The sequence below is a fragment of the Flavobacterium sp. MK4S-17 genome (assembly GCF_009848495.1).
GTDB lineage: Bacteria > Bacteroidota > Bacteroidia > Flavobacteriales > Flavobacteriaceae > Flavobacterium.
This window is the reverse complement of record NZ_WWEP01000003.1, coordinates 1-57,671: the sequence shown is the minus strand read 5'-3', so window position 1 is coordinate 57,671 and position 57,671 is coordinate 1. Positions and strand designations below refer to the sequence as shown.

General features: G+C 37.8%; 60 protein-coding genes (1 of these 60 running past the window's edge). 41 read left to right on the top strand and 19 right to left on the bottom strand.

The genetic code is table 11. The features are described from left to right. From GSF09_RS01970 to GSF09_RS01870, 21 genes are all read left to right on the top strand, one after another. Positions 1-519 carry the 3' portion of a hypothetical protein gene (locus tag GSF09_RS01970; protein ID WP_159799253.1) on the top strand. 21 nt of this gene lie to the left of the window's left edge, so the window shows 519 of its 540 coding nt (coding positions 22-540); its start codon lies beyond the left edge, outside the window; the stop codon is at positions 517-519. 27 nt (positions 520-546) lie between these two features. Next, positions 547-996 (top strand): hypothetical protein, encoded by a 450-nt coding sequence (locus tag GSF09_RS01965; protein ID WP_159799252.1) that lies wholly within the window; start codon positions 547-549, stop codon positions 994-996. Then, positions 989-1,444 (top strand): hypothetical protein, encoded by a 456-nt coding sequence (locus GSF09_RS01960; RefSeq protein WP_159799251.1) that lies wholly within the window; start codon positions 989-991, stop codon positions 1,442-1,444. Before GSF09_RS01965 ends, GSF09_RS01960 begins: the two co-directional genes overlap by 8 nt. Beyond that, complete coding sequence (locus tag GSF09_RS01955; protein ID WP_159799250.1) at positions 1,441-2,586, top strand: hypothetical protein; 1,146 nt, start codon at positions 1,441-1,443, stop codon at positions 2,584-2,586. The genes GSF09_RS01960 and GSF09_RS01955 overlap by 4 nt, the downstream gene beginning before the upstream one ends. A 22-nt stretch (positions 2,587-2,608) precedes the next feature. Next, positions 2,609-4,786, top strand: coding sequence for a hypothetical protein (locus GSF09_RS01950; protein ID WP_159799249.1), 2,178 nt, complete (start codon positions 2,609-2,611; stop codon positions 4,784-4,786). Then, positions 4,783-5,079, top strand: coding sequence for a hypothetical protein (locus GSF09_RS01945; RefSeq protein ID WP_159799248.1), 297 nt, complete (start codon positions 4,783-4,785; stop codon positions 5,077-5,079). The genes GSF09_RS01950 and GSF09_RS01945 overlap by 4 nt, the downstream gene beginning before the upstream one ends. Continuing rightward, a complete protein-coding gene (locus GSF09_RS01940) occupies positions 5,079-7,772 on the top strand; it encodes a hypothetical protein (RefSeq protein WP_159799247.1) in 2,694 nt (897 codons plus the stop codon). Before GSF09_RS01945 ends, GSF09_RS01940 begins: the two co-directional genes overlap by 1 nt. A gap of 9 nt (positions 7,773-7,781) precedes the next feature. Continuing rightward, on the top strand, positions 7,782-8,036 hold the full coding sequence (locus tag GSF09_RS01935; protein ID WP_159799246.1) for a hypothetical protein: 255 nt from the start codon (positions 7,782-7,784) through the stop codon (positions 8,034-8,036). Further along, the gene (locus GSF09_RS01930; RefSeq protein ID WP_159799245.1) at positions 8,036-8,281 is read left to right on the top strand and encodes a hypothetical protein; all 246 of its coding nucleotides are present in this window, start codon (positions 8,036-8,038) and stop codon (positions 8,279-8,281) included. The genes GSF09_RS01935 and GSF09_RS01930 overlap by 1 nt, the downstream gene beginning before the upstream one ends. 163 nt (positions 8,282-8,444) lie before the next feature. Further along, a complete protein-coding gene (locus GSF09_RS01925; protein WP_159799244.1) occupies positions 8,445-9,470 on the top strand; it encodes an ATP-dependent Clp protease proteolytic subunit in 1,026 nt (341 codons plus the stop codon). Further along, positions 9,471-10,529, top strand: coding sequence for a hypothetical protein (locus GSF09_RS01920; protein WP_159799243.1), 1,059 nt, complete (start codon positions 9,471-9,473; stop codon positions 10,527-10,529). It abuts the gene before it with no gap. Positions 10,530-10,572: 43 nt separating this feature from the next. Beyond that, on the top strand, positions 10,573-11,172 hold the full coding sequence (locus tag GSF09_RS01915; RefSeq protein WP_159799242.1) for a hypothetical protein: 600 nt from the start codon (positions 10,573-10,575) through the stop codon (positions 11,170-11,172). Between the two features lie 3 nt (positions 11,173-11,175). Beyond that, the gene (locus GSF09_RS01910) at positions 11,176-11,628 is read left to right on the top strand and encodes a hypothetical protein (protein ID WP_159799241.1); all 453 of its coding nucleotides are present in this window, start codon (positions 11,176-11,178) and stop codon (positions 11,626-11,628) included. After that, positions 11,625-12,776 (top strand): hypothetical protein, encoded by a 1,152-nt coding sequence (locus tag GSF09_RS01905; protein ID WP_159799240.1) that lies wholly within the window; start codon positions 11,625-11,627, stop codon positions 12,774-12,776. Before GSF09_RS01910 ends, GSF09_RS01905 begins: the two co-directional genes overlap by 4 nt. A 55-nt stretch (positions 12,777-12,831) precedes the next feature. Then, on the top strand, positions 12,832-13,248 hold the full coding sequence (locus GSF09_RS01900) for a hypothetical protein (RefSeq protein WP_159799239.1): 417 nt from the start codon (positions 12,832-12,834) through the stop codon (positions 13,246-13,248). Positions 13,249-13,250: 2 nt separating this feature from the next. Beyond that, the gene (locus GSF09_RS01895; RefSeq protein ID WP_159799238.1) at positions 13,251-14,342 is read left to right on the top strand and encodes a hypothetical protein; all 1,092 of its coding nucleotides are present in this window, start codon (positions 13,251-13,253) and stop codon (positions 14,340-14,342) included. Between the two features lie 3 nt (positions 14,343-14,345). Further along, positions 14,346-15,977 (top strand): hypothetical protein, encoded by a 1,632-nt coding sequence (locus GSF09_RS01890; RefSeq protein ID WP_159799237.1) that lies wholly within the window; start codon positions 14,346-14,348, stop codon positions 15,975-15,977. Further along, positions 15,956-16,159 (top strand): hypothetical protein, encoded by a 204-nt coding sequence (locus GSF09_RS01885; protein ID WP_159799236.1) that lies wholly within the window; start codon positions 15,956-15,958, stop codon positions 16,157-16,159. The genes GSF09_RS01890 and GSF09_RS01885 overlap by 22 nt, the downstream gene beginning before the upstream one ends. Next, positions 16,156-16,584, top strand: a complete 429-nt coding sequence (locus GSF09_RS01880) for a phage holin family protein (RefSeq protein WP_159799235.1) — start codon at positions 16,156-16,158, stop codon at positions 16,582-16,584. Before GSF09_RS01885 ends, GSF09_RS01880 begins: the two co-directional genes overlap by 4 nt. 6 nt (positions 16,585-16,590) lie before the next feature. Further along, positions 16,591-17,058, top strand: a complete 468-nt coding sequence (locus GSF09_RS01875) for a CHAP domain-containing protein (protein ID WP_159799234.1) — start codon at positions 16,591-16,593, stop codon at positions 17,056-17,058. After that, positions 17,055-17,690 (top strand): DUF6549 family protein, encoded by a 636-nt coding sequence (locus tag GSF09_RS01870; RefSeq protein WP_159799233.1) that lies wholly within the window; start codon positions 17,055-17,057, stop codon positions 17,688-17,690. Before GSF09_RS01875 ends, GSF09_RS01870 begins: the two co-directional genes overlap by 4 nt. On the opposite strand, the gene recO is transcribed toward GSF09_RS01870, so the two are convergent. From recO to GSF09_RS01850, 4 genes are all read right to left on the bottom strand, one after another. Then, the gene (gene recO / locus GSF09_RS01865) at positions 17,687-18,400 is read right to left on the bottom strand and encodes a DNA repair protein RecO (protein ID WP_159799232.1); all 714 of its coding nucleotides are present in this window, start codon (positions 18,398-18,400) and stop codon (positions 17,687-17,689) included. The two genes, GSF09_RS01870 and recO, sit on opposite strands and share 4 nt — an antisense overlap. 7 nt (positions 18,401-18,407) lie before the next feature. Further along, positions 18,408-20,687, bottom strand: coding sequence for a two-component regulator propeller domain-containing protein (locus GSF09_RS01860; protein ID WP_159799231.1), 2,280 nt, complete (start codon positions 20,685-20,687; stop codon positions 18,408-18,410). Between the two features lie 125 nt (positions 20,688-20,812). Continuing rightward, positions 20,813-22,156, bottom strand: coding sequence for an NADP-specific glutamate dehydrogenase (gene gdhA, locus GSF09_RS01855; RefSeq protein WP_159799230.1), 1,344 nt, complete (start codon positions 22,154-22,156; stop codon positions 20,813-20,815). A 103-nt stretch (positions 22,157-22,259) separates the two neighbouring features. After that, positions 22,260-23,423 (bottom strand): cystathionine gamma-synthase, encoded by a 1,164-nt coding sequence (locus GSF09_RS01850; protein ID WP_305038400.1) that lies wholly within the window; start codon positions 23,421-23,423, stop codon positions 22,260-22,262. A gap of 84 nt (positions 23,424-23,507) precedes the next feature. On the opposite strand from GSF09_RS01850, the gene GSF09_RS01845 reads away from it, so the two are divergent. Beyond that, positions 23,508-24,287, top strand: coding sequence for a DUF3298 and DUF4163 domain-containing protein (locus GSF09_RS01845; protein ID WP_159799228.1), 780 nt, complete (start codon positions 23,508-23,510; stop codon positions 24,285-24,287). A gap of 1 nt (position 24,288) precedes the next feature. Here GSF09_RS01845 and GSF09_RS01840 read toward each other — a convergent pair whose 3' ends face one another. Continuing rightward, the gene (locus GSF09_RS01840; protein WP_159799227.1) at positions 24,289-24,819 is read right to left on the bottom strand and encodes a CvpA family protein; all 531 of its coding nucleotides are present in this window, start codon (positions 24,817-24,819) and stop codon (positions 24,289-24,291) included. 96 nt (positions 24,820-24,915) lie between these two features. Between GSF09_RS01840 and GSF09_RS01835 the strand changes: the two genes are divergently transcribed. Continuing rightward, positions 24,916-25,272, top strand: coding sequence for a hypothetical protein (locus tag GSF09_RS01835; protein ID WP_159799226.1), 357 nt, complete (start codon positions 24,916-24,918; stop codon positions 25,270-25,272). Between the two features lie 94 nt (positions 25,273-25,366). After that, positions 25,367-26,386 carry a phenylalanine--tRNA ligase subunit alpha gene (pheS, locus tag GSF09_RS01830; RefSeq protein ID WP_159799225.1) on the top strand — a complete coding sequence of 340 codons (1,020 nt, stop codon included), beginning with the start codon at positions 25,367-25,369 and terminating at the stop codon, positions 26,384-26,386. A 63-nt stretch (positions 26,387-26,449) separates the two neighbouring features. On the opposite strand, the gene GSF09_RS01825 is transcribed toward pheS, so the two are convergent. Further along, positions 26,450-26,917 carry a copper resistance protein NlpE gene (locus GSF09_RS01825; protein WP_159799224.1) on the bottom strand — a complete coding sequence of 156 codons (468 nt, stop codon included), beginning with the start codon at positions 26,915-26,917 and terminating at the stop codon, positions 26,450-26,452. 56 nt (positions 26,918-26,973) lie between these two features. Here GSF09_RS01825 and GSF09_RS01820 point away from each other — a divergent pair, with 56 nt between their 5' ends. Beyond that, complete coding sequence (locus GSF09_RS01820; protein WP_159799223.1) at positions 26,974-27,381, top strand: hypothetical protein; 408 nt, start codon at positions 26,974-26,976, stop codon at positions 27,379-27,381. Between the two features lie 6 nt (positions 27,382-27,387). Here the strand turns inward: GSF09_RS01820 and GSF09_RS01815 are convergent, their stop codons facing one another. Next, positions 27,388-27,843 carry a DinB family protein gene (locus GSF09_RS01815; RefSeq protein ID WP_159799222.1) on the bottom strand — a complete coding sequence of 152 codons (456 nt, stop codon included), beginning with the start codon at positions 27,841-27,843 and terminating at the stop codon, positions 27,388-27,390. Between the two features lie 78 nt (positions 27,844-27,921). On the opposite strand from GSF09_RS01815, the gene GSF09_RS01810 reads away from it, so the two are divergent. The 6 genes from GSF09_RS01810 (at position 27,922) to GSF09_RS01785 (ending at position 32,672) form a co-directional block, all read left to right on the top strand. Next, on the top strand, positions 27,922-28,272 hold the full coding sequence (locus tag GSF09_RS01810; RefSeq protein ID WP_159799221.1) for an arsenate reductase family protein: 351 nt from the start codon (positions 27,922-27,924) through the stop codon (positions 28,270-28,272). A 67-nt stretch (positions 28,273-28,339) separates the two neighbouring features. Further along, positions 28,340-29,197, top strand: a complete 858-nt coding sequence (locus GSF09_RS01805) for a YicC/YloC family endoribonuclease (protein WP_159799220.1) — start codon at positions 28,340-28,342, stop codon at positions 29,195-29,197. Between the two features lie 36 nt (positions 29,198-29,233). Beyond that, a complete protein-coding gene (gene gmk / locus GSF09_RS01800) occupies positions 29,234-29,806 on the top strand; it encodes a guanylate kinase (RefSeq protein WP_159799219.1) in 573 nt (190 codons plus the stop codon). Between the two features lie 8 nt (positions 29,807-29,814). Then, positions 29,815-30,396 (top strand): nicotinate (nicotinamide) nucleotide adenylyltransferase, encoded by a 582-nt coding sequence (gene nadD, locus GSF09_RS01795; RefSeq protein WP_159799218.1) that lies wholly within the window; start codon positions 29,815-29,817, stop codon positions 30,394-30,396. Positions 30,397-30,671: 275 nt separating this feature from the next. Continuing rightward, on the top strand, positions 30,672-31,667 hold the full coding sequence (locus GSF09_RS01790) for an NAD(P)H-dependent glycerol-3-phosphate dehydrogenase (protein ID WP_159799217.1): 996 nt from the start codon (positions 30,672-30,674) through the stop codon (positions 31,665-31,667). Positions 31,668-31,676: 9 nt separating this feature from the next. Further along, the gene (locus GSF09_RS01785) at positions 31,677-32,672 is read left to right on the top strand and encodes a TerC/Alx family metal homeostasis membrane protein (protein ID WP_159799216.1); all 996 of its coding nucleotides are present in this window, start codon (positions 31,677-31,679) and stop codon (positions 32,670-32,672) included. Between the two features lie 3 nt (positions 32,673-32,675). On the opposite strand, the gene GSF09_RS01780 is transcribed toward GSF09_RS01785, so the two are convergent. The 8 genes from GSF09_RS01780 to GSF09_RS01745 all read right to left on the bottom strand — a co-directional run bounded on the left by GSF09_RS01780 (position 32,676) and on the right by GSF09_RS01745 (position 41,712). Next, positions 32,676-33,422 carry a tetratricopeptide repeat protein gene (locus tag GSF09_RS01780; RefSeq protein WP_159799215.1) on the bottom strand — a complete coding sequence of 249 codons (747 nt, stop codon included), beginning with the start codon at positions 33,420-33,422 and terminating at the stop codon, positions 32,676-32,678. 15 nt (positions 33,423-33,437) lie between these two features. Continuing rightward, entirely contained in the window at positions 33,438-35,201 is a 1,764-nt protein-coding gene (locus GSF09_RS01775; protein WP_159799214.1) for a BatD family protein, read from the bottom strand. Positions 35,202-35,250: 49 nt separating this feature from the next. Next, a complete protein-coding gene (locus GSF09_RS01770) occupies positions 35,251-36,060 on the bottom strand; it encodes a tetratricopeptide repeat protein (RefSeq protein WP_159799213.1) in 810 nt (269 codons plus the stop codon). After that, positions 36,061-37,095 carry a VWA domain-containing protein gene (locus tag GSF09_RS01765; RefSeq protein WP_159799212.1) on the bottom strand — a complete coding sequence of 345 codons (1,035 nt, stop codon included), beginning with the start codon at positions 37,093-37,095 and terminating at the stop codon, positions 36,061-36,063. It abuts the gene before it with no gap. Between the two features lie 2 nt (positions 37,096-37,097). Then, entirely contained in the window at positions 37,098-38,102 is a 1,005-nt protein-coding gene (locus GSF09_RS01760) for a VWA domain-containing protein (protein ID WP_159799211.1), read from the bottom strand. Continuing rightward, on the bottom strand, positions 38,102-39,739 hold the full coding sequence (locus GSF09_RS01755; protein WP_159799210.1) for a BatD family protein: 1,638 nt from the start codon (positions 39,737-39,739) through the stop codon (positions 38,102-38,104). The genes GSF09_RS01760 and GSF09_RS01755 overlap by 1 nt, the downstream gene beginning before the upstream one ends. Positions 39,740-39,761: 22 nt before the next feature. Then, complete coding sequence (locus GSF09_RS01750) at positions 39,762-40,625, bottom strand: DUF58 domain-containing protein (RefSeq protein ID WP_159799209.1); 864 nt, start codon at positions 40,623-40,625, stop codon at positions 39,762-39,764. A gap of 82 nt (positions 40,626-40,707) precedes the next feature. Further along, positions 40,708-41,712 (bottom strand): MoxR family ATPase, encoded by a 1,005-nt coding sequence (locus GSF09_RS01745; RefSeq protein WP_159799208.1) that lies wholly within the window; start codon positions 41,710-41,712, stop codon positions 40,708-40,710. A gap of 231 nt (positions 41,713-41,943) precedes the next feature. Between GSF09_RS01745 and GSF09_RS01740 the strand changes: the two genes are divergently transcribed. The 5 genes from GSF09_RS01740 to GSF09_RS01720 all read left to right on the top strand — a co-directional run bounded on the left by GSF09_RS01740 (position 41,944) and on the right by GSF09_RS01720 (position 46,162). Further along, the gene (locus GSF09_RS01740) at positions 41,944-42,813 is read left to right on the top strand and encodes an aldo/keto reductase family oxidoreductase (protein WP_159799207.1); all 870 of its coding nucleotides are present in this window, start codon (positions 41,944-41,946) and stop codon (positions 42,811-42,813) included. 33 nt (positions 42,814-42,846) lie between these two features. Further along, the gene (locus GSF09_RS01735) at positions 42,847-43,602 is read left to right on the top strand and encodes an SDR family NAD(P)-dependent oxidoreductase (protein WP_201309316.1); all 756 of its coding nucleotides are present in this window, start codon (positions 42,847-42,849) and stop codon (positions 43,600-43,602) included. Between the two features lie 97 nt (positions 43,603-43,699). Beyond that, positions 43,700-44,848, top strand: a complete 1,149-nt coding sequence (locus GSF09_RS01730) for an ATP-binding protein (protein ID WP_159799205.1) — start codon at positions 43,700-43,702, stop codon at positions 44,846-44,848. 32 nt (positions 44,849-44,880) lie between these two features. Next, positions 44,881-45,609, top strand: a complete 729-nt coding sequence (locus GSF09_RS01725; protein ID WP_159799204.1) for a metallophosphoesterase family protein — start codon at positions 44,881-44,883, stop codon at positions 45,607-45,609. A 28-nt stretch (positions 45,610-45,637) separates the two neighbouring features. Continuing rightward, positions 45,638-46,162 carry a DUF3575 domain-containing protein gene (locus GSF09_RS01720; protein WP_159799203.1) on the top strand — a complete coding sequence of 175 codons (525 nt, stop codon included), beginning with the start codon at positions 45,638-45,640 and terminating at the stop codon, positions 46,160-46,162. Between the two features lie 87 nt (positions 46,163-46,249). Here the strand turns inward: GSF09_RS01720 and GSF09_RS01715 are convergent, their stop codons facing one another. Next, complete coding sequence (locus tag GSF09_RS01715; RefSeq protein ID WP_159799202.1) at positions 46,250-46,612, bottom strand: carboxypeptidase-like regulatory domain-containing protein; 363 nt, start codon at positions 46,610-46,612, stop codon at positions 46,250-46,252. 147 nt (positions 46,613-46,759) lie between these two features. Here GSF09_RS01715 and egtB point away from each other — a divergent pair, with 147 nt between their 5' ends. Continuing rightward, positions 46,760-47,908 (top strand): ergothioneine biosynthesis protein EgtB, encoded by a 1,149-nt coding sequence (gene egtB / locus GSF09_RS01710; protein WP_159799201.1) that lies wholly within the window; start codon positions 46,760-46,762, stop codon positions 47,906-47,908. A 4-nt stretch (positions 47,909-47,912) separates the two neighbouring features. Then, positions 47,913-48,869: an L-histidine N(alpha)-methyltransferase gene (locus GSF09_RS01705; RefSeq protein WP_159799200.1), complete on the top strand. Its 957-nt coding sequence runs from the start codon at positions 47,913-47,915 to the stop codon at positions 48,867-48,869. Positions 48,870-48,935: 66 nt separating this feature from the next. Here GSF09_RS01705 and GSF09_RS01700 read toward each other — a convergent pair whose 3' ends face one another. From GSF09_RS01700 to GSF09_RS01690, 3 genes are all read right to left on the bottom strand, one after another. Next, positions 48,936-50,483, bottom strand: a complete 1,548-nt coding sequence (locus GSF09_RS01700; protein WP_159799199.1) for an aldehyde dehydrogenase family protein — start codon at positions 50,481-50,483, stop codon at positions 48,936-48,938. Between the two features lie 109 nt (positions 50,484-50,592). Beyond that, positions 50,593-51,135, bottom strand: a complete 543-nt coding sequence (locus GSF09_RS01695) for a 3-hydroxyanthranilate 3,4-dioxygenase (RefSeq protein ID WP_159799198.1) — start codon at positions 51,133-51,135, stop codon at positions 50,593-50,595. 81 nt (positions 51,136-51,216) lie between these two features. Then, positions 51,217-52,326, bottom strand: coding sequence for an endonuclease/exonuclease/phosphatase family protein (locus GSF09_RS01690; protein ID WP_159799197.1), 1,110 nt, complete (start codon positions 52,324-52,326; stop codon positions 51,217-51,219). Positions 52,327-52,465: 139 nt separating this feature from the next. On the opposite strand from GSF09_RS01690, the gene GSF09_RS01685 reads away from it, so the two are divergent. The 3 genes from GSF09_RS01685 to GSF09_RS01675 all read left to right on the top strand — a co-directional run bounded on the left by GSF09_RS01685 (position 52,466) and on the right by GSF09_RS01675 (position 57,538). After that, on the top strand, positions 52,466-55,282 hold the full coding sequence (locus GSF09_RS01685; protein ID WP_159799196.1) for a carboxypeptidase-like regulatory domain-containing protein: 2,817 nt from the start codon (positions 52,466-52,468) through the stop codon (positions 55,280-55,282). 19 nt (positions 55,283-55,301) lie between these two features. After that, entirely contained in the window at positions 55,302-56,756 is a 1,455-nt protein-coding gene (locus tag GSF09_RS01680) for a DUF5689 domain-containing protein (RefSeq protein WP_159799195.1), read from the top strand. A gap of 377 nt (positions 56,757-57,133) precedes the next feature. Beyond that, on the top strand, positions 57,134-57,538 hold the full coding sequence (locus GSF09_RS01675) for a hypothetical protein (protein WP_159799194.1): 405 nt from the start codon (positions 57,134-57,136) through the stop codon (positions 57,536-57,538). Positions 57,539-57,671 lie beyond the last annotated feature (133 nt).

Sequence of the window (57,671 nt, the reverse complement as noted above, 5' to 3'; positions counted from 1 at the left end):
CAATATACAAGGCTGGAAAATCCACTCATGTATGACGCTGTACTGGAACACCTTAATCCAAAGAACAGCTTTAGCGGCAAACAAATGAATATAAATGTAATGCCTTATGCCAATGTTAAATACTGTATAAGGCTGCTGCCTAAAATTACAGGTTGGGAAGGGATAGCAGAGCTTTTTATTATTTGTTATGATATTCCCGAAGCTGCGTTTTGGAAAGCACGTGTTAAGGAATACTTTGCCGCAAGGAAGTTTATTTTAAATGAGTTTGAACGCATACTTAAAACGGAAGCCAAAGTATTTAGTGCCACCGGGACAGATGAACATTTATGGAAAATGGCCGGTGCCGATAAACTTAAGCCTTATGGCGATACACTACCGCTATTACAATTGGCAAAGCTTACAGGCCAGTATCCGTTTGATTTGGGCAGAAAACCCTACGGTGAAATATTCAGCTTGCTAGCGCAGCTAAAAGCACAAAACGATGTTGAAATGGAGTATCAAAAGCTCCATAAGAAATAGCATCAAGATATTTGCTTAGGAATCATTATGAGAGATATTGTAAGAATACTGGAAGACCTGGCAGCACAAAAGCAGTTGGAGTACCATTATGGTAAAAAAGCAGCACTTAACCTGTTAGATGGTTCTGCCGAAGAAAACAAGGTGTACCTGCTTCATGAATATACCAACCGCAAAAGCGAGTATAACAATAGCGGCACAAAAATAACAGCTGTAAATTATGAAGGTAAATTTTTTTTGGTAAAGCATAGTGATTTTGACCAGCACTATTTTAAAGAAGCAGGAACTGAAGAAACCTCAAAGTATACCACAAACATTGAACCCCTGCTCATTACTTTTAATGAGTTAGGCAACAGCCTGGCATGCTTGGGGATTACCATTAACGAATGGAATAATATAGATGTAACCGACGCGCTTGATGCCAATATGGACGGTTTACTGTGTTCTTATAAAGTTAATATACCTGTATGCCATGGTTGAGAGTATCAAAAGTATTTTAACAGTTGAATTTGAAAATTTAAAACAGGAACTCATTGCAAAATATAATGAGGCAGCAAACCCCTCAGACTGGCCGCAAACTGTTGAAGCATCTGTATCAGGCACTAAAGCGCAACTTACGGCCGCTAATTATATATACGGCCGTGAACCCGGAAAGCAGCCCCCCTCTGCCGCAATAGAAGAATGGGTTTTAAACAAGGGTATTGCAGCCCAGGCTGCCAAAAAAATAAGCATTGGCAGCCTTGCTTACCTTATTGCAAGAAAAATAGGAATGGAGGGCTGGAAGCCCAAAGATAATAGCGGCGAAAGCATTATTACAGCAGTTATAACGCCTGAAAGGCTCCAGCTAATAGCCGACAGGGCCGGAGACGAAGTACTTTTTAATATTTCTTTTGAAATAATTGACTATTTAAAAAAGATTGCAGCATGATAACATTTACCAGGCCTTTAGATACCGGCAAACTCAGGATGGCTTATAATAATGATGTGGCAGAGTTTTACAGCACATCGGAAAACACACCGGCATATTGCGATGTTTCATTTCAGGGGCAGGAATTTTCCCTGCGCCTTTACCCTGCTCCAACCGGAAAATTTTTTATAAACTTTAAAGATTATGTTTCAGCCTGTATAAATACCCGGAACTTTGAAGATGTTTTGCATACCAACCTGCAAACACCCCATCCGCAAAGTTTTATATATGATGCTACACCAGGTACATTGCTTATTACTGATGTAGGTTTTAAAATATGGTTTTCGGAAACCGAATATGAAGAGCAAAGCTTTACCATGAAATGGCTGGCAGGTGCCGAACAGCTTGCTGATTATAATTACTTCGCTGTTAATGGAACCTACCTGCTTACACCATTTGAAAAGTATACTGCCAATCATTATTATTTAAAATACTGGCAGGGATATCCTTTTGATATTCCTGTGTATAGCAACAATAACAGCTTAACGATAAAAAATAATACCAATGCGTTAAGCCAAACTTTTGTACTGCCCGGTAATGTAAGCCGCATTTATCTTTCTGACGGCAGGACAGATGAGAGTTTGGAAGACCTTTTACCTTTAGTGGAAGGATATAATAAACTTAGTATTATAAATTCAGGAGAGGAAGGTGAAAATGACAAATTCCTGTTACTGGAAAAAATTCCATACCAATGCGGCATATATCTTAAATGGCTTAACAGGTATGGCTGCTATAATTACTGGCTTTTTGAAAACACATATACCATTGACAGGAGCGCTAAACAGTTGGGAGAGCTAAGCAGGGACAATGCAAACCTTGAAGATACTTTCAGCAGGGCAATACAAATAGGCAAGGAAAGCCAGGACACTATGAAAATAATAGCAGAACTCTTAACCGAGGAGGAAACAAATGTACTTCAAGGCATACTGGACAGTCCTAAAGTGTATATGTTTACAGGTAAGCCTTTTGCACAAAGCAGCTACAGAGACTGGATAGAAGTATCATTAAAATCAGGAAATGCACGTATTAAAAATGCCAAACAACCATTAAATAACTTTTCTTTTGATATTGAACTTCCTGCAAGATATACCCAAACTTTATAATATTTGACTACAAACCTATGCGGTGGGACTTATTTTATATATAAACGGGCAGCAAGTTGACCTGGACCCGGAACAAACCATAGCCCAGACAAAACAGGTAAACGACCTTAACAGCCTTGAAAACAGGCAGGCGAATTATACCAATAAATTTAAAGTGCCAAAAACTGCGGGTAATTTAAGGATAATGCAGTTCCTGTCGTTAACAGGAAATACATCACCTGTTCCGTATCAGGAAAATCTCTGCAGCCTTTACAGCGATAACGGGGAGTGTTTTATTTACAATGGCCGTGCAGTTGTTTCCGACAACGGTGATAACTTTGATATAACGGTATATGATGGCATTATTGAACTTTTTAAAAAGATTGAAAACCAATCGCTTTCTGAAATTGACCTGTCTGACATAATACATACCAAAAATATAGCTACAGTTAAAAACTCATGGAGTGCATCCGGTAATTTAAAATACCGCTATATACTTGCTGATTATAACGGTAAAACAGGTAATACTGCAAATAATGAGGTAAATATTGACTATCTCGTGCCCTCTGTAAACGTAAGATACATTTGGGACAGGATTTTTGAGAAAAATGGATTTACCTATTCAGGATCTGTATTTGACACAGAAGATTTTAACAACCTGTGGATGACTTTTCCTAAGGGTGTTGACAATGGAGAATCTGAAGAAGAAGTTTTTTTGGCTGATGATACTGATGTGGGTGCAAGTAATTTCCATCCCGGGTATTTTTTAACCACTATGTCCACTTCTGCTTTAAACAGTAATTACATCTATCCACAGCAAAAACACAGGCACATTAAATTTAAAACATCTGGCAAATACCGGATTGAAGTTACCGGAAAAATAAATAGTGACCGGGACTACAGGATAATTTTAGGAAAAAATGCCAACGGCATCAATAATCCTTATAGTGTTCCATTGTATGCATATATTAAGGAGTACCAAAGAATGCAGGAAGAAATTACGCAAGCTTCATATACATTTGATGCGGATAGCAATGATACTTTTTGCGTTGTTATAAAAAAAATAAAAACAAACTTTCACGTTTCAAAGAATAAAGCCATAATCCGGATAGTAAAGGTTAATGAAAGTGCGTATGATTTTCAGGAGGCTCTTAGTGAATTTGCTGTTAAAGACTTTTTGAAAGAAGTTGTGCACCGTTTCGGACTTACAATTTTAAAAGACAAATATTCTAATCACTATACTTTTCTTACACTTGCAGAAACACTTCAAAATGCTGATAATGCTGACTGGAGTGATAAATTTATAAGCAAAAAAAATGAAAAATATGTTTATGGAAGCTATGCACAAAAAAACTGGTTCAGGTATAATTATAATGACAAAGAAAGTTCCTTCAACGATTTTTATTTAGAAGTTCCCAATGTAAATCTTGAAGAAAAAAAGGATCTAATTAAATCAAAAATATATAGTCCTGAAAAATATACAACCCAATTCCTAAACGGGCAGTCAAGAGTTTATAAACTATGGGAAAAGGAATTAGAAGAGCAATCAGGCGAAAATGAAAGCCGGATAACTTATAAATCACTTGACAAGAGATATTATTTCCTGAAAGCAATGCCTCAAACACGTAATATTTCGCTGTATTCTGAATACTTGAATGACAGTACTGCTGTGTCAAACTATTACATTGAGAGTTTTTCAAAATTATCATTTTTTGATATTATCCAGCAATATTATAACCCTTTGAGACTAATGCTGAACGCATCTAAAGTGGTTACAATAGAGTTTTGGCTCAAGGATACTGATATTGTAAATTTTGATTTCAGCAAATTATATTATATAAAGCAACTGTCGTCCTATTTCCTGATGAACAAAATAAATAATTATATACCGGGAAAACCTACTAAATGCGAAATGATAAGTATTTTAAGGGCAGCCCCTACATTACCGGAACCTTCTATAAGAATATATAGAATACTGCCATCAAATAATGGGTATTCTATCGCAGTATACTATAATCTTAACACGGAGGTACAAAGTGTAACATTGCAGGTTTATGGTTATAATGGCAACACATGGTCAAACTGGCCTTATAATAATATAAGCCCCAGGCATTTCAGCTTCACCCCAACAGGAAACTTTAAAATACGTTTATTGGCAGGGGATGCATATTCAAATGAAGTTTCATTAACAATACCACTTACAGAAACTATAGAGATATGATAAATGATATAATATATACTCCACCCCTTATTGATTTTGGCTTTGGCATTACCGAACAAACCATTACAGCAGGAGAAGCGGTTACTGTATGGCTTTCCTCATTATACAATCAAAACAGCTATACTTTCCATTTAATAGCCCCGGAAGGTGATATTAAAGTACTATCAAATTATCAATACAAACTTTATTATCAAAACAAAGGTACTTATAATATTCAGTTACATGTTAAGCATGCCGTTAACACCAATATTATTCTGAAAAGCAATATTTTAAATTTAACCGTAATGGAATAATGGCAAAAGAAAAAATTATACTGGCTGAACTTGATTTGGATGTAAGTAGCATTTCAGCTGCCTTGGAGCAAACAAAAGCTAAAATAAATGAACTCACAAAAACATTAGATGAACTTAAAAAAACATATAGTGACTTAACAACAGTGCATGACTCACAAATAAAGCAAAATAACATTTTAACAACACAACAACAGTCATTACAAACTGCTTTATTAAAAACAAAAAATACTGAAAATGATTATATTAAAAATAATGAGGAGCTTGTTGAAATACGAAGAAATTTAAATACCCACAACAAAAATTATCAATCATCCCTTGACTCGATAAACAACAAAATAAAGGAAAATACTAAATGGCTTTCTGAAAATAAAAAAGTTCAGGAAGGGGTTGTTACAACACTTGATGATTACAAAAAACAGGTAAAAGATTCTTTTGATCAGATTAATATTTTTAATGGAGGTATAACAGGTTTCATATCAAGAGCTCAGGAAGCAGGTGGTGTAATGCCTTTATTATCTACAGGCCTAAAAGGTATTACCACCGGTGTAATTGGAATGACAAGAGCGAGCATTGCTTTTATAGCCACCCCTATAGGTGCAGTAGTTGCTGCAATAGGATTGGTGCTTGGGGCACTTGTATCCTACCTTACCTCAACACAAGAAGGCATCGACAAAGTAACTGCTATTACCCGGCCTCTACAAACAGTATTCCAAGCATTAACAACATTATTTCAAAAAGTAGGTAAAAATCTTTTTGAGGCATTTACACATCCAAAAAAAGCTTTAAATGATTTATATGAGTTTGTTAAGCAAAATCTTATTAATCGTTTTACCGCTTTTGGAAAAATTTTAGAAGGCTTGATAACACTTGACTTTAAAAAAGTTGCAGATGGAACCCTTCAGGCAGCAACAGGTGTAGAAGATGTAATAGGAAAAATAAAAAATGTAGCAAATGAAACAGGAAAATATTTAGATGAAAGTTATAAAAAAGGACAAAAAATAGATGAGTTGCAAAAGAAACTAGAGAAAGGTGAGGCTTCATTTATAGAAAATAATGCAAAGCAAAAACAATTACTTCAAGAGCAAAATTCAATAGCCGATGACACCAATAAAACATATGCTGAAAGAGAAGCGGCAGCAAAAAATAGTATAACTACAGCACAAGAAATAAATAAACTGGCAACAGACAGGTTAAAAAGTGAAATTCAATTATTAGAAACTAAAATGTCTGTTAAAAGTGCTACTGATGAAGAGAAAAATCAACTTGCAGAACTTAAAGCTAAACTAATAGAAACCAATGCCGAACTAGCTCAAACAGTAAAAACACAGCATAATAAAATTCGTGAATTAAACAAAGCGGCGCATGACGAGCAAACAGCTAATAGACAAAAATCAGTTGATGATGCTATACAAAAAAATAAAGAAGAAATAGACCTATTCATTGCCCAACAAGGTTATAAACAAAAAACTTTACAGGAGCAACTTGTTTTTGAAGAACAACTTTCACAAAAAAGATTAGCGCTCTTAGAGCAAGAATACAAGGCAGGAAAAATATCTAAAACAAAGTATGAAACAGATAAACTAAATATCTCTGAAGAGTTTTTAAAAAAACAGGCCGAAGCTACAGTAGCAGAGGCTGAAAAAGAATTAAATAATTATAAGAAAGCTATCGAAAAGAAAAAAGAAGACGATACTTTCTTTACTGAAGAAAAACTCAATACTAAAATTGCTGAAAATAACGACCTTTTAAACAAAGAAATTCAATTTCAGAAACTTAGAAAAGACCAAGGCTTAATCAGCGAAGATGAATATAATACTGCGGTTACTGAGCTCCGGGAGAATAATGAGGCGAAAAATGAGGAGGCAAAAAATAAAAGAGAGGAAGCAAAAAAAGGACAACAGGCTATTGACCTGGAAAACCAACGGATACTTGACGAAGAGAAATTTACAAATGAATTTGATTTACAGATTTTAAGGGAGCAGCAAAGATATGAAGCAGAACTGGCAGCAGCTGAAAAAACAGGTGCAGATACCACGCTTATCGAGAAAAAACATATAAATGCCAAAAAGAAAATTGAAGAAGAAGCAGATAAAGCTAAAGCAAAAATGGCAGCTGACACTCTGGGCTCTATATCAGAATTATTGGGTAAAGAAAGTGCCGCTGGAAAAGCAGCGGCACTAGCCCAAGCCTTAATTAATACCTATTTAGGAATTACTGCAGGGGTTAAATTAGGGTTCCCTGCGGCAATACCAGCCGTTGCAGCAGCTTCAGCTACCGGATTTGCGGCAGTTAAAAATATAACTGCTACAAAAACACCAAAAGCAGAAAAAGGAGCATTGTTCAATATTGGCGGCAACAGGCATTTTGCGGGGGGAACTATGTTTACAGGCGAAGACGGTACAGCTTTTGAAGCTGAACAGGGAGAGCTTATTGGGGTTATGAACCGTAATGCAGCACGTCACTTTATGGCTTTTAATAATGCATTCCCTTCAGGTGCAGGTTCTGCCCCAAATTATTTTGCAAGCGGTGGTATTGTATCGCGCGAAATTGCAACACCCAGGCTTAATGCAGATGAACTGGCATTTAAAATAGCCGAAGCCAACCGTACCCTGCCCGCCCCTGTTGTATCGGTAGAAGACATTGTTACCCAAGGCAACAGTTATGTTTCAGTAAGGGAAATGGCCAATTTTTAAACTTTATATATGGTGAATAACTTAAATGTAAAAAATATTATAACAGGGTGGAAAAACTTTATTTCCAAAAGTGAGGTAACCGAAAAGCTGGCAACGGATAGAGCCGAAGTTTGTGCAACTTGTCCTAATGCAAAACAGGGAAAGCTATTAGCATTTATAAAAGATTCTTTGAAGGAAATTGAAGGAGCATACTGCAATTCATGCGGGTGCCCGCTATCAGCTAAAATACGGTCTAATGATATTTGCCCTGAAAATAAATGGTAATGAACCGTTATGAAACTATAATAAGCCTTGGCGAAGCTTTTATGAAGCTAATCAATAAGGGTTTAATCCCAATACATATACTGGACTGGAAAGTTTATTATGAAGCTTATGTGGAGGAAATGGAATACCAGAAGAAATACTTTAACAAACCTAAAAAAACCAGTGCTGCGGGAATTACAGCAGAAAAATATAAAGTTACCGAACGAACTATATTTAACGTTATAGCCTTTATGGAAAATAAATAAACTGAAAATACAATTTCAGTAAAACATGAAAATATCACCGTACCTTTGTACTGTAAAATTACAACAACAGCGCTGTTATTTTTAATACTTCACAATTGATTATCAGCAAAGGCTGAAATACTTTAAACTTCAATCTCATTAAATATTTCATCATTCTGTATGGATGACAGGAAACATTTATATCTCCGGCCAGATAGGCACATTTGACGGTGTTACAGGTATAAGCCTTGCAGATGTGATCAGTCAGGTGAAAAAGCAGCCCAAGGCAACAGCCTATAATGTGCATATAAACTCTGAAGGCGGCCTGGTAGATACCGGTTTTGATATTTATCATTACCTCTGCTCCTTAGGAAAGCCTTTAACTACAATTGGCAGCGGTATAGTTGCCAGTATTGCCACAGTAATTTTCATGGCAGGCAAAAAAAGGCTGATAAAAGAAAACACACAGTTTATGATTCACCTTCCATGGGGTGGCTCTATGGGCACAGCTGATGAACTGGAACAGTTTGCCGGGCAATTGCGTGTAATTGAAAAAAAAATGGTTGGCTTTTATAAAAAAGTGCTCAGCGTTCAGGAGCAGGCAATAGTGCCATTACTAAAAAATGAAACCTGGCTAACACCAAACCAGTTAAGCGCATTAGGCTTTACAACCGCTTCGCAGCCAGTAAAAGCAGTAGCAAAAGCATTTATTAACCCAAATTTTACTATGAGAGGAACATTTACAGAAAGGGACAGGCACTGGATGGAAAGCCTTTTTACCCGTGTAATGGGCAAGTTTAAAAATGCCCATATTTTTAACAAGGTTGTACAGGATGCAACCGGAATTGAGATAGATTTCACTGATTTGCCCGATGATGCAATAATAGAGGTTGGCGCAATGGCAACTGTAGATGGTATGCCGGCTGAAGGAGAATACCTTATGCCTGATGGTTATACCTATATATTTACTGCCGGAGAGCTTACAGAAATTATTGAACCGGAAGAAGAAAGTGCTCCCGCTGCCCTGCGTGCAGAAAATAAAGCATTAAAACGCCAGCTTAGCATCATTAAAAGTGAAGTAATGGCTTTAAAAAGACAGGTTGGAAGCCGTTATACTCTTGACGGTAAAAAAGCTTCTGTACGCAAGCCGGGCGAGTCTGACAGGCTTTCCGGCATGAAGCAATATTTGCAAAATAAAAACAGGAAGTAAATGGCACTTATTAACGCTGACGCTTTAACATTAAATGCCCGCGAGGCCGAAACGGTAAGTGAGGTAATTTTTGAAAGGGTTTTTAATGACAGCGACCTTGCTGAATATCATGAAATTGAGACCGGAATTGATGTAAAAACACAAATCGCTTTTGCAGAAAGGCTTGGACTGCTTGGTAAAAAAAGTGAAGGATGTACACCAAATGAAGCCGGCGGATTTGCCTTAACAGAGAAATTCTGGACTCCGGTACTGGAAGACTTTAGGCTAAAACATTGCCAAAATGATATGCCTGCACTTTTAAAACTTTTCAGGAAATCGCAACGCATTAACCCTGATTTTTTCGATGTTGTAGGCTCTCAGGAGTTTGGTGTTATTATTTCAGCAGTAGAAACTTCGTTGTTGGAAAACATCCATCGTAAAGTATGGTTTAATGATATTACTGCTAAAACTATTGAAAATGGTGGTGTATTTACAAATGGCACAGACTTGGATTATTTCAACTCATTTGATGGATTGTTTAAGCAGATTTTAGCTGAAGTGCCTGTAAATGCATCAAACAGAGTTGCCATTGACGCTAACGCAGGTGCCAGTTATGCAAACCAGGCTCTTGAAGAAGATGCCGCATTAGCAATTTTTGAAAAAATGGTTACCTCTGCAGATGAGCGACTTGTTTCTGCCGATGATGCTTTTATACTTGCAACACGCTCCCTTGCGGATAATTATCGCGCTACCCTAAGAAATAAGAATTTGGGTTCAGGTTTCCTTGAAGTTGTTGAAGAAGGCAGGCCAAAATTATACTTTGATGGAATTGAAGTTAAAATTCGCTATGACTGGGACAGGTATATTAAATCATATCAGGACAACAGTATAAAATATCACCTGCCACACAGGGCTGTACTTACTACAAAAAGCAATATACCACTTGGTACTTTAAGCGAAGAAGACCTTACAAAACTTGATGTTTTTTACGATAAAACGTTAAAAACAAATATCATGGATGCTGCATATACAATAGATGCCAAACATCTTGAGGCTTACATGACAGTCCTAGCTTGCTAATTTAAAATGCGAATAATAATATTTGAATTTTTACTCTAAAAAAATGCCAGTAGATTGCACAGGAAATTTAACTCAGGATATATTATTTGATTGTACTAATGCACCAATAGGTGGTATAGAGCAGAATGTATTACTTATCAATAAAGAAGATATTGATATTACATCAATAACTTACAATGAAACCAATGAAATGATTGTAACCGATTTTACTCTTAAAGCTGGTAAAAAAGGTTATATGCTTACAGGAGTAAAACAAGCTAATGGTAAAGCATGGGAACTTGTTAAAAAAGAAAATGCACCTGATAAGTTCAAGCACACATTTAGCGGGGTTATATTTAATCCGAGTGCCCAAAATAAACAGCAGGCAGGTAATTTGGCCAAAGGTGCTAAATATGTAGCTATAGTAGAACAGGTATGGAAAGGAGCCGAAAGTAAAGATGCTTTTGAAATATTAGGACTTTCTTCCGGCCTTGAAATTACCACAATGACAAACAACTCCAAAGAAAATGACAACATGATAATGTTTGAACTTTCTTCTGCTGATGGTTTTGAGGAAACTAGTATACCAAAAACGCTGCTTGATGTAGATTATACTGCCACTAAAACAGCTTTTGAGAATAAGTTTGCTCAGGCTGAAATATAGTAAATGGATTTTGCCAAAATGGATATCGGCACCATCACCCACGGTAAACGGGGTGATGGTGTAAGGTATCTCCAGCTTTTTTTGCAGGAGTATACTTCAATTTTTAATGAAAAGGTCAATCCCGGTTGTCCAAAATGTTTAACCACCTGTTTAAATAGGTATAAAAATCATTATATAGAAATGGCAAATACATCAAAATACAGGCTTCACGCCAAATATGAAAATATACCATTGGAATTTGGTTCTCCAATATTGGTGAATAATGCAACGCTAACAGATGAGTATGCACATATACTCTTGAAGCATAAAAATGGAGAACGTTATTTTTCTATCCTTCCCAAAGAAGAAAAATTAAGTCCCGGCAAAAAAAAGAAAGCTATATCATCTGTAACTAAAAAACAATCTGTGAAAATGAAATACCCTTCAGAGAATTTGGAAAGCACCACCGAAGAATGAAGACCCTTTTAATTGATGTGTGGAAAAGATTAACTCCGTGGAGTAAATCGGCAGATATTTTTGCCAATGATACTGACAATGCCTATCCCGAAAGGATGGATAGGCTTATCAATAACAGTGTTACGGCAAAATCAGCTGCTGCTATTATGGTTCAGTACCTAATTGGTAAAGGTTATGGTGAAAAGAATAATAATGTAGTTGTAAATAAAAATAAAAATCTCAAACTCATTGATTTTGCTGACGATGTAGCAGATGATATTGTAAAACAACGAGGTGTGTTTATACATGTTAACTGGAATGCATTATATAAAATATCTGATTTTAGTGTACTCCCTTATGAATGGTGCAGGATAGGAAAAACAGACAGCAACGATTATGCCGGTAAAATAGCTGTATGTAAGGAGTGGCTTAATGCTAAAAGATCAGGTATTCAATTGATTGATGTATTTAATCCACGAAAAAAAATTATTGATGCCCAGGTTGAAAAGGCAGGAGGCTGGGAAAATTATAAAGGCCAGGTTTTGTTCATTAATATGGACACTAAACTTATTTATCCTCTTTCGCGCATTGATTCTGTTGCAGACGATTGTGATAGTGAAGCTCAGGCAGCAACATACAAAAACCGCCTTTTAAGAAAAGGATTCTTTGGTAATACACTTGTAGTTACGCGACCGTTAGTTGGGGAAGGCTTAAACGGCAAAGCTTTAATTGATGCGGAAAATGAACGCGAAGAGTTTCAAAGGGCAATCAAGGAAAGTTTAGGTGCGGAAAACACAGGGGGTGTTTTATGTCTTGAAATGGATTTTGCCGGCGAAAAACTTGATGATGCAATACTGATAAAGCAAATTGAAAGCAAGATTGATGATGAACTTTTTAGCTATACCGAAGGCAGCGTACGTGAAAATATTCTAGTAGCATTCAACAATTTACCATCCGGACTGATTAAAACAAATGATACATCTCTTTTTGGCAATTCAGGTGAAGCAATAAGGGAAATGAAACGAATGTACTGGGAAAACACATCTAAAGAACGTGCTTTACTTACTACCATCATAAATCAATTACTGGAAAAATCGCAGGATTACGGAAGCCTTAAAGTAGAACCACTTAAACTAATTGACGATGCAACCCTTAGTAACCCGGAATGACATAGCAAAATACCGTCAAATTTCTAAGACCTCTAAAGATGATAAGCTTAATGAAATGATATTAGATGCCCAGCTTTTGGATATACAGCCTTTGCTGGGTGAAAATCTTTTTAATTCCATCCTAACATCTCCTGAAGACTTTACAGAACTTTTAGATGGGGGAATTTATGAGAATGATGGTATAAGCTATACAAACTATGGACTTAAAATGGTAATCTGCTATTTCGCTTATGCAAGATACATGCTTTTTTCCTCTGCTATTGATACCCCTTTCTCTGTTGTGCAAAAAATAAGTAGCAATGATAGTAAACCTGCTGAAAATTCAGTCAAAAAAACAATTTATTCTTTAAACAGAGAAGCTGCTTTCCAAATCTGGAGCAACGTAAAGAACTACCTGAAGAGGACTAAAAACCCTGAATTTGTTCATTGTAACACATCAATGGGAAATTTAAGATTTACTAAATTAAGTTGACGATGATTATTATCAATTCTGCTGATATTACTACATTTAAAATTAATGGTATATCCTATCTTAAAAATTATGTTACAAGGGTAGTTGATAATAAAATTGAAATTTTTAATTGCTACGACCGTAAAGATATATTAGTACCTCTTAATAATTATTCAAATTTTATAGTTAATGGTTTAACATTTAATAATGCTGTAGCACTACAGGAAGCTTTAATTGCCCTATTATATTATAGGTCATCATTAAATGAAGACGGTATATTATATCCTGACGCTAGCCCATTGCAAAAAGGTATTTTAAAACTTAATGGCGATTTGGGCGGTACTGCTGATTTACCTACAGTTCCGGCTCTTGGCAATAAAGTAGACAAAGAAACAGGGAAGGGCCTTTCTGCCAATGATTTTTCTGATTCCTATAAAAGCAAACTTGATAATTTACAAAACTATTTTATAGGAGTATACCCTACAGTTTCCGAACTTGAAGCAACATTTCCATTGGGACTACCAGGTCAGTATGCAACAATTGATTCAGGAGAAGGCACAGATGCTAAAAGAGCTATTTGGGACAACACGGATAATAAATGGGTTACTACTGCAAGTTCAGGAGATGTATTAAGCGTCAATGGACAAACAGGTGAAGTACTTTTAAATACAGATAGTATTGGTGAAGGCCCAAATAACAAGTACTTTTCTATGCCACGTGTTTTAGGTTCTCTATTAACGGGTTTAACGACATTGGCGGGTGACATCCTTTCAACAGATACATTGATTGAAGGGCTAGGAAAAATAAAGAATATTTTAAATCTTAAATTAAATTCCCCTGCTTCACCTTCAAAGTTAAGTGCTGTAACATTGAATTCCGAAGGGTTACCTGAAACAATGGAACTTAAAGAATTTATAATTTTTGATAATACTGTTACGCCTTATGACAGTATATCTGAATTGATTACAATTGGGGGGTACAGCCAAGAAAATGGATACATCCGTGGTACTGAAATCAGATGTGGCATGCTTAATCCTAAAAAAGTTTACTATAAATATGATAATACTGATGTTTCCTGGTTTACAATTGAAGGAGTAGATTTACCATTAGAATAAATTATGATTCAAAGAACAGATAACTCAATAAATAGTCAGGAAGGTTACATTCCAACTATAGTTCCTGAAGATGAAGCTATATTTAAATTCAGAGTTCATGGTACATTCTTTCCAACAAGGGCAGATCCAAATACGAGCAGAACAAGTTATATTGAAATATATTCTGAGGATTATATAGACAATAAAATTTATATAGACTATCAGGACGGAACAGGGTGGCATGAATATCCTTTTAGAAAACCTAGTACTGCTATGCGCGTCATTAGATTTCAAGTTAACACATATACTAATACACCTGAAAATATTGCTTCTGGTGGCAATATAGGCGTTATGCCTAACGACGGGATGGGGGGAGAAGAATATGGATTACATTTTTATCAGGATTTAGTAGATACTTCTAAAATAAACACAGTAGACCACCACTACCCACAGGAAAGGGATATTTTAATAAAATTTGAAAATAGGAATTTTATTAAAACTATTATTATATCTGACTGTACTTTGTTGGGTGAAATTCCAAGTCTAGCTAAATTAAGAAATTTAAAAAACTTGCAAATAGCTTATATATATAATGCTTCAAGTTTTGAAAATGCTGCTGTAAGAACATTAATAGAAATTGTATTTCTATCATCATTAGGATTTTCAATTAATGAAATACCTCTTTGGATCAGGAATAGTCCCATAAGGACATTAAATTTAAGTGGTTACATTTTATTACCAACATTATCTGATTTTGAAAATGGTATTGGAATTTTTAAAAAAACGCTTGAGCAATTAGTTTTAAATAGAGTAGGAATGAATTATAAATTACCTGCCACATTTTCTGAATTTACTAAACTCCAAAGATTCGAAATGGGTATTGAAAATGGAACAAACACAAGTAATAATTTTCAATTTCCTGATGATCTCTCCCAGCTCGTAAACTTCAATAATTTTAATATTCAGGAACTAATAAGTTTCCCAGTTACTCAAATAAAGAGATACATACAGGAGGTACCTTCATCAAATAAGATTTTAAATATGAGAACTTGGGGAAGCACTTCAATATCTAAAAATATTATTCTAGATTACGATGATTACTCTGTTACTGAAATAAATATTGCCTATGGAAGATGGAATAATGGTGCGCCGCCATCTTTTATAGGACAAATGAAAAATTTAAAAAGCTTAAGTATTTACGGCTCTTATAATTATGGTGTAAGCAATGGCAGCTATAATTTAACTGACTGGGGGGACTTTTCAGGTGCAGATAATTTGGAAAAAATCAACATTCAGTGGCAACAGAAAATGTCAATGATGTGGCCTTCATGGTTTACTGCTTTAAAAAAGTTGAAAACTTTTGATTGCCATGCATCTTTCGAAACATTAGACTCAATGGATAATTTTGTAGATAGTGTTTATAATTTCGTCATAGAAAATGCTTCAATAAATATCGGTAACACACAATTCAGGCAAATGAATATAATAACATATTCAGCAAGCTTACCAGCAAACTCATGGCGACCATCAGGAACATATCAGGCTCCGTCTGGATATGTACAAGGCAGCAACAACGGCAGCCCGGTTAATCAAATGGAAAAGATTTATGTATTAATCAATCAATACGCTCATTCATGGACGATAAAACCTATCTGATAACTTATTATGTTAATGATGATGCAACTGCCAGACAAATAATAACAGCTTCAGAATACACCGGAGGAGAAGTAATAAGCAACAATTATATGTTATTAAATAAATCTGATGCTTTAAAACACTTTAAAGATTTTGAGGGCCTACATAAAATTGAAAAGATTTCCGAAAATACGTCAACATGAAATTTTTTCAATCTTTTTTAATTTCGCTTTTTGCATTTTTTATACCGATTCAAGGAATCTTGATTGCTATTGCAGTTACAATTATAGTAGATACTCTTACAGGCATATACAAAGCTAAAAAATTAAATGAGCCGATAATCAGTAAGAAACTACGAGGATTAGTTTCAAAAGCATTTATTTACGAAACAGTTATAATCATGCTATTCATAATGGATGTATTTATCCTTTCTGAATTTTTTGAACTTTGGTTTAGTATAAAGTATTTCTTCACAAAAGTTATGGCTATAACATTAATATTTATAGAACTCGTTTCTATCAAAGAAAATATTGAAGCCGCACAAAAAATAAACATCTATAATCAAATAAGAAAGTTTATAAAAGAGTCGAAAAACCTCAAGAAAGATTTGACTGATTTGACTAAATAAATTTGTATGAAATGCCTAAAGGTTATACAAATTGCTTTAGCTGAAGTTGGTACAACTGAAGTCCCTAAAAACAGCAATAAAACAAAATACGGAAAGTGGTTTGGGTTAAATGGTGTAGCCTGGTGCGGTATATTTTGCAGTTGGGTATATGCTAAAGCTGGTGTGCCTTTAGGCAATATAGGCTTTACTAAAGGCTTTGCCGGATGCCAGACAGCAGTTGCACATTTTAAAAAAACAGGTGAAATTACCACAACTCCACAGGTGGGCGACCTTGTTTTTTTCGACTGGAATAAAGATAAGCGTCACGACCACGTTGGCATATTCAATGGCTGGAAAGATAAAGGCAAAGGTGAGTTTTACACAGTTGAGGGTAATACAGCCATAGGCAATGACAGCAACGGGGGGCAGGTTATGAGCCGTACCCGAAATACGTCAGTAGCATTATTTGTACATCCTAAGGTATTAGATCAATGAAAAAATATACCCAATCCATAACTATAACATTGCTGGTAATACTTTTAGTTTCATCTGTGCAAAAATGCTCCTACTGGAAAAGCACTAGTAATACTAACCTTGATGCCCTTACGGATACGGTGAGGTACTATAAAAATGCTTTGGGTACACAAACAGCCAGTATAAAAACTTTACAGCTTACGGAAAAGCAATTAAAGGAAATCATTATAAAAAAAGATAATACCCTGAAAGCACTGGCATCTGAATTTGCAAAGGTCAAATCTGTTTTAAAATATAAAACTGTTACCCGGATTGATACAGTAAAAGTGAAATATACTGAAATGATACCCTGCGAGTTTGAGCGTTCAGGCAGTAGAGTAAATAAGTGGTATAGCTTCAATTACTATTCAAATGAAAACGGCATTATTATAGATAGCCTTACTATATCAAATACAACAGCAGTTATTACCGGAATAAAAAGGAAATGGCTTTTGGGCAGACAGACTATCACCACTGATATTACCAACAGCAACCCTTACATTCAAGTAAACGATATTAAGAGTGCCGAAATTGATATACCAGAACCCTGGTATAAAAAATGGTATGTATGGTTTACTATTGGAGTTATTGGTGGAATTTTATCAAGCAATTAATTGTAAATTTCCTTTAGAACCTCAAGAGATTTAGGTTTTATAAAATTATCAAGATGATAAGAATAATAATCCAGAAGTATTTTTAGCAGGTTACGCCTTTCATTAACATGAAAGGCTTTTCCGCTATTATCAAATTTTAAATTAATCAGTCTTTTAAACAACTTTGTTTCTTCTTCATTTATACAAGAAAGTGACGCTGTGTTTGAAAAGCATCCTTGATGCATTTCAAAAAAATTGTAACCACTATCTTTTACATTAGGGTAGAAGCCTAAAAATTTGGTTATTTCCAATAATAAAACCAAGTGAAAATTTTCAGAATAGTCATGATTATCAAGCCATAAAAAAGCGGTTTCTAAAAAAGTATATAATTCAATATTTTCTTCTTCTTCCCTTATAATGTTATGTAAAATTTCGGATAAAAAAATAATTATAGAAGATTTTGTAATATCTCCCCCTATAGAAAAATAATTATAGGCAAACTTTACTTCCTTTATATATTCAAGTTTACCTTTATTTTTATGCTCTGCTTCAATTTCAAGTATATTCAGAGGCTGAAAATATATTGCTTTTTGGGTATTCCTTTTAGAAGAAAAAGCATCCCTTATAAAATATGATTTTAATCCGCTCGATGCTGTAAAACATTTTACAATTAAGCTTTTATCCTGATAGCGTAACGCACTTATAACTATAGCCTTTGTTTTAATCCTCATGGTAAAGCTATCTTACAATCATAACTTTTTTCACTTTCGTTTCTGTTCCATCCTCAGAGGCTATAAAAATCATATAGACTCCTGAAGCCACTTTATATCTTCCAAAAGCGCGGGTATCCCACAACACAGTTCCCCCTTCAGAGGTCGTTTCATAAACCAGATTTCCTTCAATATCTGTAATTTTTATATTTGCCTTGTCAACCAAGCCGCTTATATTCACATCCCCATCAAATCCTGGCCTTACCGGATTTGGAAAAACATAAACATTATTCAGGTCGCCTGAAGCTTTGGTCGATGTTCCCTGATAGGAAACCATACCTTTATCTGTAGCAAAAAAAACTTCTCCTGTTGCTGCGTCTATTTCAATATCATAAATAACATTACTTGGCAAAGGGGAATTTTGCTTGGTGAAATGAAAAATAGTTCTCTGCCCGTCCGGAGAAACTAAAAAAGCTCCTGCTGATGTGCCAATCCACTTGTTGTTTGCCCCGTCAACCACTATTGTATTAATTACCTGTCCATACATAAGTTCCTGTGCCAAACCTTCTTCCATAATTATTACAGGATTGGCGGTCAACTCTGTTTCTGTAAGAAAACGGTCAATTCCTGAAACTACCCTTAAGCCATTTACCGTACCAATCCATAATTGATTCCTGTTGTCAACTGCAACACATCTTGAGTTGTAAGTAGGAAGGCCTGAGTCTTCAGATATAACTATAAATTTATTGCCTAAGGTTTCATTAAATGCTATAATTCCATTCTTTTCAGAAGGTATCCATTTTGTACCGTTCTTATCAATAACCATCTTACCATAATTATTTTGCTTTATTGATTCCGAAACTTCTAAAAAACTATAAGACTGCCACTGCCCATTAGACTTTAAAACCTTTAATGGTTTATCAATAAGGCTGTTAGTCATCCATAAATTACCATTTTTATCATAAGCCAGGCTATTTATCCTAACACTTATATAGCCGGGATATCTGGAATCAACTAAAGTTTCCAAGCCATTTTCCCCTGTATTGTTTTGATCATATAATATTACCGTTTCATCATTCTCAATTTTTAACAAACCTGAATGGTAGGAACCTATATATACTTCATTTTCATTATTAGGATTAACAGCAATATCAGATAATGATCTTGCACCAAAAACATCTTCATAAGGAATATGCAACCACCCTTCGGTACTAAATTTACTTAGCCCGAATTCCGAAACATCCGGTACATACTGATAGTTATACCCTCCATATACTGCCCATAAACTATTTGGTGTTTTCTCAAGCGAGAAAATACTGCTGCGCAATGGCCCGTCGGGTGTAATGTTTTGAAAAGATAAACTGTTTAATTGAGCCGTAAATAACCCTTTTGTATTTGTTCCGATAAAAACTTCATTATTTATAATTGAAGCACATGTAAAATTAAAGTTTTCATCTGAAACATTAGCTTTATTTATTTGTGATAACAGTATCAGCTGATTATTGTAAATATCAATCCTGTTTAAAGATGTTATCAGCATAAATCCATTAACATCTCTCAAATCTGTTATTGTAGATGATACTTGTGTAAAGAATGTAGTTGTTCCGGCCTGGATTGTATAAACAATATTGCTTCCGTCAGTGGCATAAAGCTGATTATTAAAACTAATTACATTTTGCCAATTACCCGAAGATATTTCGTTATCCCATTGCGTAAAATCATTTAGATTAGGATTGCCGAGCTGGCCTTTTCTTATTCCGTAACCAATTGTGGCAGCATATAATGTACCATTTAATACTGTTGACTGCATAACCGGAATTTGTTCACCCGCTGTTCCTATATAATACGTATCGCCAAATTCCGAATTGGAAAGATTAAATACTGCTATGCCAAAATCACAGGATATATATGCCTTACCTTCATACTCATAAATGTGGTTTATTTTTTTTTTATTGGATGGGATGTTGGTTTCCTGCAATATACCCACAACGCTTAAAATTGTATTATCTGCATTAATAACAAATAAAAGCCCGTTGTCATTACCTACCAATGTTTTATTGTAAACGCTGCTGTGGTGTATGGCAGTGATGGTTTCTGCCTTGAGGCCGTCTACTGAAGTTATAGTTTTCAGTTCACTGGTTGTAAGGCTTTGGGAAAACATAGCACTTTCTGAAGCAGCATAAACCCTGTTGCCAGATTGTGAAATATCCACAATATTATTATAAGAGAAAAAGCTTCTCCACATTTGATTTTGCGCTACGAGCGTACAAAAGTTGAAAATAAATAAAATGGGCAAAAATCGTTTCATCAGCAATTATTTCATAGCAAATATAATGTAAACGTATTTATTATGATTTTTGTATAACCTTGGTTTGTAAATAAAAAAGGGGCTGCATAATGCAGCCCCTTTTTTATTTACATCCATGCTTACTATTATACCAGCCCCTGTGCCAGCATAGCATCTGCCACTTTAACAAATCCGGCAATATTAGCACCTTTTACGTAATCTATATATCCGTCTTCCTGTGTGCCAAAAGTAAGGCATGCATGATGAATGTTAGCCATAATATCTTTTAGCTTATCATCTACCTCCTCGCGTGTCCAGCTAAGACGAAGCGAGTTTTGGGACATTTCAAGTCCTGATGTGGCAACACCACCTGCATTGCTGGCTTTTCCAGGTGCAAAAAGCAATTTTGCTTCGTGAAATGCTATAACCGCCTCAGGTGTACATGGCATATTGGCTCCTTCGGCCACACATATACATCCGTTTTTAATCAGCATTTTAGCTTCATTACCATCAAGTTCATTTTGGGTTGCACAAGGTAAAGCAACATCGCAGGGAACTTCCCATGGCTGCCCGCCTTCAACATACTTTGCTCCCGGATATTTATCAAGATATTCTTTTATCCTTCCGTATCTTACGTTTTTAATTTCCATTACATAGGCAAGCTTTTCTTCATTAAACCCTTCCTTATCATGTATATAACCAGATGAGTCTGACATTGTAACTACTTTGCCTCCTAATTGCATGGCTTTTTCAGCAGCATATTGCGCAACGTTTCCTGAACCTGAAATAACCACAGTTTTTCCTATAAAACTATCATCTTTCGTAGCAAGCATGCTCTGTGCAAAATACACACATCCATAACCCGTAGCTTCCGGGCGTATAAGCGAGCCTCCAAAACTTATGCCTTTACCGGTCAGCACGCCGGTAAACTCATTACGCAGCCTTTTATACTGCCCAAACATATAGCCTACTTCGCGGCCACCAACCCCAATATCTCCTGCGGGCACATCGGTATCGGCACCTATATGCTTACTAAGTTCCGTCATAAAAGCCTGGCAAAACTTCATTATTTCATTATCAGATTTTCCTTTAGGATCAAAGTCCGAACCTCCTTTACCACCGCCCATTGGCAATGTGGTAAGGCTGTTTTTAAAAGTCTGCTCAAAAGCAAGGAATTTTAAAATGCTGAGGTTAACTGATGGGTGAAAGCGCAATCCTCCCTTGTATGGCCCGATAGCCGAATTCATCTGTATCCTGTATCCCCTGTTTATCTGGGTTTTACCATTATCATCAAGCCATGTTACACGAAACATAATCACCCTTTCCGGTTCGGCCATCCTTTCCAAAAGCTTTTTATCCTGATATTTCGGATTTTGCTCAATAAAAGGAATTACTGTTTCGGCAACCTCATGTACTGCCTGTAAAAATTCGGGTTCGTTGGGGTTTCTTTTTGCCACCCCGTCCATAAAGGTTTTTAAGCTTTCACTCATAAAATCTGTTGTTTTGTTGTTTATGAAAACGTTTTCGTAGATTACAGCAAATATACATTTTTCTTAAAATACAGCTATATATAGTTGCTTTTTCCTACTGTTATTATACCAAAGCCTGCTCTAAATCAGCAATAAGGTCTTCGGCATCCTCCACCCCAACGCTAAGGCGCACAAGGTCATCACTTATGCCAATTTCCTTACGTTTTTCTTCCGGTATGGAAGCATGCGTCATAAGTGCCGGATGATTGGCTAAAGACTCTACTCCGCCTAAAGATTCTGCAAGGGTAAATACTTTTAAATTTTCCAGGAATTTAATGGCATCTTCTTTTTTACCTGATTTAAAGGTAAAAGAAACCATTCCGCCAAATCCGCCTTTCATTTGCTTTTTAGCTATATTATAAAAGGGATGGCTGTCAAGCCCCGGGTAAAATACTTTATCTACAAGGGAGTGGCTGTTTAGATATTCTGCCACTTTTTGTCCGTTTTCGCAATGGCGCTGCATGCGCAGGTGCAGGGTTTTTATACCCCTTAAAACCAGATAGGAATCCTGCGGGCCTAATGTTGCCCCCGTGGCAAACTGGGTAAAATGCAATTTTTCGCCAAGTGCCTCATCTTTTACAATAAGTGCCCCCGCTATAACATCGGAGTGCCCTCCTAAATATTTTGTTGCAGAATGCATAACTATATCAGCGCCCATGTCAAGCGGCCTTTGCAGGTAGGGTGTGGCAAAAGTATTATCAACGGCAAAAAGCACTTTTTTCTCTTTTGCAATTTTTGCTATTGCTTCAATATCTGCAAGCTTCATGAGGGGGTTGGTAGGCGTTTCAACCCAAACAAGCTTGGTGTTTTCAGTAAAAAGCGATTTAAATTTTTCCAGGTCGTTCATATCAACAAAATGGAATTTTATTTCATAGTCCTGGTATATGCGGGTAAACATCCTGTAGGTGCCGCCATATAAATCGTCCATTGCAATAACCTCATCACCGGGTTTAAGGGTTTTCAATACACAATCGGTAGCTGCAAGCCCCGAAGAAAAAGCCAATCCCCTTGTACCATTCTCTATGCTGGCAAGTGCATTTTCCAGTGCGGTGCGGGTTGGGTTGGCTGCCCGGCTATACTCATAACCACTGTGCACGCCAGGGCTTGTTTGAACAAATGTTGAGGTTTGGTAAACAGGCGGCATTACCGCCCCTGTACTGGGGTCATGGTGCTGCCCGCCATGTATTGTTTTTGTGTTAAATTTCATATAATTTAAATTCTCTTTTATTACTTTTCAGGCAAATTTACTGTAATTTGGTTATCTATTTGTAAAGATATACTGCCTTTTACAAAACAATAACATTATTAAACCATGAAACATTATACCTTACTGCTTTTTGCCACACTGTTGCTTGCAGGCTGCAAAAAAGATAAAGAGGAAAATAACGAACCCAAAGAAGTACAGCAACTTACATTTACCGCACAGCACTATAGCAAAAAAACTTCGCTTCCCTGTAAAGATAACTGCCCAAAAGTAACCATTGATGTACCCATAGCTGAAGGCCCTGAAGTTGCATCAGACAGTATTAATAAAAAGGTTTTTGATGTAGTACGGAAAATTATATTTTTTGGCGAGCAGCCTTATGCTGCCAATAATTATGACGACCTTATGGCTTCGTTCATAAAATCGTATGAGGAACTTAAAAACGAATACCCCCGAGAAGCATTAGGCTGGGAAGGGGATGTAAATGCTTTTATAGCTTACCGGTCTGACAAGGTGCTTAACATAAACCTGGAGCATTACACCTACACCGGCGGAGCGCATGGCTATGCAGGAAAACGCTCTCTTTTATTTAATCCGGAAACAGGAAAATCTTTAACATATAGTGATATTTTTAAGGACGAGGCGAGCTTTACAGATTTTGCAGAAAAACAATTCAGGGAAAAGTTTAAAATTCCTATGGGTAAATCTATAAATACAACAGGCCTAATGTTTGAGAACGATAAATTTATCCTGCCGCAAAATATTTTCTTTACAGATGAAGGACTTTTACTGTATTATAATCCTTATGAAATAGCCTCATATGCAGAACAGGAAAAAGAGCTGCTTTTGCCTTATAACGAAATTGAGCAATACCTGAAAGTAAAATAAGCTAATCTTCCTGCTGCTCCGGCTGGTAACCTTCACTTTTAAAATCTGCAAACCACTCCTCAAGTGCAGGATATATAGTGTTTGAAACCTCAAGCACAGGATAAAAGAAAAAGGATTTTTTAAGAGTGCTTTCTTCGGCAAAGGCATTGTTTTTATTAAGATTAAGGAAAAACTGAAGTGATACGCTTAAAATAAGTACCCATTTTAAAAACCCAAAGACACCGCCTAAAATCCTGTTAAGCCAGCCAAGGCTTGCAAAGCCAGCAAGTTTTGTAAAAAACTTCCCCAGCAGTATAATCCCAACAACTACCGCAATAAAGGTAATTACAAATGCTGCAATGGTTATATATTTAGGCTGCCAGGAAACATAACCGGCAATAACACTCCCTGCAAAACCCGAAAACTTAACCGCAATATATATTCCTGCTAATAATGCCACAAGCGAAGCCAGTTCTGTAAACAAACCTTTCCAAATTCCCCTTAAAAAGCCATAAAGCAGAAAGCCGCCAAGTATAATATCCGGTAATGCCATAAAGGCAAAGTTAACTTTTGGAACCAAAAATGCAAAACTTAGTGTAAATGCACATTAATCTTTAAGTGCCTATCTTTGCAGAATAAAAGTAATTTAATGTCCAGAGACGAACAACTGAAAGAACGCTGGGAACAGCTTGTAAACATACTATCCAACCGCTTTGCCGACGGTGAAACACTTGACCTTGACTCTATTATTTACCTTATAGGCGTGCAGGAACTCGGCAAGTTTAACCGCAAGTTTAAAAAAGATGAAAAGGTAAACCTCATGCACATTGCAATATGCAGGCTGCTGGAACCTTACGGCTACTATGAATTTGATTATTTTGATGAGGAAGGTTGGCCCCACTATAAAGTTAAGGAGATGCTTCCTCCATTAAAAGCGGGCGAACAATCAGTTTTAATGAAAGGAGCTATTGTTGATTATTTCCTTGAAAAAGGAGTTATTACCTGATTTGGCAAAGCAGTGTTAAACCCTGTAATTAAACTTTAAATACTGGCGCTTAAAATTTAAAATAATTAAATTTGCACACTTTTATAAATCAACAATGATAGACAAGATTAAAGGCTATATAGCCGAAGCCGAAGCTTTTACCACTCAAAACAAAGAAGAACTGGAAGCCTTCAGGATTAAATTTCTGGGTAAAAAAGGTATTCTTAATGAGTTTTTTGCGGAATTTAAAAATGTTCCCAATGAGCAAAAAAAAGAGTTTGGGCAGGTTATAAACACCCTTAAAAATGCCGCACAGGATAAAGTAACCCAGCTTCAGGAGGCTTTGGAAAGCAAAGAAGAGGCCAAAGGTATTTATGGCGACCTTACACGTCCCGGAGAGCCACTTTCGCTGGGTAGCCGCCACCCTATTTCTATTGTTAAAAACCAGATTATAGATATATTCTCCAATATAGGGTTTAATGTTAGCGAGGGGCCGGAAATTGAAGATGACTGGCATAACTTTACCGCTTTAAACCTGCCGGAATACCACCCGGCACGCGATATGCAGGACACCTTTTTTATACAAACCAATCCAGATGTTTTGCTGCGCACGCATACTTCATCAGTACAGGTGAGGTATATGGAAAATAATAAACCGCCCATACGTACTATTTCACCGGGCAGGGTTTTTCGTAATGAGGCAATATCATCGCGTTCACATTGTATCTTCCACCAGGTGGAAGGCCTGTATATAGATAAAGATGTTTCTTTTGCCGGTTTAAAGCAGACCCTTTTATATTTCACTAAGGAAATGTTTGGCAAAAGTAAAATAAGGCTTCGTCCTTCTTACTTCCCTTTTACTGAACCGAGTGCCGAAGTGGATATTTACTGGGGGCTTAAAACCGAAATAGATTACAGGATAACCAAAGGTACAGGCTGGCTGGAAATTATGGGCTGTGGTATGGTTGACCCTAATGTACTTAAAAACTGCGGCATTGACGCGGCAAAATATAACGGCTTTGCTTTTGGTATGGGTATTGAACGCATTGCCATGCTTCTTTACCAGATTAGCGATATCCGCATGTTTTATGAAAATGATGTGCGTTTCCTGGAACAGTTTAAGGCAAGTATATAATTAAAGAAGTGTAATTGCGGACTGCTTTAAGCCTGTTCATAATTACACTTGCCTTTTATTTTATTACTGTACTTTATGTAATAAATATTTTGCCTGTGGTGCCCCCTGCTCCTCATTGCCAAACTTATCCAGTTTTTTCAGCATATTTTCCATTACTTTAAATTTTAAATGGTCGCCTTCGGCATCAAGCGTAATTATGCTTCCGTTATCACTCCAGTTAAATTTACCATTTAGTGTCCTTGGTTTATCATCTATGCCCAGGGCCTGTAATGTTAAAGTATAAGTGCTGTCTTTTTTGAGCTCAATAATATGTTTATAACCTTCACAGCCGTTCCAGCAGGATAATATCCCTGAGTACTCCCCTACCCAGTCCAGCGAATTGGCACTGTTATGCATATCGGGGGCTTTATCATTTTGCAATTCGGTTACCTCTACAGCCGGTTCGTTATTGTTTTGCCCGGCATCAGCTTTTTTACCATCTTTGCAGGCAATAAGGGATACAAAGGCAAAAAGATATAATAGTTGTTTCATAACTATAGATTTAAATTAAAGTTACGCCTCAAAAAAATTAAAACCTATTAAATAAAATGAAAAAAGATATAATAATACCAAAAGTTGAAAATGTATATGTAGCTGCCCTGCAGGAATGGAATGACGATTTTATGGAAAATACATGGTATGCCTATCTTATTAATGATGGGGAAGAAAAGCTTGAAACGGCCATAGTGGTATCTAACGCCTGGGGAGAAATAAACGGCGAGCAGCGTAAAACATCAACCATGCGCCATGCTTTTGTTGAAGTGCCTGCCAATACCGCTGTAAAAATTGAAATGATTGAAGAAAGCGTGCTTGCGCTTAATAACAGCTTTATGGTTACTTTTTTTAAAGGGAACACCCTTTACGATAAAAACTTTGTATTTAAAGCCGGAAGCATCAATACCGAAAACGTAAAGGAAATTCCTGTAATATTTAAAGACGGTGTATTGCTAAGCTAAATGATGCTATAAAAACTTACGGATACCCATCATAACGCCTAAGTGGACACCTTCATGAAAATTATTAAATGCAAGGGCATCATCTACTGATGCCATTACATATCCAAATTCTGAAGTAAATGTATGATAATTCACAAAAATGCCATTTTTATAATCCTGTTCCGTTTTATTAATTGTAGAAAAAAGCAGGCTTTTTAATTCCTCCACCTCGGCAATGGTACTATCTTTAACAGGCCTGGTACCTTTCCTGTAGCTGTTCACCATTTCGCTGCTAACCATCATTTCCAAACCAGATAATTTATATACCAGTAATTGCTGCGATACAACCACATGTGCAATATTCCAAAACAGGTTATTGTTAAAACCATGTGGTATTTTATTAAGCTGTTCAACAGAATAATTATTAAGAAACGACAACAATAGTTCCCTGCTTTTGCGCACTACACTAAAGGTTTTGTCCATCACATTTAATTTTTATAAAAATAAGTATTTTTCCAATCTGTAAAACATAACTTACCTTTGGCGTTTTATATGCAGCTTATGAAAACTATTTTTTACCTGAAAACTTGCGATACCTGCAAGCGTATAATTAAATTACTGCCAAATATTGAAGGCTTTAAGCTTCAGGATATAAAACAGGAACCTATAACACCACAACAGCTTGACACTATGAAGCAACTGGCAGGCAGCTATGAAGCACTTTTCAGCCGGAGGGCAACTTTATACAAAGAAAGAGGACTGAAAGACAAAGCACTTGCTGAAAGTGATTACAGGGATTTAATTTTAGAACACTATACCTTTTTAAGCCGGCCTGTAATTATTGACGGAGATAAAATTTTTATCGGCAACAGTAAAAAGGTAATAGATGAAGCTGTAAACCATTTACAATAAACAACAAAGGTGCAGGCACTCCTGCCTCTGTTTATTTTTATTAACTTTGTAGCTTTAATTTTTCTGCATGATACAATCAATGACAGGGTTTGGCAAGGCATCTTTGCAATTGCCCAACAAAAAAGTAACTGTTGAAATAAAATCGCTTAACAGCAAAGGGCTCGACCTGAGTGTGCGTATGCCTTCCGCTTTCCGTGAAAAGGAACTTGCACTCCGCAATGTTATTGCACAAAAACTGGAGCGGGGTAAAGTTGATTTTTCCCTTTTTGTTGAGGTTACAGGAGAAGAAACGTCTTCCAAAGTAAATATTCCCATTGTTAAGGCCTACATAAACCAGCTAAGGGAGGTGGTAAACAGCGATGAAACCGAACTGCTTAAAATGGCAGTCCGCATGCCGGATGCACTTAAAACCGAGCGTGATGATATTGAGGAAAGTGACTGGGCACCTATACAGGGCGTTATAAACCAGGCACTGGAAAATATACATAATTTCAGGGTTTCCGAAGGAATTGCTTTGGAGAAAGAATTTTTAGTAAGGGTTTCCAACATAATGTCTTTAATGAAGGAAACTGTTTCCTATGATTCAGAACGCATACAAAATGTAAAAAACAGGCTTAGCGCAGCAATCGAGGAGCTAAAAATAAACGTTGACGAAAACCGTTTTGAGCAGGAACTGATTTACTACCTGGAAAAAATGGATATAACCGAAGAAAAGGTAAGGCTGGAAAACCACCTTAATTATTTTATGGAAACTCTTGCAGGTAATGAGGCAAATGGCAGAAAGCTTGGCTTTATAACACAGGAAATGGGCCGCGAAATAAATACTATGGGCTCAAAATCCAACCATGCGCAAATGCAAAAGCTGGTTGTACAGATGAAAGATGAACTTGAAAAAATAAAAGAACAGGTATTAAACGTGCTTTAAAATTTACCTGTACTACCCCCACAAACACACAACTACATGAAAAACGGCAAACTGATTGTATTTTCCGCACCTTCCGGTTCGGGCAAAACCACTATAGTAAGACACCTGCTGGAACAGCCGGAACTTAACCTTGAATTTTCAATATCGGCGGCCACACGCAGCCCAAGGGGCGAGGAGCAAAATGGCAAAGATTATTACTTTATGTCTATTGACGAGTTTAAAAAACACATAAAGGCTGAAGATTTTGTGGAGTGGGAAGAAGTTTACCGCGATAATTTTTACGGTACGCTTAAAAGCGAAGTGGAACGTATATGGAGCATGGGCAAAAATGTAATTTTTGATATTGATGTAGCGGGAGGCTTGCGCATTAAGAAAAAATTTCCTGAAGAAACACTTGCTGTTTTTGTAAAGCCTCCAAGCGTAGATGAGCTTAAAATCCGCCTGAAGAAACGCAGTACAGAAAGCGATGATAAAATAAATATGCGTATTGCCAAAGCTTCGGTTGAGCTGGCAACGGCACCGCAGTTTGATACTATAATTAAAAATTATGACCTTGATGTAGCCAAGCAGGAAGCTTACAGGCTTGTAAAAGATTATATTTCCAAATAAACAGGATTATGAAGATAGGGCTTTATTTCGGCACTTTTAACCCTATACACGTAGGCCACCTGATTATAGCCAACCATATGGCCGAATATACCGACATGGACCAGGTTTGGATGGTAGTAACACCACACAATCCGCTTAAAAAGAAAAGCTCACTGCTTGAGGACCACCACAGGCTGCAAATGGTATTCCTGGCAACCGAAAACTATAACAACATAAAGCCAAGCGATATTGAGTTTCGCCTGCCGCAACCTAATTATACAGTAAATACGCTGGCACACATACAGGAAAAATTTCCCGCCCATGAGTTTGCGCTTATAATGGGAGAAGACAACCTGAACTCGCTGCACAAGTGGAAAAATTATGATGTACTGCTTGAAAACTATGATATTTATGTATATCCCCGCATAAATGCCGAGGAAATTAAGCCGGAACTTCAAAACCATAAAAGGATTCACAGGGTTGATGCGCCAGTAATAGAAATATCATCTACTTTTATCCGTAACAGCATTAAACAGGAAAAAAATGTAAGGCCGCTGCTGCCGCAAAAAGTTTGGGAGTATATAGACCATAACCTGTTTTATACCAAGTAAAAAAGGCACTCCCTATTATAAAATTGAGAATGCCTTTTTAAAAACACCAAAAACAAAAAATTTAACTAACCTAATGTAATCCTTTTAGTTAAACAAAACTCTATTAAATAACGCTTGTGGTTATAGTTAATTGTATTATCAAATCATAATAAAATGTTAATGTTTTGTAAGGCTGAAATCACGTTACTAATTTAATGCTGGCTTAAGTACAATCCTTTGTTTTTGGCACATGCTGAAAATTTTAAGTACTTTTGGCGCTCCAAATCAAACTAAAAATGAGTGATATTCCAAAGTTCGCCGTTATTGGCGGCGGAAGCTGGGCTACTGCCATTGCTAAAATGCTGTGTGTAAATGTTCCTGAAATAGCTTGGTATATGAGGAACACCTATGCCATAGAGCATATTAAACTGCAAAAGCATAACCCTAACTACCTTAGCTCGGTTGAATTTGACACCAAAAAACTAAAGCTTACAAATGATATTAATGAGGCTGTTGCCTATGCCGACTATATAATTTTTGCCATACCCTCTGCTTTTTTAAGCAGCGAGCTAGAAAAACTTACTGCAAGCCTTGAAGGCAAGGTAATATTCTCGGCAATAAAAGGCATTGTGCCGGAAACAAGCTTGATAGTTGGTGAGCATTTTCACCAGAAGTATGATATTCCCTATGACAACATTGGTGTAATAACAGGCCCATGCCATGCCGAAGAAGTTGCCCTTGAAAAGCTATCCTACCTTACAGTAGCCTGCGGCAATGATAAAAAGGCCAAAATTATGGCCCGCCATTTAAACAGCTATTATATAAACACTAAAATTTCTGACGACATTATTGGCACGGAATATGCCGCCATGCTTAAAAACATTTATGCCATTGCAGCAGGAATAGCCCACGGGTTAGGCTATGGCGATAATTTTCAGGCACTACTTATGAGCAACGCCATACGCGAAATGAAAAAGTTTATCCGCAAGGTTCATAAAATGAAGCGTAACATTAATAATTCTGCTTACCTTGGTGACCTGCTGGTAACGGGATATTCTGTTTTTTCACGCAACAGGATGTTCGGCAACATGATTGGCAAAGGCTATACTGTTAAATCGGCCATGATGGAAATGAGCATGGTGGCAGAAGGGTATTATGCAGCCAAAAGTGCCTACACATTAAACAAGGAATATAAAGCAAAAACTCCTATTATTGATGCTGTTTACAGCATATTGTATGAAGGGAAGGATGCTAAACAGGTATTTAAAAAACTAACTGAAAAACTGGATTAAACTACGCACATGGACCATATGATAAACCATCCCGGAATTATTGGCGGATTTTCTGTCATTATAATAATCATGCTTTTGTTAGACCTGGGGGTTTTCAATAAAAAGAGCCATGTGGTTTCCAGCCGTGAGGCACTTATCTGGTCAATCGTATGGATTGCACTATCTATGGTTTTCAGCGGTGTTATTTATTATTACATCGGTTTTGAGCAGTTCACCCAGTTTCAGAGTGCGTACTGGATAGAAAAAGCCCTTTCTGTAGATAACCTGTTTGTTTTTATAATGGTTTTCGGGTTTTTTAACGTGCCTAAATACCTGCATCATAAGGTACTGTTTTGGGGTATAATAGGCGCCCTTGTATTTCGGGCTATATTTATTTTTACCGGTGTGGAGCTTATTAATATGACCTATCTGCCTGAAATGGAAATTTTTGGGCATGAAGTGCGTATTAACGCAGTACTTTCAATATTTGGCCTGTTTTTGCTTTTTGCAGGTATAAAATCATGGTCGGCGCATGAGGATAATGACGAAAATAAAGACTTTTACAAGAGCCCGGGCGCAAAAATAATTTACAAGCTGTTTAAGGTTACGAAGAATTTTGAAGGCGACAGGTTTTTTATAAAAGTAAACGGCAAGCGAATAGCCACTCCATTACTTGTAGTAGTTGCCGTTATAGAGTTTACCGACCTTATTTTTGCAGTAGATTCTATCCCTGCAATATTTGCCATTGCACCAGACGACCCTTTTATACTTTATACGTCAAACATTTTTGCCATACTTGGGCTAAGGGCCTTATATTTCCTGCTGGCCAACTTTATGCACATGTTCAGTAAGCTGCATTACGGGCTGGCAGTAATATTATCTTTCATCGGCGTAAAAATGCTTATAAGCCCTTTTTACCACATTTCTTCGCCAGTATCACTGGCAGTGGTGGGAGGTATTTTAATAATATCCGTAATCCTTTCTTTTCTTTTTCCTGCCAAGCCGGCAACCGAAGTACGGGAGTAAATTCTATTTAATTTCCTTTACGGCATTTTTTTCAATCCAGCCTTCAGAATCATCGGCAAGCTGTACTTTATACCAGTTATCCAGCTTTTCAGTAATATTCACTTTCGTGCCTTCATGCAGTATAAATGCATCCTCGGCATTTTTAAGCGGTTCACTTTTTATAGATGCAACTTCGCTAAAAATTATGGCCGGGCGTTCTTTACCTTCCTGGGCTTTAACATAAATAGCAGAAATTACAGTTATAACAATGGCAAGCAATGCTATAAACATTGTTACAAAAAAGGTACGCTTTAGTAAAGTTGTACCTGAAAAATAATATCCTGTAAAAAATAGAAGTACAAAAAAAGCACTGCCCACTGCCGCCCATGCCCATGTGTCATAATGATAGGCTGAGGTAAAATTATACACCAGTTTGGAAAAACCCACTTTAGGTGTTGGCTGTATATCGTCAATAACCATCTTTTGGGCATATCCCAAATTAATTTTAGTATCCTTGTCATTGGGCTTTAAAAGCAATGATTTTTCATAATTGTAAATAGCCGGGGCTATCCTGTTCATTTTATAGTAGGCATTGCCCAGGTTAAAATAAACCTCAGCCGATTCTTTCCCATCCTTTACAATACTTTCATAGCTTTTTGCTGCCTCTTGATATTTGCCCTGCCTGTACAGCTCGTTACCTTTATCAAAAGCTGTCTGAGCCATTATAACGGGGGCTGAAAACAATAGTATTATATATAAAAGCTTTTTCATTTTTAACAGGTTTTACTATATCTGCTTTTCAAGGGCGGTTATAACGGTTACAGCATTTTGGTAATCCTGCTGCATTGCCGCGCCGGATGATGGCGCATAACGTGCAAATTCACAACTGTCCATTATCTTTATTAAATCTTTCACTGTTTCAGGTTTGGCATTCCTGGTCAGTAAAAGTTCACTTATATTAGGTTTGCTCATTTCCGACGTTTCAATACTAAGCTTAGCTTTAAGGAAATTATGCAATGCCTTTTCAAGGGCCACATAAAACGGCTCCTTATTACCAAGGTGCTTTTTAGCCTCAGAAAGATACTTTTTGGCCAGCCTGTTGTTTTGCCTTATCCTGTTGCCGGTAACATCACTGTCAATAGCCTCTTTCTTCTTTTTGGCAAGTACAATAATCGGAATTAACAGGAACGGGGTAAATAACAGTAAATAAAATAAACCCGAACCAAAAAAGTCATCTTTACCTATAGGCTGTAAAGAAGTGTCAAGGTCAACAAAGCGAAACTGCTCTACAGGGTCAACCGCTCTTTTTGCAGTTTCCTGACCTGAAGATGTTCCTGTTGCTGCGGGATTATCCAATACATTAACCATTATCTCGTCTGATGTAATGGTTTTATACTTTCCTGCAGCAGGGTCAAACCACGAAAAAGATAGTGCCTTAATGGGATATTTACCCTTATTTTGGGCTACAATGGTATATGTGTCGGATATTTTGCCCTGCATTCCCGTTAGCGGTACCGAAACATTTTCCTTATGTTCAGGGTCATACATTTCCAAAGCTGCAGGCACTACAGGTTTAGGTAGTGTAAACAGTTTAAGATTGCCCCTGCCCGTTACCGAAACTTCAAGCTGTAAAGACTCACCACCATGCAGCGTGGTTTTAGATGGCTTAACTTTAAAGTCAAAACTGCCTACTGCACCTGTAAAGTCAGCAGGCTTTCCATTTTCGGGCAGTGCCTTTACATTTATATATTTTTTACCCGAGGAAACTACTCTGTTGGCCTGTGTCATAAAAGGCTGCCCAAAAAAATCCCTCCTGCCTGTAGGCACATCCATCATAATATCAAGCGACAGGGGTTCTATTTCAAGCCTACCGCTTTTTTGCGGATATAGCACGGTTTTACGCAGCACTACATACCTGTAACTTTGCCCGTTGTACTGCCCTTCCTCAACAACAAGGTCTTTTATATCTATATTCTGGCTCCAGAAATCGTTAAACTGCGGCGTGGCAACTTCCCTCCAGTTCCTTACACTGGTGTTATGGCTAACATATAGTTTATAAACTACCGTTACAGGCTGGTTTACATAAGGACTGGAATTATTTACTTCAGCAACAAGATGCAGCCCCTCTCCTGCATTTTGTATCTGCTGGTTATAGGGGTTGTTAGGGTTGCTGGGGGTATCGGCGTTTTGTACAGCATCGGTAACCGTAACCTTAAAAGGGATTGTTTTATAGTTTTTACCATCAATTTCTATACTTGCCTGCCCTATTGTAAAACTACCCCTGGAAGTAGGTGTAAGCACATAGGTATAGCTTTTGCTGAAAGTGCGCTTTCCGTTAATCCAGGAATTGCTTATCATCTGGCTGGGCCCGCTTACACGAAAACCGTCAAAAGATGGCGGGACAAAATTATCCCCATCTTCATTCATGGTAAATTCTACACGCAGCCTTTCATTTACACCCAAAGTAGTTTTGCTGGGCACAGCCTTAAACTCTACCTGAGCATAAAGTCCCTGAATGCATAACAACAATAGTAAGATGTATTTTTTCATTACAATTAATCTTAGTCTGAAATAATCAGTCTTCAATTCCTAAAAATTGTTACCAGTCTTTCTCCTGGCGTTTAGGCTGCACTTTTACTTTTTGTGCATTTATTTTATCCTGTATTTTCTTTTCTTCGTTATTCATGGCGTCCAGCAGGTTTTGCATCCGTTGCTTTTCAGGGCTTTCACCTCCCTGTTGCTGTTCTTCTTTACCTCCGGCACCCTTATCTTGCTTATCTTTACCGTTTTTATTGTCTTTTTGGTCGCCTTGCCCGTTTTTGTCCTTATCCTTTTCTTCTCCCTTATCGCCTTTATCTTTTTGGTCGCCTTTATCTCCTTTGTTTTTATCCTTATTGTCTTTCGGCTGCTGGCTTTTATCGTCCTTCTTCTGATCTTTTTTGTCGTCTTTCTTATCGTCCTTGGGTGGCGGGTTTTCTTTCAGCATCTTTTTGGCAAGAGCATAATTGTAACGGGTTTCATCGTCATAAGGATTATTACGCAAGGCATTTTTATAGGCATCTACAGCACCCTGGTAATTTTTTTCAAGCATAAAAACATTGCCAAGGTTATGAAATGCCCTGTGCTTATCTTTTTTATCCTTGGCATTCTCAATAGCTTTTAAGTAGGCGAATTTTGCTTCTCCCGGCTTGTCCTGCCTGTAAATTGCGTTGCCAAGATTGTAAGCCGATACAGCCTGTGTGGGCTCATTGGATTTTGATATCCTGTAATTTGCTTCAGCCTGTGCATATTCCTTTTCTGCAAAAGCCTCGTTGCCTTTTGGCAGGTATTTATCAGCTTTCTTTTCCTGCTCCTGCGAAAAAGCAAAAAAAGTATATAATATCATACTAACGGTTATAACTGTTTTCATCTATTCCTTTTCATTAAAAAGATTTAACCTGCGTATCCATGCTGTCCTGCGTTCCAAAAGGAAAACATCTATAAACAGCAACGCAAATGCCGCGGCCAGAAACCATTGAAACTGCGATTCATATAACGCCACCTGTTTCGATTCAAATTCTGTTTTTTCCACATTTTCCAGTGCATTCTTTACATAATCTGAAACTTCCCTTGTACTGCCGCCATAAACGTATCCGCCCTTTGTTACAGAAGCAATAGATTTTAAAGCATCGGGATATAGTTTAGTTACTACAACCTCACCCTCATTATCCCTTTTAAAACTTTGTGTAATACCGTTTACTTTTATAGGTATAGGCCCACCTTTTTCGGTACCCACGCCCACTGTTATTATTTTTATTCCCTTTTCCTTTGCGTTAAGTGCGGCTTCCTCGCTATCTGCACCGTGGTCTTCACCGTCGGAAATAAGTATTACCAATTTACTGGTATTGGGGTCATCAAAAAAAGAGGACGAAAGTTCTATGGCATCCCCAATAGCCGTTCCCTGAGATGAAACCATATCGGTATTCATATTCTGCAGAAACATTTTTGCCACACTGTAATCTGTAGTTATAGGCAATACAGGATATGCACTGCCTGCATAACCTACAATACCTATCCTGTCAGTACCCAGCTGGTTAATTACCTGCGAAACTATTTGTTTGGCTTTTTCAAGCCTGTTGGGTGCAGCATCTTCGGCAAGCATACTTTTAGAAACGTCAATAGCAAAAACAATATCTACGCCTTCACGCTTAACGGTTTCTATTTTTGTGCCTATTTTAGGATTAACAAGCGCAATAACTATGCCTGCCAGTGCTAAAAGCACAATCAGGAGTTTAAGCACCGGTTTAAATACCGAACGCTCCGGGCTTAGCTTTTTCACAAGCTCCACATCTCCAAATTCACGCTGCTTTTTTCTTTTCCAGTATAAGTTATACAGGAATACCAGCACAATTAACGGTATTACTGCAAGCAGGTATAAATATTTTGATTCATCTAATTCGTACATACTTATATAAAGCTTCTGTATAATGTTTTCCTTGCCACTATTTCAACCAGCAAAAGCCCGAAAGCTGCCCAAACCCACGGACGGTACTTTTCATCGTAGTTATAATATTTCATTTCCTCAATTTCGGTAGTTTCAAGCTTGTTTATTTCTTCATAAATAGCTTTAAGTCTGGTATTGCTTGTGGCCCTAAAATATTTTCCGTCTGTTTTCTGTGCTATTTCCTTCATCAGTCCCTCATCTATTTCAACGGGCATCATGCGGTATAAAAATTTGCCTGCCGGGGTTTTGGCATAAGGCGATTCTGCATTGCCATTTGTGCCTATGCCAATAGTGTACACTTTTATTCCGTATTCCTTTGCAATATCGGCGGCCATTCGCGGGTCAATAAACCCCGAATTATTAACACCATCTGTAAGTAAAATAATAATACGGCTTTTGGCTTTACTTTCCTTCAGCCTGTTAATGGCTGTTGCAAGCCCTACCCCAATACCCGTACCGTCTTTTAAAACATTATCGTCATACTTTACAGACTTTATTGCTTCCTTTACCAGGGCTTTGTCACTGGTTACAGGGGTTTTAGTATAACTTTCGCCTGCATATACTACAAGCCCAATCCTGTCGTTAGGTCGGTTATCTACAAACTCAGAAGCTACATCTTTAAGGGCTTCCAGCCGGTTTGGGCGCAAATCTTTTGCCAGCATACTCCCAGAAACGTCCATAGCCATTACTATATCAATACCCCTTGTGGTTTTGGTTTTACTATTTACATCAACCGTGCGCGGCCTTGCCATGGCAACTATAATTGCACTTAAAGCCAGCAGGCGTAATACAAACAGTAAAGGTTTTAATTTTGACAGTACCGAAGGCCTTGCCTTAAAACCATTTAATGTACTTATTTTAAGCGTGGCCGTTTGTTGTTTTCTTTTCCATACATACCAGCCAATAGCTAATGGCAGCAATAAAAAGAGCCAAAAGAAACCGGGATGTAAAAAGGTTATATTTTCCATTATTTACTTACTTGCACAAATGCTATTGAGTTCATAATCCTTTCCGCTATCTTTTCTGCGTCTTTATCTCCGTCCTTATGGAAGATAATTACTTCATGGGCTGCATCCTGCCGTACAAAAACCATAATATTATAATACAATTTTTCCACATTTTCGGTAGCAGGATTTTTGATGGTCATGGTACCGTAAGCTCTTTTTCCGTTCATGCCCCCTTCATTGCTAAACTCTTCCGTTTTAAGGAAAATATCTTTAGCACCATATTCCTTTTCATAAGCAGCCAGTTCATTATTAATTACGTTTTCCGCATCTACCTGTATCGGTTCCTTAAAGGCGGTACTGCTGGCCACAATAAAAAAGCTATCAGTCAGGCTGCCGTAGGCAAACTTACTGTATGCCTTTACGTGTTCCGGCATGTGCTGTTGTGCTTCATCCTTAACCCTTACCAATACTTTAGGCGTTTCCAGCTTAATGGGCGGCTCACCATACTCACTGGTAACCCATTCCCCTTCAAGCAGTTCTTTTACAGGATGCCCTATAATATTATCCTTAAGGTAACTAAACCCTACTGTAGAGGCTATGAACACAACAGCAAACAGGACTACAAATGCAGCTATGCCAATAATAGTATTTATTTTTTTTCTGCGTTTCTTTTTTCGCTGCATTTCCAGCCAAAGCTGTGCCTGTCCCTCATCATCTTCCTCCTCATCAGGCTCAACAGGTATGCTTTTATCTATAACCACTATTGTTTTTTCAATCCTGTTCCGGTCTTCAGCAATTTCAAAATCAAGCGGTTTGGACTTTGCAAACTTAACCATATCCGCAGTGCGCAATACTTTTTCAAGCTGCTCAAAGGTTTCCTGGCTTAAGCTCATTTTTTTTCGAAGTACCGCTATACGCATGCCCTCTATAAGCTCGCTGGTAGTGCTTTCCATAGCAGGTATATGTATTGCCTCTTCTATATAAGTACGGGCAATATCTGTAAGCTCACTGTAATAATCCTTAACCGCACCTTTTTCAAGCAATGCCTTTTTTTCAAGTAGCTTAAGCTGCGTGGTTGCCTTTTCTATAGGTGAGGTATAAACAGGTTCTTCCTTAACAGCCTTAGGCTTGCGTTTATATTTTTTTAAATACCACCAAATGCCAAAAGCTATTGCGGCAGCAGCAAGTATGCCTATTACTATATACAGCCATAAATTATTGCCCGGCTTATCAGCTGTTGCTACAGGCTTTATATCAAACATTTGCTGCTTAACAGTGTCAACCTCAACACCGGCAACTTCTATAACAAGGGAATCGGTTTGTATATTTTGGTTATTTATAACAACCGGAAGCGGCGGTATAATATACCGCCCGGTATCAAACTGGGTTAGCCCGTATTTTTTTACCAGTTCATAACGGGCATCTTTGCGCACTGTATCAACCGGGTATGACTCCAGCACTTCCAGCAGCCCAAAAGTTTTTCCTTCGGGAAAATTTACTTTGGCTGTGGTATCTACTACCGTTTTTAATGTAAGGTTAAACTGTGAACCTATCTTTATACTGGTAGAATCAATACTGGCCTGAACCTGCTTTTGCTGCCCAAAAACGGCAACAGAAGTCAGCAGGGACAATAGTATATAAATTTTTATTTTGGTCATTTTAATCATGTTATCAACGCCATTAACGCGATTTGAAATAGCCCAGCAATTTGGTTACATACGACTCATCTACACGGCTGCTTACAGAGCCTGCACCGCAACGGCTGAATGTTTCCTTAAAATACCTAACCTTTTCCTGATAGTATTTCTCATATTCCAGCCTTACCTGCTTAGAGCCTGTATTTACCAAAACTGTTTCACCTGTTTCGGCATCTGCCATGTTTACAATCCCAATGTTTGGCATCTGTTCTTCGCGGGGGTCATAAACCCTTACGCCCGTTATATCGTGTTTTTTAGCTGCTATTTTTAAGGTTTGTTCATAATCGGCAGCCATAAAGTCGGATATAAGGAATACTATTGCTTTCTTTTTTAATACACCTGAAAGGAATTTCAAAGCCTGTGACACATCTGTTTTCCTGCTTTTCGGCTGGAACTCTATCAGTTCCCTTATTATGCGCAACACATGCGACTTTCCTTTTCTTGGCGGAATATATAATTCTATCTGGTCAGAAAAGAGTATAAGCCCTATCTTATCATTGTTTTGTGTAGCTGAAAATGCCATGGTAGCAGCTATTTCGGTAACAATATCTTTTTTAAAGGCCGTGTGTGTACCAAAATTTTCAGAACCGCTTACGTCTACCATAAGCATCATGGTTAGCTCACGCTCCTCCTCAAAAACCTTAATATAAGGTTCATTAGCGCGCGCGGTAACATTCCAGTCAATTGCCCTTACATCATCACCAAATTGATATTGCCGCACCTCACTGAATGTCATACCTCTTCCTTTGAAGGAAGTGTGATATTCCCCCGAAAAGATATGGTCACTCAGCCTCCGGGTTTTTATTTCAATCTTGCGGACTTTTTTTAATATATCCTTTGTATCCATAGCGTTAGTCTTAAAGCCTGAAGTTTTTTAAAACCGTAAGCCGGCTTGCAGTTAGCTTGCGGTATTTGCTTTTACAGACAGATTAAGGCACCTCAACTACATTTACAATTTTATTGATGATGTCCATAGATGTAATATCTTCTGCCTCGGCTTCATACGTAACGCCAATCCTGTGGCGCAGCACATCATGAACCACCGCCCTTACATCTTCCGGTATTACATACCCCCTGCGCTTTATAAATGCATAACATTTGGCAGCTATGGCAAGGTTTATACTACCCCTTGGCGAAGACCCGAAGCTGATTAAAGGCTTAAGATTAGCCAGGTTATAGTTTTCAGGATAACGGGTTGCAAAAATAATATCCAGTATATACTTTTCTATTTTTTCATCCATATATACCTCGCGTACTGCTTGCTGCGCCCTTAGTATCTGCTCAAGGGTAACTACCTGGTTTACTTTCTCAAATGCACCTTTAAGGTTTTGGCGTATTACAATGCGTTCATCTTCAATTTTAGGATAGTCAATAACCGCTTTCAGCATAAAACGGTCAACCTGTGCTTCAGGCAGCGGATATGTTCCTTCCTGCTCAACAGGGTTTTGGGTAGCCATTACCAGGAATGGCTTTTCCAGCTTAAAAGTTTCCTCGCCAATAGTAACCTGCTTTTCCTGCATGGCTTCCAGCAATGCCGACTGTACTTTGGCAGGCGCTCTGTTTATCTCGTCGGCAAGGACGAAGTTGGCAAAAATTGGCCCTTTTTTTATGGAAAACTCATTTTCCTTAATGTTGTAAATAAGTGTACCCACAACATCGGCAGGAAGAAGGTCGGGTGTAAACTGGATACGACTAAAACTGCCATGAACAGCCTGGCTAAGCGTATTGATTGCAAGTGTTTTGGCAAGCCCGGGCACGCCTTCCAGCAATATGTGCCCCTGTCCCAGCAGCCCTATCAATAAGCGTTCAACCATATACTTTTGCCCTACAATTACCTTGTTCATTTCCATAACAAGCAGGTCAACAAAAGCACTTTCCCTTTCTATTTTTTCGTTTATTGCCCTTATATCCAAAGTGGCAGAATTATCTTCCATAGTATTCTATTTTGGAGTGTGAATTTAATAAGCTTTTTTGCACATTGCAAATTCATTGCCGTTTTTAATCATCAACTTGTTAATATAGTGTTAAAACAACTTTGATAGCAATAGCTGATTGTATAATAAAGCCGTTTTTGCATATTTTGCACATACAGTTATTTACAACGCACATTATATACCTTAAGTATAAAAACATATAAATTTACAGGTAAAAATCTTACTAATACTATGAGCATTGCATTATCGCCCATAATTGCCGGAACTATGAACTGGGGAGTATGGAGCAAAAATATGACAGCAGCCGAAATGGCAGCCCTTATGCACTCCTGCCTTGAATATGGCATAACAACATTTGACCACGCCGATATTTATGGCGGTTATACCACCGAAGGCGAGTTTGGAAAAGCATTTGCCGAAAGCGGCATTAACAGGGAGAGCATCCAGTTAATATCAAAGTGCGGCATACAGCATGTTACCGGCAACCGAAGCAATAAGGTAAAGCATTATGACTATTCTAAAGACTATATCATAAAGTCAACAGAAGGTTCGCTAAAAAACCTTAATACAGATTACCTTGATATATTGCTGCTGCACAGGCCAAGCCCACTTATGGAACCTGATGAGATTGCCGAAGCTGTGGAAAACCTTAAGCAAGCAGGAAAAATAAAAACTTTCGGCGTTTCCAACTTTACCAATACGCAAACCGACCTTATCCGCTCCCGTACAGATGTGTTTTGCAACCAGATAGAGTTTTCTGCCACATCCTATCAGCCCATGCTGGATGGTTCTTTAGATTATATGCAGCTTAATAACATAAGGGTTCTTGCCTGGAGCCCAATAGGCTGTGTTTTTAAACAGGACACTGCGCAAACGCAAAGGCTAAAGCAGTTACTTATGGAGCTCGTGGTAAAATATGAAGTAACTGCCGATGTAATTTTACTGGCCTGGATACTAAGGCATCCGGCAAAAATTTTACCCGTTACAGGCAGTACCAACCCGGAGAGGCTGAAAAACCAAATGAAGGCAGCGCAGGTTAAACTGGAACTGGAAGACTGGTTTGCCATATGGACCGAGAGCATGGGCACAAAAGTACCTTAACCTAAAATACAACAACATATAATCAACTACTATATTATGAAAACAGCATTAATAACAGGAGCTACAAGCGGTATAGGCAGGGCAACAGCACGCTATTTTGCAAAAAACCATTTTCGCCTTGTGCTTTGTGGCAGGAGGGACGACCGCCTTGCCCAGCTACAGGATGAGTTGGCAGACCTGACTATGGTGCATACACTTAATTTTGATGTGCGCAGCAAAAGATCTACAGATGAAGCAATAGCTTCTATTCCCGAAGCATTTAAAAAAATTGACATACTTGTTAATAATGCCGGAAATGCACATGGGCTTGACCCCATTGAAACCGGCGATGTAGCCGACTGGGACATGATGATTGATATAAACATTAAAGGGCTTTTATATGTATCCCAGGCAATAATACCGGGAATGGTGGAAAGACGGGGCGGACATATAATAAATATCGGCTCTGTTGCCGGCAAGGAAGTTTATCCCTACGGAAATGTATATTGTGCCACCAAGCATGCTGTTGATGCACTTAACCAGGGAATGCGGATGGACCTTAACCAGTATGGCATACGCGTTGGGGCTATTAATCCCGGAATGGTGGAAACCGAATTTAGTGAAGTGCGCTTTAAGGGCGATACCGAAAGAGCAGCAAATGTATATAAAGGGTTTGAACCCCTGAAGCCCGAAGATATTGCCGATATAATAACATTTGTAGTAACGCGCCCCTACCATGTAAACATCGCAGATTTATTGGTGCTGCCTACTGCACAGGCATCTGCCACTATTGTAAATAAAAAAATATAAAGGCAGTTTAAGGTTTTAGTAAATTAAAAACACGACTGAAGTTTAATTTTAGTGCGTATATTTATAACGTTGCCAAATACCTGAACTGTTTTCATTCATGATAAATAAGCGCCTACTTATTAAAAATCTGCTCGCCCATAATGACGAGAGCAGTTTTTATGATAAAAAGCGCCAGCTTAACCTGCATACTAAAGAAGGCAAAGCTAAATTTGCCAAGCACATCTGTGCGCTTTCAAATTCCAACCCTTCTAACAACTCCTATATTGTTGTAGGGGTTGAAGATAAGGACAATACTATTGTGGGAACTGATTTTTATGATGACAGCAGGATACAAAACCTGGTAAATGCCTATCTTGATAACCCGCCGCGTATACAATACGAAAACGTGCCTTTCCCTAACCTGCCGAAAGATAAGGTTGTGGGACTGGTTACCATACGGCCAAATAATAAAATTTCTTATTTTAAAAAACCTGTTTACAACATACCTTACGGTGCGGTATTTATGCGCAGGGGCAGTAACTCGGTACCTGTGGAAAAATCGGAGGAGATGAATTACCAAAACACCGCCATTGTAATAGATATTGAAAACAGTTCACGAAACAGCATTGGCCATACACTGGAAGGGGTAATCGATTTTTTAAATACCCGGCACAAGGATATGGCTTCGGGCTATAAGGTTTTTAAGGAGCTTTTTATTGTCTGCTGGGCAGGTATAAAAAAAACGGTTAAGGGCAAAACATACTATTCCAGGGTTGATATTGAACTTATTAACGAACAGGTGAAACTGTTTTACTCGGCACTGGATGAGGTAAGTATTGAATATGACGATAACAGGTTTTCCATTACAGAATATATTGCTTTGGGACTTAATGATAAAACCAGTTTTTATCCGCTTGAACAGGTAAGCATTCATTTTCATGACAATGGGTACTATAAAATTGAAACAACACTGTTGTTTGACCCGCCCCAGTATAACCGTAAAATGATGCACCATATTTATAATGCAAACCTGGCACTCATAGGCAAATTGGAAAAAGGCGTAACACTCTCTGAAAGGGAACTTAAAGACCTGCAAAACCTGCCTCACACGCTTATGGTATGCTACCTGAACGGATTTGATGATGCAAAACAAAAATTAATAGATACAAAACCATTATTAAAGGCTTTGCCTGATAACCAGGCCTATGTTTCATTTAAGGAAGCTATGCGCGTGTTGCGTAAAATGAAATATGATAAAAGCCAGTAACATTAAAGCATGGCTTTAATTAAAATTTTAATATGAGCAGGACATTAGTATTTGGTGATATACACGGTGCAAGAAAAGCTTTGGAACAGGTTTTTGAGCGTGCAGCAATAACCGAAAATGACAACCTTATTTTTTTGGGCGACTATGTTGACGGATGGGGCGAGTCACCCGAAGTAATAGACTTTTTAATCGCGTTAAAACAAAAGTACCGTTGCATATTTATGCGTGGCAACCATGACGACCTATTGTTAGCCTGGCTAAAAACAGGCGAATATACCGAACAGTGGTTTACACACGGGGGGCAGCTGACTACCGAAAAGTACAGCATGGTGCCTGAAGAAAAAAAACAGCTTCATATACTATTCCTGGAAAGCCTTGAGGATTATTACCTTGACGACCATAACCGGCTGTTTGTCCATGCCGGATTTACCAATCTTAACGGGGTAAAGCATGAATATTTTACACGTATGTTTTACTGGGAAAGGACATTATGGGAAACAGCCCTGGCACTCGATAAAAACCTTGGCCATAATCATCCGCTGTACCCAAAAAGGTTCACGCTTTACCATGAAATTTTTATAGGCCATACGCCTGTAACCCGCATTGGCGAAACAGTACCTGTTAACAGGGCAAATGTATGGAATGTAGATACGGGAGCTGCCTTTAAAGGGCCACTAACCGTTATGGATGCCGACACAAAAGAATTTTGGCAAAGCGATAGTGTTTATACATTATATCCTGAAGAAAGCGGCCGCAATTAAATTATATTTGCATTATAATTACCATCCTATGAAAAAACTGTTTTATATAACGCTGTTATTGCCCTTGGCTGCCATATCTCAAACTAAGAATGAGGTTAAGCTGAATATTTTAAACACAATAGTATTGGGTTCTGTAGAGGTAGGCTATGAAAGGTTTATTGCAAGTGACCAGTCCATAGGTATTGAGGTATTTATAAATGACAGATTTTCATACAGCGAGGAGAAGCCCCGCAGGGGAAAAGAGTTTAATACCAATAGTGTTATGCTTTCCTATAACTTTTATTTTTCTGAAGAAAGGAGTTCCGGCTATTATATTTCACCTTTTTTTAAATACAGATTTGGTAATCATGAAGAGGTTAAGGATGGCATAAAGGTAAAAACTGATATGGACAGCCCCATACTGGGCCTGGGTGCCGGCTACAAATGGATTTGGCGCGATAAATTTACAGTAGCGCCCTATGCCAATATCGGGCGCAATTTTAGTAATGATGTTAACGACAGGTTCTCGGCAGTAGAGATAAATGCGGGTATTGGGATAGGATATCGTTTTTAATACTTAAAAATGATTGCCATTCCTAAACGAAGCTGAAAGTTGATTAACCGCTCCTGAATGGCAATCGGCAAAATAAAATTTGTTTTATTATTCCGGTTGTAACTGTACAGTTACGTTTTCGGTAATAACATGGCACTCGTCTTCATCCACTGGTATAACTTCCGAAGTAAAATCTGCATACCCTTCTTTCTCAACGGTGAGCACATAATCCCCTGCCCTTTCATAAGCACCCACAAAATGGTTGTGTGATGCTATAAAATACAACTCATCACTATACTCACCATCTGTAGCGGTAACAGTTACACCTTCACCTAAAACTTCTCCTGTTGAAGCGTCCTTAACCACTACCACCAGGCCTGCGCGTAAATCTTCGGTACAATACACATCATCATCGTTATCATCATTACATGAAAACGAAATAAATGCCAGCAAAATAATAAGTCTTTTCATAACTATAATTTTTTTATGTAAAGATGCCGTTGCGGTAATGTGGTTGCGTCAATGATATTAACAACTGTTATATTTAGGTTAAAAACAGTGTCAAAAAACACGGTGGAAATCAATGTTTGCTAACTTAGTAAGAACAAGAAGATGATAATGAACCTTTTAGACCGATATAACACGATAAGGCAACACACAGAGAAGATTTGCAGCCTGTTGCAAACGGAAGATTACATCCCGCAGCCTGTTGCTTTTGTAAGCCCCCCTAAATGGCATCTTGCGCACAGCAGTTGGTTTTTTGAAGAGTTTATACTTACCAAATACCTGCCGGATTATAAAGTATATGATGATGATTTCGGATATCTTTTTAACAGCTATTATAATAATGTAGGCAACAGGACTTTCAGGGCCGACCGCGGGGCTATAACCCGCCCGGGCGTAGCGCAGGTATATGAATACAGGAAATATGTTGATATGCATATGGAAATACTGCTGCAGCTAAAGGCAGATGAGGTACAAGGCCTGGTGGAATTAGGATTAAACCATGAGCAGCAGCATCAGGAATTACTTATTACAGATATTAAGTACATTTTGAGCTGTAATCCTCTTTCCCCTGTATATGATGAAGATAATAGTTGGGAAAACCGGGAGAATAAGGCATCCGGTTATGTTTCGGTACCCGAGGGGATATATGAAATCGGGTTTAGCGGTGAAGGATTTAGTTATGATAATGAATCAGGCAGGCATAAAGTGTACCTGCACGAGTTTGAAATCAGCAATAGCCTTGTAACCAATGGCGAATACATGGAGTTTATAGAAGCCGGAGGATATGAAAATTTTAATTACTGGCTGGATGAGGGCTGGAGCTGGGTAAACCAGGATAATATAAAAGCTCCGCTGTATTGGCACAAAACCGGCAACAGGTGGATGCAGTTCACGCTTTCAGGCTTAAAGGAAATTAATAAAAATGCAATTGTTACCCATATCAGTTTTTATGAAGCAGCCGCCTTTGCAGAATGGAAAGGGATGCGCCTGCCAACAGAGTTTGAATGGGAAGCGGCACACAGCAAACTTGAATGGGGGCACAGATGGGAATGGACAAACAGTGCCTACCTGCCCTACCCGGGCTTTGCAAAACCGGAAGGTGCGGTGGGAGAGTATAATGGTAAATTCATGGTTAACCAAATGGTTTTGCGCGGCAGTTCCTGCGCTACCCCTGCACACCACAGCAGGCCCACTTACAGGAACTTTTTCCATCCTGATGAACGCTGGCAGTTTAATGGCATACGCCTTGTAAAAAAATAGTAAAATGAACACTACAACAACCTTACTTACCCCTTTTGCAGAAGATGTACTAAAAGGGCTTACAGAAAAAGAAAAACACCTTTCGTCAAAATATTTTTATGATGATAACGGCAGCAGGATATTTATGCAGATAATGAAAATGCAGGAATATTACCCCACCGGATGTGAGTTTGAAATATTATCCCGGCAATCGGATAAAATATTGCAGCAAGCCGGCTTTAAAGGTAAATTCAATATTGTAGAGTTCGGCTGTGGCGACGGGCTTAAAACAAGACAGCTTTTAACCACCTTTACTGCAAAAGGTGCTGATTTTACGTATATACCTATTGATATATCACAAGAGGCAATAGATGTTTTGGTAAATAATATAACTGCCACCTTACCGGGTATTGATATGCAGCCACGCACCGGCGATTATTTCGAAATACTGGATGAACTTTCGCAGAGCGATACTCCCAGCCTGTTTTTATTTTTGGGAGGCAACATTGGCAATTATAAATTTGATGATGCCAAAATGCTGCTTGAAAAATTTAACCAGGGCATGAATAAAGGCGATATGCTGCTTATGGGAATGGACCTGCAAAAAAACCCTAGGACAATACAAAAGGCTTATGACGACCCGCATGGCATAACAAAAGCTTTTAACATGAACCTTTTAAAACGCATTAATAATGAACTGGATGCTGATATTAATCTTGACCAGTTTGATTTTTACTGCGATTACAATCCCGCCAATGGAGAAGTAAACAGTTATTTGGTAAGCTTAAAAAAGCAGCATTTTCACAGTACGGTGCTCAATACTACTTTTACTTTTGACAAAGATGAGCTGATATGGACAGAGCTTTCTAAAAAATACAGCTTTAAGGAAATTGAGAACCTGGCGGAAAATACCGGATTTAAAGTAGAGAAAAACTTTATGGACTGCAGGCATTATTTTACCGACAGTCTTTGGGTGAAATAAACAGTAAACAAAAAGTGCTGCCCATAGGCAGCACTTTTAATATAAACACTTTATAGTTTAAGATGATTACAAATCAAAACGGATTCCCTGTGCCAATGGCAATTCAGAACCGTAGTTAATGGTGTTGGTTTGCCTCCTCATGTAAGCCTTCCATGCATCAGAGCCACTTTCACGGCCTCCGCCTGTTTCTTTTTCACCACCAAATGCACCGCCAATTTCTGCACCGGATGTACCAATGTTAACATTGGCAATACCACAATCAGAACCGGCATGGGAAAGGAATAATTCCATCTCCCTCATGTTATTTGTAAATATTGATGAGGAAAGCCCCTGCGGCACATCATTCTGCATAGCTATAGCCTGTGCTATATCATTAAATTTCATTACATATAGTATTGGCGCAAAAGTTTCCTCCTGTACTATATTAAAATGGTTTTCAGCTTCAATAATACATGGCTTAACATAGCAGCCGCTTTCATAGCCTTCGCCTTCCATTACACCGCCTTCAACCAGTATTTTTCCGCCTTCCTGTTTTGCTTTTTCTATAGCGTTAAGATAATCCTGTACCGCACCTTTATCAATTAGCGGCCCCACGTGGTTATTACTATCCAGCGGGTTACCTATTTTTAACTGCCCGTAAGCACTTTTTAATACCTCAAGGGTTTTATCATAAACGCTTTGATGCACAATAAGCCTGCGTGTTGTGGTACATCTTTGCCCCGCAGTACCTACAGCACCAAATACAGCACCAACAAGCACCATGTTTATATCGGCATGCTCTGATACTATAATGGCGTTGTTTCCGCCTAATTCAAGTATTGTATTGCCAAAGCGCTCTGCCACTGTTTTAGATACATGGCGGCCTATCCTTGTAGAACCTGTAAACGATACTAAAGGAATGCGCTTATCATTATTGATAAGGTCGCCGCTTTCATTACCTACTACAAGGCAGCTTACACCTTCGGGAACATTATTCCTTTCAAGCACTGTTTTAATTATGTTTTGGCAGGCTACTGCACACAATGGAGTTTTAGAACTTGGCTTCCATATACAAACATCGCCACAAACCCATGCAATCATAGCGTTCCAGCTCCATACGGCAACCGGGAAGTTAAATGCCGAAATAATACCAACAATACCTATTGGGTGCCATTGCTCATACATGCGGTGCATTGGCCTTTCGCTATGCATTGTAAGTCCATATAGCTGTCGTGACAAGCCTACTGCAAAATCGCAGATATCAATCATTTCCTGAACCTCACCCAGTCCTTCCTGCAGGCTTTTACCCATTTCATAAGAAACAAGCTGGCCTAAAGCTTCTTTGTTTTCACGAAGTTCATCACCCATCTGGCGGACAATTTCACCTCGTTTTGGGGCTGGCATCAAACGCCATGTTTTAAAAGCTTCGGCAGCCTTTGCCATTGCAGTTTCATAATCTTCTTTGGTAGATGCTTTTACTTTTGCAATCAGGCTCCCATCTACCGGCGAATAAGATTCGATAATTTTACCGTTTGCAAAATTTTTACTGCCTGTTGAGGTTCCTTCATTTATTTCTTTAATACCCAGTTTGGCTAATGCCTGCTGAATACCAAACTGTTCAGTTACTGTTGCCATTTTAACTTTTAAGCTGTTTGTTGTTATATTTTTACAAATATATACTTTTTTTACATTTTTGATAATTAGCAGCACACATCATCGCCGCTAATTAATTAATCATTAAAATTTACTGTTTTTTATCTGTAAACTTAGGGTCTGTCTGCATAACTGTGCCGCATTTATTGCAGGTTCTCAATTCTTCAGAATTGTAATAATGCTCAAAATGGGGAAGGAAGTCTTTTTCAATATCATTAAGTTCAAAATATACTTCATGCAGTTTATTATTACAGTTTTCGCAAAACCATAAAAGCCCGTCGGTAAAGCCCCGCCCTGTTCTTTTACGCTCAACTACCAAACCTATGGAATTTGCGCTCCTTGCGGGTGAATGTGGAATTTTACCCGGATGCAGGTACATATCGCCTGCGTGCAGTTCCATTTCCCTGCGCTCGCCTTCGTCTTGTATCATAACCTTTATACTGCCTTCCAGTTGGTAAAACAGTTCTTCGGTTTCGTTATAATGGTAATCCTTCCGGGCGTTGGGCCCTGCTACTACCATAACAATATAATCTTCAGAAAGGGGATAAATATTTTTATTGCCTACGGGCGGCTTTAATAAATGGCGGTTTTCTTCTATCCATTTATTAAGGTTAAAAGGTTTCATGACAGCCATGACAATGTGTTTAAAATTGGTACTAAAGGTACTAAATAAAAAAGGTTAGCCGAAGCTAACCTTAGTATAAATTTTAATGAATTACATCTGTTTTATAAGGTACATATATACCGGAAAGTGGTCGCTATAGCCCGGCACGCCATTCCAGTTACGCTGCGGGTAGCCTTTAAACCTGCCTGATGATTGTGTAAGGTATGCTTTATTAAACACTCCGGCTTTCCAGTAACGGTAGGAAGTAAAATCTTTCCTTATTAAAGGTTCTGTTATTATCATCTGGTCAAAAAGATCCCAGGCATCCCTGTATGCAAGTGTGCCTATACCGCGGTTTGACATTTCTTCCATAGGGTTAAACAAACCGTTTTTAGAAACATCTTCCCTATTGCCTTTTGCACCAAGCACTTTTTTAACACTGTTATTATAAGGGCCGTCATTAAGGTCGCCCATAGTAATAACTTTAGCATTTGGATTTATTTTATACAATGAATCTATTATTTTCCTGTTAAGGGCTGCAGCAGCTTCTCGGTTGGGGCTGCTCCTTTTTTCACCTCCTGAACGGGAAGGCCAGTGATTTACAATAAAATGAATTTCCTCGCCATCCAGCAATCCTGTAACTAAAAGCTGGTCGCGGGTATATATCCTGCCATACTCATCGGTTACCGTTTTATCATCTGTTTTTTCCTCCTCATTCTCTTTCTTGTCATTTTTTTTGTCTGACACCTTATACCTGTCTTTAATTATAAGCGGTATATTTTTATAGCTGGTAGGCTTAAAATGCTTTTTTTGGTATAAAAAGCCCACATCTATACCCCTTTTGTCGGGTGAGTCAAAATGTATAATGCCATAATCTTTTCCTGCGAGCGCGGGTTGTTTAACCAAATCTTCCAAAACGCCCCTGTTTTCTATTTCCGATACACCAAGGACTGTTGGCATATTAGGATTTTCTGCGGTGCCGATTTCTGAAATAACTTTGGCAAGGTTTGATAATTTTTTTCTATATTTATCTCCTGTCCAGTGCTGCTCTCCATAAGGAAGCCACTCCTCATCCCTTACCTTCGGGTCATTTATAGTGTCGAAAAGGTTTTCAACATTATAAAAAGCAATAGTGTGAATGCTGTATTGTTTTTCCTGCGCAAAACTGCCGGATATTGAAAAAATGACAAAAAACAGCGCCGCTAATTTTCTAATCTTCATAAAGGGTATATTAATTTAACATCAACTTTAAATACAAACGGGGTGCCAAAAGTAAATAATATTTATAAAAGATGTACATTTGCCCCCGTTAAGAAATATTTAACTTAGCAAAAAAGAGAGTATTAATCTAAATTTATCTATGAAAAAATTAGTAATCAGTCTTTTATTTGTTATGCAGATGGTATGTGTATGGGCACAGCAAACTGCATTGGTAAAAGGAGCAGTGGTTGATTCTAAAACACAAAAACCTTTGCAAAATGCTGTAGCTACTTTGCAAAGTACTAATGAAACTGCAATAACAAATTCTGAAGGGGTTTTTGTTTTTGAAAAAGTGGCCGAAGGAAATCAGGTTGTTGTTATAAGCAGTACCGGTTACATAAGCCAAACCTTTAATTTAGAGGTAAAAGCAGGCCAGCCGCTTGATTTGGGTGTTGTGATACTTGATGAGGATATTACTACCGAGCGCCAGCTGAGCCTTATTACTATTACTGAAAATGATTTAGGAGACGATAACGGTAACTCAGAGAGTACTGCGGGGCTGCTGCAGGCATCAAGGGATGTGTTTATGCAGGCTGCTGCTTTTGACTTTGGACAGGCACGTTTCAGAGTGAGGGGGCTTGATAATGAATATGGTAAGACCATGATAAATGGTGTACCAATGGATAAACTTTATGACGGCAGGCCACAATGGAGCAACTGGGGAGGACTTAATGACGCTACACGTAACCAGGAGTTTACCATAGGTTCAGATATTTCAGATTATACTTTTGGCGGCATATTAGGTACACAGGAAATAAATACCCGTGCTTCTATTTTCAGGCCGGGCACAAGGATTTCATTTTCAGGAACCAACACTAACTATAGCTGGAGGATGATGGGAACACATGCATCGGGAATGGATGAAAATGGTTTTGCCTATGTAATATCAGCATCAAGAAGGTGGGCTCAGGAAGGCTATTTTGAAGGTACCGACTACAGCGCAAACTCTTTCTTTGCAAGTGTTGAAAAGCGTTTTGGCGATAGGCACAGCCTTAACTTTACAAGTATATATGCACAAAACAGCAGGGGCAAAACTTCTCCTAACACACAGGAGGTAATAGACCTTGCCGGTGAAAAATACAACTCATACTGGGGATGGTATAATGGCAAAAAAAGAAATTCACGTGACAAGGATGTGGAAGAGCCAATATTTATGCTTAGCCATTACTGGAAAATTAATGAGCAAAGCTCTCTTAATACAAATGTATCTTACCAGTTTGGTAGTATAGGCAACAGCAGGCTTGATTTTAACTACACAAGAAATCCTGATCCTACTTATTACAGGAACCTGCCAAGCTACTATTCTACACAGTTTGAAAATCCAAATAATATTGGCGACGGTGAAATACCGGGATATATAGGCAACAATGTTGAGAATACACTTTATGCAGACCTTGCAAGGCAACGCTTCCTTAACAACAGGCAAATAAACTGGAACAAACTGTACAGGGACAACCTTGAAAACGGCGAAAGTCTTGCTGTTTTATATGAAGACAGGACTGATGACAAGCAATTTACAGCCAATAGTATTTTAAATGCACAGCTTACTGATTATTTAGTTTTAAATACCGGAGCAACATTCAGGAAATTAAGTTCGCATAACTTCCAGAACCTTCTGGATCTTTTAGGCGGTTCATCTTATCTTGATATCGATCCTTTCTTGGTAGGTTCTGCACAGCAAACCGACCTTGATAACCCTAACAGGCGTGTGGTAGAAGGTGATGATTTTGGTTATAACTATAAATTATATGCAGATGTAATAGATGTATTCAGCCAGTTTAAATTTAACTTTAACCGAGTTGATTTCTACGTTTCAGGAAATTATGCATACTCAGAATATCAAAGGGATGGTATATACAGAAATGGTAACTATGCTGACAATTCTAAAGGAGAGAGCGAAAAAGTTATATTTAATAACTATGGTATAAAAGGTGGTGCCGACTTTAAAATTACAGGACGCCATATACTTGAATTCAACACTGTTTATATGACTAAATCTCCTACATTAAGGAATACTTTCCCTAATGCCAGGCTTAACAATAATGTTGTTGAAGGGCTTGAAAATGAGAAAATATTCAGTGCTGACGCAAGCTATATCATAAGGGCTCCTAAACTTAAAGCAAGAGCTACAGGTTATTTCTCAAGGATATCTGACGCTACAGATATAGGGTTTTACTTTGCTGAAGGTTTAGGTATATTATTACCAGACCAAACACAAATATCTACAAATGGTAACGCGTTTGTTTCTGAAACCGTAACCGGCCTTACAAAGCAAAATATGGGTGGTGAATTTGGTATTGAATACCAGATAACATCAACATTAAAGGCAACTGCAGTAGCCGCTTATGGCCAATACACTTATGACAGTAACCCTAATGTAAAACTTAATATAGACAACATCCGCAGGACTGTTGATTTTGGAGAATCTTATTTAAAAGATTACAAGCAGCCGGGTATGCCACAACAGGCATATTCATTTGAACTTGAATACCGCGACCCTCATTACTGGTGGGTAGGTGCAAGTGTTAACTACCTGGCTGATAATTATCTTGATATTTCCCCGTTATTAAGAACTAATAATTTTTATGTAAACCCGGCAGATAACGGCTTTGCATTTCCTGAAGCTAATGAGCAGGATGCGAAAGCATTGCTAAAACAGGAAAAGCTTGACCCTGCTACACTTATAAATATTACAGGTGGTAAATCATGGAAAATTGACAATACTATCATAGGCATATTTGCCAGCGTAAATAACGTGTTTGATTTTTCATACAGGACAGGTGGTTTTGAGCAGGCAAGGAATGCCAACTTTAGGCAGCTAAGCCAGGATATGTCAGGAAGCGTTCGCTCGTTTGGCCCTAAATATTTTTATGGCTACGGCAGGAATTATTTTGTAAACCTTTATGTAAACTTCTAATAATCCAAATAAAATTAATATGAAAACAAATCTTTTAAAGTCTATGTTTTTCGCAGTGCTTACGGCAGGTATACTGTCAGGCTGCGTTAACGACGATGATTATGCAGTACCGGTATTGGACTGTACAGACCCGGCAATTGAGCTTACAAAAACTGTTAAGCAGATAAAAGAACAGGCTACAACTGTAGCTACACAGTATCAGGGAGATGATGTAATTAAAGCTGTGGTAGTATCAAGTGATAAAGGAGGTAACTTCTATAAAACTTTGTACTTAAACTCATTTAAGGATGCAGAGAATTATGACATTGATACAAACGAGAGCGATGTGAGCATAGGTTTTTCGGTTCAAATTAACCAGGCAGACCTTTTTACTGACTACGGAGTAGGCCGCGTTGTATATATTAAACTAAAAGGCCTTTACACACAAATAAGAAGTAATACGCTACAAATAGGCGCTCTTTATAATGGTAATGTTGGGCAGATACCTGCTGAACTTTATGGCCAGCATGTTATTAAAACCTGTAAAACTTTTGTTGAGGAAAGCCTTGTAAACCGCATATCGCTTTCTGATATAAACGATAGCTACCTTGGTAAGCTAATTGAGTTTGATGGCGTTCAGTTTACTGATGCTGCATTGGGCCAAAACTTCTATAACCCTGCTAATCTTGTAGGTTCAGAAACAAACCACTTGATTACTGACAGTGAAGATAATGATAATACGCTTATTTTTAGGACAGGTCAATATGCAGAGTATGCAGGTTTACCAGTACCTTCTAACAGTGGTAAAATAAGAGGTGTATTAACTAAATTTAATACAGATTATCAATTTGTATCGCGCTATACTTCAGATATTATGCTTACTGAAGACAGGATTGGTGGCGGAGGCAACCCAGGCCCTGAGCCAGGTGAAAGCCCAACTGCTGTTGGAGGATCAGATATTCAGTTTTTATCGAGCTACACGGAAAACTTTGAAAGTTATAACCCAGATGTAATTTGCTACGTTCCGGAATCAAATTGTGATTATTTAACTTTCTCTAAATATATAACTGATGCTGTTACAGGGCCAAGGTATTGGGCAGTAACTTCATTTGGTGGAAATAAATATATCCAAATGTCAGCCCACAACACTAATTCGGCTGCAAAATCATACTTTATCCTGCCTGTTAATTTTGATGGCAGCACAACCCTATCATTTAAAACTAAAGACGGTTACAACAATGGTAGTGCATTGAAAGTATATTACTCTACCGACTATACAGCTAAATCAGTAATTGCTGATGCAACTTTAGTTGATATTACATCAAACTTTACAATTGCTACAGGCTCTACAGGCGGTTATGCTGCTAACTTTACTAACAGTGGCACACATACCATAACTGCTACCGGTAATGGGTTCATTATATTTGAATATACAGGTTCTCACCCGGGCGGTGTTACAACCACTATGCAAATTGATGATATTACAATAAACTAAGTTTAATTAAATACTTGGTAAAAAAGCGGGGCAAATGCCCCGCTTTTTTATTTAACTTAGCAATAGGGAATTGAAGTTGCCGCTAAGACGTGGACAACAGTTTTAGGCCATTATCCAAAATATATAAAAGTTGCTGAAACTATAACTGCAAGAACATTTCAAATACCAACTAAAATTTGGAATAAAATGTTTTCTGTCGAACAATGGACTGCTAATCAGAAATTTCTTGACAGAATGATTTCACATGGAGATAATATAAGATTAGCAACACCTCTTAATAAAGTAAAACCGGATAGTTACTACCAAAAGTAATTGAATTATTATTTGAAAAAGTTACATAGTAACTTCTGATGGACTTTGGTTAGTTAAATAGAACAATGAAGAATATTGAAAAAACATATAGCTTCCTCAAGTCAAATGGCTTTAAGTTAATTGAAAAAGATACATCTACATTTTTTGGACATTACTACTATATATTTACTAATGGAAATATTCAATTAAGGTTTAGTAGTTCTAAGTCTTTTGAAACAGTTGATATACAGAGCAGTCTACCAAATGAAAATTGGTACGATTTAGCATTAGTAAAAGCCCTGCTGTACGACGATGAAGAAAATCTCAATAAAGTTACCTCCTTAGAGGAACACACGGATTTTTTAGAGAAAGAATTTACAAATATTGCCGAACTCTTTAAGAATAAAAATTATCCAGTGACAAAAAAGAGATTAGAATATCTGGGTAATGAAAGAGCAGAACAAATGTTCCCAAGAATGATGATGAAATAAACAAAGCCCGGCAAGTCTTGTCTTTTCACATCAAATGAGTTTGGCTCAACTCATCAATAGCAACAAATAAAAAAAGCCACCTACAAGGTGGCTTTTTGTTTGTATTGGTTGGTTTGTTAATGTGAGGTGTTAT

Excerpts from the sequence above, each read along its gene's own strand:
- GSF09_RS01840 (WP_159799227.1), bottom strand. The coding sequence starts at position 24,819 with ATGGCATTACCGGATATTATACTTGGCGGCTTTCTGCTTTATGGCTTT.
- GSF09_RS01750 (WP_159799209.1), bottom strand. The coding sequence starts at position 40,625 with ATGGATACAAAGGATATATTAAAAAAAGTCCGCAAGATTGAAATAAAA.
- GSF09_RS01705 (WP_159799200.1), top strand. The coding sequence starts at position 47,913 with ATGAACACTACAACAACCTTACTTACCCCTTTTGCAGAAGATGTACTA.
- GSF09_RS01730 (WP_159799205.1), top strand. The coding sequence starts at position 43,700 with ATGATAAATAAGCGCCTACTTATTAAAAATCTGCTCGCCCATAATGAC.
- nadD (WP_159799218.1), top strand. The coding sequence starts at position 29,815 with ATGAAGATAGGGCTTTATTTCGGCACTTTTAACCCTATACACGTAGGC.
- GSF09_RS01900 (WP_159799239.1), top strand. The coding sequence starts at position 12,832 with ATGATATTAGATGCCCAGCTTTTGGATATACAGCCTTTGCTGGGTGAA.
- GSF09_RS01835 (WP_159799226.1), top strand. The coding sequence starts at position 24,916 with ATGTCCAGAGACGAACAACTGAAAGAACGCTGGGAACAGCTTGTAAAC.
- GSF09_RS01785 (WP_159799216.1), top strand. The coding sequence starts at position 31,677 with ATGGACCATATGATAAACCATCCCGGAATTATTGGCGGATTTTCTGTC.
- recO (WP_159799232.1), bottom strand. The coding sequence starts at position 18,400 with ATGAGGATTAAAACAAAGGCTATAGTTATAAGTGCGTTACGCTATCAG.
- GSF09_RS01960 (WP_159799251.1), top strand. The coding sequence starts at position 989 with ATGGTTGAGAGTATCAAAAGTATTTTAACAGTTGAATTTGAAAATTTA.
- GSF09_RS01890 (WP_159799237.1), top strand. The coding sequence starts at position 14,346 with ATGATTCAAAGAACAGATAACTCAATAAATAGTCAGGAAGGTTACATT.
- GSF09_RS01740 (WP_159799207.1), top strand. The coding sequence starts at position 41,944 with ATGAGCATTGCATTATCGCCCATAATTGCCGGAACTATGAACTGGGGA.
- GSF09_RS01770 (WP_159799213.1), bottom strand. The coding sequence starts at position 36,060 with ATGAAAACAGTTATAACCGTTAGTATGATATTATATACTTTTTTTGCT.
- GSF09_RS01725 (WP_159799204.1), top strand. The coding sequence starts at position 44,881 with ATGAGCAGGACATTAGTATTTGGTGATATACACGGTGCAAGAAAAGCT.
- GSF09_RS01675 (WP_159799194.1), top strand. The coding sequence starts at position 57,134 with ATGAAGAATATTGAAAAAACATATAGCTTCCTCAAGTCAAATGGCTTT.
- GSF09_RS01875 (WP_159799234.1), top strand. The coding sequence starts at position 16,591 with ATGAAATGCCTAAAGGTTATACAAATTGCTTTAGCTGAAGTTGGTACA.
- gmk (WP_159799219.1), top strand. The coding sequence starts at position 29,234 with ATGAAAAACGGCAAACTGATTGTATTTTCCGCACCTTCCGGTTCGGGC.
- egtB (WP_159799201.1), top strand. The coding sequence starts at position 46,760 with ATGAACCTTTTAGACCGATATAACACGATAAGGCAACACACAGAGAAG.
- GSF09_RS01815 (WP_159799222.1), bottom strand. The coding sequence starts at position 27,843 with ATGGACAAAACCTTTAGTGTAGTGCGCAAAAGCAGGGAACTATTGTTG.
- GSF09_RS01905 (WP_159799240.1), top strand. The coding sequence starts at position 11,625 with ATGAAGACCCTTTTAATTGATGTGTGGAAAAGATTAACTCCGTGGAGT.
- GSF09_RS01860 (WP_159799231.1), bottom strand. The coding sequence starts at position 20,687 with ATGAAACGATTTTTGCCCATTTTATTTATTTTCAACTTTTGTACGCTC.
- GSF09_RS01745 (WP_159799208.1), bottom strand. The coding sequence starts at position 41,712 with ATGGAAGATAATTCTGCCACTTTGGATATAAGGGCAATAAACGAAAAA.
- GSF09_RS01690 (WP_159799197.1), bottom strand. The coding sequence starts at position 52,326 with ATGAAGATTAGAAAATTAGCGGCGCTGTTTTTTGTCATTTTTTCAATA.
- GSF09_RS01965 (WP_159799252.1), top strand. The coding sequence starts at position 547 with ATGAGAGATATTGTAAGAATACTGGAAGACCTGGCAGCACAAAAGCAG.
- GSF09_RS01685 (WP_159799196.1), top strand. The coding sequence starts at position 52,466 with ATGAAAAAATTAGTAATCAGTCTTTTATTTGTTATGCAGATGGTATGT.
- GSF09_RS01940 (WP_159799247.1), top strand. The coding sequence starts at position 5,079 with ATGGCAAAAGAAAAAATTATACTGGCTGAACTTGATTTGGATGTAAGT.
- GSF09_RS01915 (WP_159799242.1), top strand. The coding sequence starts at position 10,573 with ATGCCAGTAGATTGCACAGGAAATTTAACTCAGGATATATTATTTGAT.
- GSF09_RS01775 (WP_159799214.1), bottom strand. The coding sequence starts at position 35,201 with ATGAAAAAATACATCTTACTATTGTTGTTATGCATTCAGGGACTTTAT.
- GSF09_RS01895 (WP_159799238.1), top strand. The coding sequence starts at position 13,251 with ATGATTATTATCAATTCTGCTGATATTACTACATTTAAAATTAATGGT.
- GSF09_RS01935 (WP_159799246.1), top strand. The coding sequence starts at position 7,782 with ATGGTGAATAACTTAAATGTAAAAAATATTATAACAGGGTGGAAAAAC.
- GSF09_RS01880 (WP_159799235.1), top strand. The coding sequence starts at position 16,156 with ATGAAATTTTTTCAATCTTTTTTAATTTCGCTTTTTGCATTTTTTATA.
- GSF09_RS01700 (WP_159799199.1), bottom strand. The coding sequence starts at position 50,483 with ATGGCAACAGTAACTGAACAGTTTGGTATTCAGCAGGCATTAGCCAAA.
- GSF09_RS01695 (WP_159799198.1), bottom strand. The coding sequence starts at position 51,135 with ATGGCTGTCATGAAACCTTTTAACCTTAATAAATGGATAGAAGAAAAC.
- GSF09_RS01720 (WP_159799203.1), top strand. The coding sequence starts at position 45,638 with ATGAAAAAACTGTTTTATATAACGCTGTTATTGCCCTTGGCTGCCATA.
- GSF09_RS01920 (WP_159799243.1), top strand. The coding sequence starts at position 9,471 with ATGGCACTTATTAACGCTGACGCTTTAACATTAAATGCCCGCGAGGCC.
- GSF09_RS01790 (WP_159799217.1), top strand. The coding sequence starts at position 30,672 with ATGAGTGATATTCCAAAGTTCGCCGTTATTGGCGGCGGAAGCTGGGCT.
- GSF09_RS01930 (WP_159799245.1), top strand. The coding sequence starts at position 8,036 with ATGAACCGTTATGAAACTATAATAAGCCTTGGCGAAGCTTTTATGAAG.
- GSF09_RS01805 (WP_159799220.1), top strand. The coding sequence starts at position 28,340 with ATGATACAATCAATGACAGGGTTTGGCAAGGCATCTTTGCAATTGCCC.
- GSF09_RS01680 (WP_159799195.1), top strand. The coding sequence starts at position 55,302 with ATGAAAACAAATCTTTTAAAGTCTATGTTTTTCGCAGTGCTTACGGCA.
- GSF09_RS01945 (WP_159799248.1), top strand. The coding sequence starts at position 4,783 with ATGATAAATGATATAATATATACTCCACCCCTTATTGATTTTGGCTTT.
- GSF09_RS01870 (WP_159799233.1), top strand. The coding sequence starts at position 17,055 with ATGAAAAAATATACCCAATCCATAACTATAACATTGCTGGTAATACTT.
- GSF09_RS01925 (WP_159799244.1), top strand. The coding sequence starts at position 8,445 with ATGACAGGAAACATTTATATCTCCGGCCAGATAGGCACATTTGACGGT.
- GSF09_RS01885 (WP_159799236.1), top strand. The coding sequence starts at position 15,956 with ATGGACGATAAAACCTATCTGATAACTTATTATGTTAATGATGATGCA.
- GSF09_RS01765 (WP_159799212.1), bottom strand. The coding sequence starts at position 37,095 with ATGTACGAATTAGATGAATCAAAATATTTATACCTGCTTGCAGTAATA.
- GSF09_RS01820 (WP_159799223.1), top strand. The coding sequence starts at position 26,974 with ATGAAAAAAGATATAATAATACCAAAAGTTGAAAATGTATATGTAGCT.
- gdhA (WP_159799230.1), bottom strand. The coding sequence starts at position 22,156 with ATGAGTGAAAGCTTAAAAACCTTTATGGACGGGGTGGCAAAAAGAAAC.
- pheS (WP_159799225.1), top strand. The coding sequence starts at position 25,367 with ATGATAGACAAGATTAAAGGCTATATAGCCGAAGCCGAAGCTTTTACC.
- GSF09_RS01760 (WP_159799211.1), bottom strand. The coding sequence starts at position 38,102 with ATGGAAAATATAACCTTTTTACATCCCGGTTTCTTTTGGCTCTTTTTA.
- GSF09_RS01780 (WP_159799215.1), bottom strand. The coding sequence starts at position 33,422 with ATGAAAAAGCTTTTATATATAATACTATTGTTTTCAGCCCCCGTTATA.
- GSF09_RS01825 (WP_159799224.1), bottom strand. The coding sequence starts at position 26,917 with ATGAAACAACTATTATATCTTTTTGCCTTTGTATCCCTTATTGCCTGC.
- GSF09_RS01715 (WP_159799202.1), bottom strand. The coding sequence starts at position 46,612 with ATGAAAAGACTTATTATTTTGCTGGCATTTATTTCGTTTTCATGTAAT.
- GSF09_RS01845 (WP_159799228.1), top strand. The coding sequence starts at position 23,508 with ATGAAACATTATACCTTACTGCTTTTTGCCACACTGTTGCTTGCAGGC.
- GSF09_RS01755 (WP_159799210.1), bottom strand. The coding sequence starts at position 39,739 with ATGACCAAAATAAAAATTTATATACTATTGTCCCTGCTGACTTCTGTT.
- GSF09_RS01955 (WP_159799250.1), top strand. The coding sequence starts at position 1,441 with ATGATAACATTTACCAGGCCTTTAGATACCGGCAAACTCAGGATGGCT.
- GSF09_RS01810 (WP_159799221.1), top strand. The coding sequence starts at position 27,922 with ATGAAAACTATTTTTTACCTGAAAACTTGCGATACCTGCAAGCGTATA.
- GSF09_RS01910 (WP_159799241.1), top strand. The coding sequence starts at position 11,176 with ATGGATTTTGCCAAAATGGATATCGGCACCATCACCCACGGTAAACGG.